This is a genomic window from Streptomyces sp. NPDC043870 (genome assembly GCF_056435785.1).
This window is the reverse complement of the sequence record NZ_JBWKDT010000018.1, coordinates 70,432-126,363: the sequence shown is the minus strand read 5'-3', so window position 1 is coordinate 126,363 and position 55,932 is coordinate 70,432. Positions and strand designations below refer to the sequence as shown.

54 protein-coding genes and 1 pseudogene (1 of these 55 only partly in view) are annotated in these 55,932 nt (G+C 70.2%); 36 read left to right on the top strand and 19 right to left on the bottom strand.

Annotated elements, in window-relative coordinates; genetic code table 11:
• On the top strand, positions 1–314 hold the 3' portion of the coding sequence (locus AC0699_RS22620; RefSeq protein ID WP_478663045.1) for a VOC family protein. The gene continues 124 nt to the left of window position 1, outside the view; 314 of the gene's 438 nt are visible here — the last part of the coding sequence; its start codon lies off the left edge, out of view; its stop codon occupies positions 312–314.
• A 45-nt stretch (positions 315–359) separates the two neighbouring features.
• Here the strand turns inward: AC0699_RS22620 and AC0699_RS22615 are convergent, their stop codons facing one another.
• The 3 genes and pseudogenes from AC0699_RS22615 to AC0699_RS22605 form a co-directional block, all read right to left on the bottom strand.
• Positions 360–1,697, bottom strand: coding sequence for a hypothetical protein (locus AC0699_RS22615; protein WP_478663043.1), 1,338 nt, complete (start codon positions 1,695–1,697; stop codon positions 360–362).
• Between the two features lie 117 nt (positions 1,698–1,814).
• A complete protein-coding gene (locus AC0699_RS22610) occupies positions 1,815–3,665 on the bottom strand; it encodes a serine/threonine-protein kinase (protein WP_478663040.1) in 1,851 nt (616 codons plus the stop codon).
• A gap of 267 nt (positions 3,666–3,932) precedes the next feature.
• Positions 3,933–4,019: pseudogene (locus AC0699_RS22605) on the bottom strand (glutamine synthetase); the annotation flags it as partial.
• Between the two features lie 414 nt (positions 4,020–4,433).
• Between AC0699_RS22605 and AC0699_RS22600 the strand changes: the two are divergent.
• Positions 4,434–4,724, top strand: coding sequence for a hypothetical protein (locus AC0699_RS22600; RefSeq protein ID WP_478663037.1), 291 nt, complete (start codon positions 4,434–4,436; stop codon positions 4,722–4,724).
• Entirely contained in the window at positions 4,725–5,780 is a 1,056-nt protein-coding gene (locus AC0699_RS22595) for an LPO_1073/Vpar_1526 family protein (protein WP_478663033.1), read from the top strand.
• A gap of 76 nt (positions 5,781–5,856) precedes the next feature.
• Here AC0699_RS22595 and AC0699_RS22590 read toward each other — a convergent pair whose 3' ends face one another.
• The gene (locus AC0699_RS22590) at positions 5,857–6,762 is read right to left on the bottom strand and encodes a hypothetical protein (RefSeq protein ID WP_478663031.1); all 906 of its coding nucleotides are present in this window, start codon (positions 6,760–6,762) and stop codon (positions 5,857–5,859) included.
• A gap of 278 nt (positions 6,763–7,040) precedes the next feature.
• Between AC0699_RS22590 and AC0699_RS22585 the strand changes: the two genes are divergently transcribed.
• Positions 7,041–7,475 (top strand): GntR family transcriptional regulator, encoded by a 435-nt coding sequence (locus AC0699_RS22585; protein ID WP_478663028.1) that lies wholly within the window; start codon positions 7,041–7,043, stop codon positions 7,473–7,475.
• Entirely contained in the window at positions 7,472–8,044 is a 573-nt protein-coding gene (locus tag AC0699_RS22580) for an HD domain-containing protein (protein WP_478663026.1), read from the top strand. The genes AC0699_RS22585 and AC0699_RS22580 overlap by 4 nt, the downstream gene beginning before the upstream one ends.
• Here the strand turns inward: AC0699_RS22580 and AC0699_RS22575 are convergent.
• Both AC0699_RS22575 and AC0699_RS22570 read right to left on the bottom strand, forming a co-directional pair.
• On the bottom strand, positions 8,032–8,505 hold the full coding sequence (locus AC0699_RS22575) for an NUDIX hydrolase (protein WP_478663023.1): 474 nt from the start codon (positions 8,503–8,505) through the stop codon (positions 8,032–8,034). The genes AC0699_RS22580 and AC0699_RS22575 overlap by 13 nt on opposite strands.
• Positions 8,506–8,507: 2 nt before the next feature.
• Positions 8,508–9,266, bottom strand: coding sequence for a helix-turn-helix domain-containing protein (locus AC0699_RS22570; protein WP_478663021.1), 759 nt, complete (start codon positions 9,264–9,266; stop codon positions 8,508–8,510).
• Between the two features lie 1,043 nt (positions 9,267–10,309).
• On the opposite strand from AC0699_RS22570, the gene AC0699_RS22565 reads away from it, so the two are divergent.
• From AC0699_RS22565 to AC0699_RS22510, 12 genes are all read left to right on the top strand, one after another.
• Positions 10,310–10,579, top strand: coding sequence for a DUF6284 family protein (locus AC0699_RS22565; protein ID WP_478663019.1), 270 nt, complete (start codon positions 10,310–10,312; stop codon positions 10,577–10,579).
• Positions 10,576–10,854, top strand: a complete 279-nt coding sequence (locus AC0699_RS22560) for a hypothetical protein (RefSeq protein WP_478663016.1) — start codon at positions 10,576–10,578, stop codon at positions 10,852–10,854. The genes AC0699_RS22565 and AC0699_RS22560 overlap by 4 nt, the downstream gene beginning before the upstream one ends.
• Complete coding sequence (locus tag AC0699_RS22555) at positions 10,851–11,699, top strand: DUF2637 domain-containing protein (RefSeq protein WP_478663014.1); 849 nt, start codon at positions 10,851–10,853, stop codon at positions 11,697–11,699. The genes AC0699_RS22560 and AC0699_RS22555 overlap by 4 nt, the downstream gene beginning before the upstream one ends.
• 155 nt (positions 11,700–11,854) lie before the next feature.
• Positions 11,855–13,432, top strand: a complete 1,578-nt coding sequence (locus AC0699_RS22550; RefSeq protein ID WP_478663011.1) for a hypothetical protein — start codon at positions 11,855–11,857, stop codon at positions 13,430–13,432.
• Positions 13,433–13,434: 2 nt separating this feature from the next.
• Positions 13,435–15,522: a hypothetical protein gene (locus AC0699_RS22545; protein WP_478663009.1), complete on the top strand. Its 2,088-nt coding sequence runs from the start codon at positions 13,435–13,437 to the stop codon at positions 15,520–15,522.
• A 224-nt stretch (positions 15,523–15,746) separates the two neighbouring features.
• Positions 15,747–15,938 carry a hypothetical protein gene (locus AC0699_RS22540; RefSeq protein ID WP_478663006.1) on the top strand — a complete coding sequence of 64 codons (192 nt, stop codon included), beginning with the start codon at positions 15,747–15,749 and terminating at the stop codon, positions 15,936–15,938.
• A 20-nt stretch (positions 15,939–15,958) separates the two neighbouring features.
• Positions 15,959–16,465, top strand: coding sequence for a hypothetical protein (locus tag AC0699_RS22535; protein WP_478663004.1), 507 nt, complete (start codon positions 15,959–15,961; stop codon positions 16,463–16,465).
• Positions 16,466–16,549: 84 nt separating this feature from the next.
• A complete protein-coding gene (locus AC0699_RS22530) occupies positions 16,550–17,437 on the top strand; it encodes a deazapurine DNA modification protein DpdA family protein (RefSeq protein WP_478663002.1) in 888 nt (295 codons plus the stop codon).
• On the top strand, positions 17,434–18,264 hold the full coding sequence (locus AC0699_RS22525) for a bifunctional DNA primase/polymerase (RefSeq protein ID WP_478663000.1): 831 nt from the start codon (positions 17,434–17,436) through the stop codon (positions 18,262–18,264). The genes AC0699_RS22530 and AC0699_RS22525 overlap by 4 nt, the downstream gene beginning before the upstream one ends.
• 2 nt (positions 18,265–18,266) lie before the next feature.
• On the top strand, positions 18,267–19,742 hold the full coding sequence (locus AC0699_RS22520; protein ID WP_478663087.1) for an ATP-binding protein: 1,476 nt from the start codon (positions 18,267–18,269) through the stop codon (positions 19,740–19,742).
• A 468-nt stretch (positions 19,743–20,210) separates the two neighbouring features.
• Complete coding sequence (locus AC0699_RS22515; RefSeq protein WP_478662998.1) at positions 20,211–20,453, top strand: helix-turn-helix domain-containing protein; 243 nt, start codon at positions 20,211–20,213, stop codon at positions 20,451–20,453.
• An 86-nt stretch (positions 20,454–20,539) separates the two neighbouring features.
• On the top strand, positions 20,540–21,808 hold the full coding sequence (locus AC0699_RS22510; protein ID WP_478662995.1) for a tyrosine-type recombinase/integrase: 1,269 nt from the start codon (positions 20,540–20,542) through the stop codon (positions 21,806–21,808).
• Between the two features lie 75 nt (positions 21,809–21,883).
• Here AC0699_RS22510 and AC0699_RS22505 read toward each other — a convergent pair whose 3' ends face one another.
• Complete coding sequence (locus AC0699_RS22505) at positions 21,884–23,245, bottom strand: glutamine synthetase family protein (RefSeq protein WP_453666887.1); 1,362 nt, start codon at positions 23,243–23,245, stop codon at positions 21,884–21,886.
• Positions 23,246–23,387: 142 nt separating this feature from the next.
• Between AC0699_RS22505 and AC0699_RS22500 the strand changes: the two genes are divergently transcribed.
• The 3 genes from AC0699_RS22500 (at position 23,388) to AC0699_RS22490 (ending at position 25,241) form a co-directional block, all read left to right on the top strand.
• Positions 23,388–23,804, top strand: coding sequence for a hypothetical protein (locus tag AC0699_RS22500; RefSeq protein WP_478662992.1), 417 nt, complete (start codon positions 23,388–23,390; stop codon positions 23,802–23,804).
• A gap of 94 nt (positions 23,805–23,898) precedes the next feature.
• The gene (locus tag AC0699_RS22495; RefSeq protein ID WP_478662990.1) at positions 23,899–24,537 is read left to right on the top strand and encodes a DUF3105 domain-containing protein; all 639 of its coding nucleotides are present in this window, start codon (positions 23,899–23,901) and stop codon (positions 24,535–24,537) included.
• On the top strand, positions 24,534–25,241 hold the full coding sequence (locus AC0699_RS22490; protein WP_478662988.1) for a DUF305 domain-containing protein: 708 nt from the start codon (positions 24,534–24,536) through the stop codon (positions 25,239–25,241). The genes AC0699_RS22495 and AC0699_RS22490 overlap by 4 nt, the downstream gene beginning before the upstream one ends.
• Positions 25,242–25,410: 169 nt before the next feature.
• Here AC0699_RS22490 and AC0699_RS22485 read toward each other — a convergent pair whose 3' ends face one another.
• Positions 25,411–25,848, bottom strand: a complete 438-nt coding sequence (locus AC0699_RS22485; RefSeq protein ID WP_478662986.1) for a DUF5990 family protein — start codon at positions 25,846–25,848, stop codon at positions 25,411–25,413.
• A gap of 133 nt (positions 25,849–25,981) precedes the next feature.
• Here AC0699_RS22485 and AC0699_RS22480 point away from each other — a divergent pair, with 133 nt between their 5' ends.
• Positions 25,982–26,401, top strand: coding sequence for a CBS domain-containing protein (locus AC0699_RS22480; protein ID WP_453666896.1), 420 nt, complete (start codon positions 25,982–25,984; stop codon positions 26,399–26,401).
• On the opposite strand, the gene AC0699_RS22475 is transcribed toward AC0699_RS22480, so the two are convergent.
• Both AC0699_RS22475 and AC0699_RS22470 read right to left on the bottom strand, forming a co-directional pair.
• Positions 26,322–27,272, bottom strand: coding sequence for an alpha/beta fold hydrolase (locus AC0699_RS22475; protein ID WP_478662983.1), 951 nt, complete (start codon positions 27,270–27,272; stop codon positions 26,322–26,324). The genes AC0699_RS22480 and AC0699_RS22475 overlap by 80 nt on opposite strands.
• The gene (locus AC0699_RS22470) at positions 27,269–27,949 is read right to left on the bottom strand and encodes a DUF998 domain-containing protein (protein WP_478662981.1); all 681 of its coding nucleotides are present in this window, start codon (positions 27,947–27,949) and stop codon (positions 27,269–27,271) included. Before AC0699_RS22470 ends, AC0699_RS22475 begins: the two co-directional genes overlap by 4 nt.
• A gap of 352 nt (positions 27,950–28,301) precedes the next feature.
• Between AC0699_RS22470 and AC0699_RS22465 the strand changes: the two genes are divergently transcribed.
• Complete coding sequence (locus AC0699_RS22465; RefSeq protein WP_478662978.1) at positions 28,302–29,978, top strand: multicopper oxidase family protein; 1,677 nt, start codon at positions 28,302–28,304, stop codon at positions 29,976–29,978.
• A 133-nt stretch (positions 29,979–30,111) separates the two neighbouring features.
• Complete coding sequence (locus AC0699_RS22460; protein WP_478662976.1) at positions 30,112–31,872, top strand: NAD+ synthase; 1,761 nt, start codon at positions 30,112–30,114, stop codon at positions 31,870–31,872.
• On the opposite strand, the gene AC0699_RS22455 is transcribed toward AC0699_RS22460, so the two are convergent.
• From AC0699_RS22455 to AC0699_RS22440, 4 genes are all read right to left on the bottom strand, one after another.
• Positions 31,838–33,070, bottom strand: coding sequence for an MFS transporter (locus AC0699_RS22455; RefSeq protein ID WP_478662972.1), 1,233 nt, complete (start codon positions 33,068–33,070; stop codon positions 31,838–31,840). The genes AC0699_RS22460 and AC0699_RS22455 overlap by 35 nt on opposite strands.
• Positions 33,071–33,186: 116 nt before the next feature.
• Positions 33,187–34,194: an endonuclease/exonuclease/phosphatase family protein gene (locus tag AC0699_RS22450; RefSeq protein WP_478662970.1), complete on the bottom strand. Its 1,008-nt coding sequence runs from the start codon at positions 34,192–34,194 to the stop codon at positions 33,187–33,189.
• 185 nt (positions 34,195–34,379) lie between these two features.
• Positions 34,380–35,009, bottom strand: a complete 630-nt coding sequence (locus tag AC0699_RS22445; protein ID WP_478663085.1) for a TetR/AcrR family transcriptional regulator — start codon at positions 35,007–35,009, stop codon at positions 34,380–34,382.
• A gap of 159 nt (positions 35,010–35,168) precedes the next feature.
• Entirely contained in the window at positions 35,169–36,809 is a 1,641-nt protein-coding gene (locus AC0699_RS22440) for an MFS transporter (RefSeq protein WP_478662967.1), read from the bottom strand.
• 182 nt (positions 36,810–36,991) lie between these two features.
• Here AC0699_RS22440 and panB point away from each other — a divergent pair, with 182 nt between their 5' ends.
• The 4 genes from panB to AC0699_RS22420 all read left to right on the top strand — a co-directional run bounded on the left by panB (position 36,992) and on the right by AC0699_RS22420 (position 40,426).
• Positions 36,992–37,858 (top strand): 3-methyl-2-oxobutanoate hydroxymethyltransferase, encoded by an 867-nt coding sequence (gene panB / locus AC0699_RS22435; protein ID WP_478662964.1) that lies wholly within the window; start codon positions 36,992–36,994, stop codon positions 37,856–37,858.
• 181 nt (positions 37,859–38,039) lie between these two features.
• Positions 38,040–38,405 carry a cupin domain-containing protein gene (locus AC0699_RS22430; protein ID WP_478662961.1) on the top strand — a complete coding sequence of 122 codons (366 nt, stop codon included), beginning with the start codon at positions 38,040–38,042 and terminating at the stop codon, positions 38,403–38,405.
• A 198-nt stretch (positions 38,406–38,603) separates the two neighbouring features.
• The gene (locus AC0699_RS22425) at positions 38,604–39,599 is read left to right on the top strand and encodes an ATP-binding cassette domain-containing protein (RefSeq protein ID WP_478662959.1); all 996 of its coding nucleotides are present in this window, start codon (positions 38,604–38,606) and stop codon (positions 39,597–39,599) included.
• A complete protein-coding gene (locus AC0699_RS22420) occupies positions 39,596–40,426 on the top strand; it encodes an ABC transporter permease (RefSeq protein ID WP_478662956.1) in 831 nt (276 codons plus the stop codon). Before AC0699_RS22425 ends, AC0699_RS22420 begins: the two co-directional genes overlap by 4 nt.
• A gap of 92 nt (positions 40,427–40,518) precedes the next feature.
• On the opposite strand, the gene AC0699_RS22415 is transcribed toward AC0699_RS22420, so the two are convergent.
• Positions 40,519–43,971, bottom strand: coding sequence for an AfsR/SARP family transcriptional regulator (locus AC0699_RS22415; RefSeq protein ID WP_478662954.1), 3,453 nt, complete (start codon positions 43,969–43,971; stop codon positions 40,519–40,521).
• A 222-nt stretch (positions 43,972–44,193) separates the two neighbouring features.
• On the opposite strand from AC0699_RS22415, the gene AC0699_RS22410 reads away from it, so the two are divergent.
• On the top strand, positions 44,194–45,000 hold the full coding sequence (locus AC0699_RS22410; RefSeq protein WP_478662950.1) for a site-2 protease family protein: 807 nt from the start codon (positions 44,194–44,196) through the stop codon (positions 44,998–45,000).
• On the opposite strand, the gene AC0699_RS22405 is transcribed toward AC0699_RS22410, so the two are convergent.
• Positions 45,001–45,174, bottom strand: a complete 174-nt coding sequence (locus AC0699_RS22405) for a hypothetical protein (RefSeq protein ID WP_469770529.1) — start codon at positions 45,172–45,174, stop codon at positions 45,001–45,003.
• Between the two features lie 162 nt (positions 45,175–45,336).
• A complete protein-coding gene (gene npdG / locus AC0699_RS22400; protein WP_478662947.1) occupies positions 45,337–46,053 on the bottom strand; it encodes an NADPH-dependent F420 reductase in 717 nt (238 codons plus the stop codon).
• A 321-nt stretch (positions 46,054–46,374) separates the two neighbouring features.
• Between npdG and AC0699_RS22395 the strand changes: the two genes are divergently transcribed.
• Both AC0699_RS22395 and AC0699_RS22390 read left to right on the top strand, forming a co-directional pair.
• On the top strand, positions 46,375–46,980 hold the full coding sequence (locus tag AC0699_RS22395; RefSeq protein WP_478662945.1) for a hypothetical protein: 606 nt from the start codon (positions 46,375–46,377) through the stop codon (positions 46,978–46,980).
• A gap of 200 nt (positions 46,981–47,180) precedes the next feature.
• Positions 47,181–48,476 carry an MFS transporter gene (locus AC0699_RS22390; protein ID WP_478662943.1) on the top strand — a complete coding sequence of 432 codons (1,296 nt, stop codon included), beginning with the start codon at positions 47,181–47,183 and terminating at the stop codon, positions 48,474–48,476.
• Between the two features lie 108 nt (positions 48,477–48,584).
• Here AC0699_RS22390 and AC0699_RS22385 read toward each other — a convergent pair whose 3' ends face one another.
• On the bottom strand, positions 48,585–48,818 hold the full coding sequence (locus AC0699_RS22385; protein ID WP_478662941.1) for a hypothetical protein: 234 nt from the start codon (positions 48,816–48,818) through the stop codon (positions 48,585–48,587).
• 58 nt (positions 48,819–48,876) lie between these two features.
• On the opposite strand from AC0699_RS22385, the gene map reads away from it, so the two are divergent.
• Positions 48,877–49,734 carry a type I methionyl aminopeptidase gene (map, locus tag AC0699_RS22380; protein WP_478662939.1) on the top strand — a complete coding sequence of 286 codons (858 nt, stop codon included), beginning with the start codon at positions 48,877–48,879 and terminating at the stop codon, positions 49,732–49,734.
• 124 nt (positions 49,735–49,858) lie between these two features.
• Positions 49,859–50,509, top strand: a complete 651-nt coding sequence (locus tag AC0699_RS22375) for a biliverdin-producing heme oxygenase (RefSeq protein ID WP_478663083.1) — start codon at positions 49,859–49,861, stop codon at positions 50,507–50,509.
• Between the two features lie 29 nt (positions 50,510–50,538).
• Here the strand turns inward: AC0699_RS22375 and AC0699_RS22370 are convergent, their stop codons facing one another.
• Positions 50,539–51,201 (bottom strand): PhzF family phenazine biosynthesis protein, encoded by a 663-nt coding sequence (locus AC0699_RS22370; protein WP_478662936.1) that lies wholly within the window; start codon positions 51,199–51,201, stop codon positions 50,539–50,541.
• Between the two features lie 265 nt (positions 51,202–51,466).
• Here AC0699_RS22370 and efeO point away from each other — a divergent pair, with 265 nt between their 5' ends.
• From efeO to AC0699_RS22350, 4 genes are read left to right on the top strand one after another with little or no spacing between them, the layout of a single operon-like run.
• Positions 51,467–52,615, top strand: coding sequence for an iron uptake system protein EfeO (efeO, locus tag AC0699_RS22365; RefSeq protein ID WP_478662933.1), 1,149 nt, complete (start codon positions 51,467–51,469; stop codon positions 52,613–52,615).
• An 11-nt stretch (positions 52,616–52,626) separates the two neighbouring features.
• On the top strand, positions 52,627–53,970 hold the full coding sequence (efeB, locus tag AC0699_RS22360; protein WP_478662930.1) for an iron uptake transporter deferrochelatase/peroxidase subunit: 1,344 nt from the start codon (positions 52,627–52,629) through the stop codon (positions 53,968–53,970).
• Positions 53,971–53,986: 16 nt separating this feature from the next.
• Entirely contained in the window at positions 53,987–54,952 is a 966-nt protein-coding gene (gene efeU / locus AC0699_RS22355) for an iron uptake transporter permease EfeU (RefSeq protein WP_478662926.1), read from the top strand.
• Positions 54,840–55,820, top strand: a complete 981-nt coding sequence (locus AC0699_RS22350) for an SCO2278 family lipoprotein (protein WP_478663081.1) — start codon at positions 54,840–54,842, stop codon at positions 55,818–55,820. Before efeU ends, AC0699_RS22350 begins: the two co-directional genes overlap by 113 nt.
• Positions 55,821–55,932 lie beyond the last annotated feature (112 nt).

Sequence of the window (55,932 nt, the reverse complement as noted above, 5' to 3'; positions counted from 1 at the left end):
TCATCCAGCTGACCCCGCCCGGGTCGCCCTGCTCGATCGTCATCGGTGAGGGCATGCCTCCTGCCCCCGGCCAGACGGTGATGGCCCCCGGCGCCATCCAGGGCCTGCAACTCTGTGTCCCCGACATCGAGTCGGCCCACGACGAGCTGCTGGCCCGTGGCGTCGCGGTCAGCGCGGTCCAGCATGTCTCCGCCACGGGCTGGGCCCAGGGCAAGGGCGAGGCGTGGAACTCGTTCGTGTTCTTCCAGGACCCCGACGGCAACGGCTGGGTCGTCCAGGAGGCCCCGGCGCCCCTGTCGGACCGCCGCCACTAGGACCTGTCTCCTGGTCAGGCGGCCCGACAGCCGGGTCAGGTCACCTCACTTGGCCGCCTTGAAGGCCGAAGGTGCGGGGAGTTCGACGTCGGTGCAGCCCCGGCGCTTGGTGATGTCGTCGACGTACGCCCGGAAGAGGGTGGACAGGCGGTCGAGTACGACGTCTTCGTAGGTGTAGCTGACGGTGAGGGTGTGGATCGCGGGCCGCCCGTCGCAGACGGACGAGGCCCACCAGACGCCGGACCCCTCCCCGCCACCGGCGGTGCTTGGCCTGAGGTACTCGTAGTGGTCGACTACCTCAAAGGCGACCGACTCGGGCTCGGCGTCGAAGAAGGAAGCCGTCCTCATCCACCAGGGCGAGTGCGTGAGCGCGTGGTCGGCATACTCCCGCTGGGATCCCTGCAGGTCCGGGGCGATCTCGCGCACGCCCGCCGGGCTGAGCGCCAGCAGGCAGGTCTCCGTCGCGCTCCTGGCCCCCGTGGGTGCCTCCAGCATGCGGTCCGGCAACCGGCCACGCCCGGCGTCGTCGAGGTGCCTGCCGTACCAGGCGCAGGAGGCGCTCGCGGACTTCGGAGCGCGGAGCTCTCGTCCGGGAGTCGTCAACTGCGTAGGAACGCCGGGGAGTTGAGCCTCGCACTTCAGTGCGTCCGCGACCCGGGCCGCGGCTCCGCGGGCCAGTCCGGCGAGAATTCCGCGGTCGTCGTCCGACACGTCGTCATAGTCGGCCCTGGCCGTGACCTGCACGGAGGAGGGCTTCCCGGCCCCGGATGCACAGTCGGCCCGGACCGTGACGGTGTCGTCGCTGTAGTGGCCGAGCGCGCCGTCGCCCAGGGGCAGGGGCTCGGCGTGGTCGGCGAGGCGGGTCACGTCGTCCGGGTCGGGATCCTTGTCGTCGCGGCGGCCGAACGGTTCGAACCGTATCTCGTCGCCCACGACGTTCATGGGCGCGTCGTCGGCGGAAGTGCGGGCGACGAGTACGAAGAGGCCGTCGGACTTACCCGGCTCCGGCACCCGGTAGAGCGTGCACCGGCCCGGCAGCGCATCGAGCCGCAGCTGGTCGTTCTCGCCGCTGCCCGCCTTGGCCCTGACCATCCCGCCCCGCAGGTCCATCACCGCCGCGGCATCCACGATGCCGCCGCAGGCCGCGGCGATATCGGCCTCGCTCGCGGCCCGGTCCCGCACATCCGTGTACGTCAGCCAGTACGCCCACAGGCTCGCCCCGATGCCGAGCAGGGCGGCGGCCCGGAGCAGCGTGTTGCCCCGGTCGCGCCAGGGCCCGCCACCAGGCACCGACGGCACCCGGGGCAGCCATCGCGGCCGCCGCACCGGCGAAACGCCTTCGGGCAGTCGCGTGCCCGCCCGGTCCTCCCCGTGCCAACTCATGCAGATCCCCCGTACGTTCCCCGTGCCCGGCCAACAGTTCGCAGAAGCTATCAGCCGCCCCAGACGCCACTGCGGTCCCGCCCACCACATGGACGGGGCCGCAGCGCCGACGGGGGGTCATCGGCCCTCCGCTGACTTCGACTGCTCGGAGAGGCGGCTGCGCATCAGCAGCAGCGCATCAGTGGCTTTCTTGCGAGTCTCCGCCAGTCTCTCGGGCGGGCCGCTCACGTAGACGGAGACCGTGGTTTTCCCTGTCCGGCCGACCAGCAGGACGTACGGCAGGTTCGCCTTACTGCCGTCGTCGTAGATGGCCAGCCTTCCTTCTTCGGAGAACACTTCGTCAAAGCCGGACAATGGCGGGGCGATCGCTTCGTGCACGTCGTCCCAGCGGGCTTTGCCCATGCGCTGAGTGGTGCAGCGGTGGGTCGTGTTTCTGTCGTCGGCGAGGGATGCTCGTGCCGTGTCGTCGTCCACGTACACCGCCGCCCCGGAACTGGTGGTGAAGCCTTGCAGGTCGTCTTGTGCTGCGCGTGAGACCGCGGCGAGTGTGCCCGCCCGCAGGGGTTTCCGGTACAACTCGCAATTGGGCTGAACCGCTTCTTCCAGGGCCGGGTCCTCCTCGTACGGGCTGCTCCGAACGAACCCCGGGCCCCAGTCCTGAGGTGTGAGCGCCACCGCCAATGCGATCCTGTGCGCCTCTGCGGCTTCGGCCGCGGTGTCACGCGGGGACGGCGAAACGGATGCGGTGGCACGGGGGGACGGCGAAGTGGCCCCGTCCGAAGGACCCGTTCCACCGCCTCGAAGCAGCAGCACCAAGCCCAAGCCCAGCACCAGCACCACGGCCACCCCGGTGATGAGCGGAACAAGGCTTCGCCGAGAGCGCCACCAGGATGGTTCGGGGCGCGGACCCGAACCTGGACCCGGACCCGGACCCGGACCCGGACCTGGGCCTGGGCCGACCCGATCGGGCGGAGGACGCGGAGACAGGGGGCCCGGGGGCGGGCCCGATCCCTCGGCGACAGCCGGCTGCTGCGCGGTGGTGCGCTCTGACGGCAGCGTCCAGTCCGAGAGCGTCGCTTGCTGTGCCGGGTGGGGCTCGGCGGCGATGACGGGGACGAGCCGCCGCGCGGCCTCGTCCCCCTCCATCCGCTGCGCGGGGTCCTTGGCCAGCAGCCCGAGCACGACGGGGGCCAGCTCCGCTGCCCGCCCGGGCGGGGTGGGCTCCTCGAAGAGCAGGGCGGTCAGCGTGGCGCCCGGTGAGTCGCGGTCGAAGGGGCCGGTCCCCTCGAGCGCGAAGTACAGGGTGGCGCCGAGTGAGAACAGGTCGGAGGCCGGCGTGGGCGGTTCGCCGCGGGCCCGTTCCGGGGCCATGAAACTCAGGGTTCCGACGAGTTCCGACGTACCGGTCAGCCGCGGTTCGCCGGAGCTCGGCTCCAGCGCGATGCCGTAGTCCGTCAGGAGTACCCGGCCGCCCTCGGCACGGTACCCGGGCCGCGGGTCGGGGCTGGTCAGCAGGATGTTGGCAGGTTTGACGTCCCGGTGCAGGACGCCGAGCCGGTGGCCCTCCAGCAGGGCGTCCAGGACCGCCAGCCCGATCCGGGCCACCTCGGCGGCCGGCAGCGGCCCGTGCTCGCGCACCACCGCCTGCAGGTCGGTGGCGCCGGGGATGAACGCCATGACGATCCACGGCAGCCCGCCGTCCTCCACGATGTCGTGGACGGTCACGACATGGGGGTGGTCGCGCAGCCGGGCGGCGCGCCGCGCTTCGCCGCGGGCCCGGGTGATCCGGGCGCTCACCTCGCGGTCCGGGACGGCAGGCGGCAGGGCGATCTCCTTGAGCGCGACCTCACACGCGAGTTCCTGATCGTAGGCGAGCCACAGGCGGCCCATGCCCCCCGCAGCCAGCTGGCGCAGGAGCCGGTAGCGCCCGGCGATCACACGCCCGGCGGCCTCGTGTGCTCCGGTCATGGCGCCGCTTCTTCCAGGTGGCCGGCACGGTTCCCCGACGATCATGGGAACCCCCCATTCCCCAGGTATCGCATTCAGCCGAATGACGAGCAACTGGAGCCCGTGCGTTTGACGTGCGGCAGCGCCCGGAACAGGAGTGGAAAGCGAAAGTGCCTGCTGCCCTGCCATGTCGCTGGGTCAAGACGCACTCCGGGCCGACGGTCAATGACCGTCGGCCCGGAGTGTCGTTCAGGCTCAATACCTGCGCTGACCTGCGCTGACCTGCGGCTACAGCACCGGCAGGTTCTTCCGCAGCTCGAACGCCGTGACCTCGGAGCGGTACTCCTCCCACTCCTGCTTCTTGTTGCGCAGGAACTTGTGCAGTGGCGACAGGACCTTGGAAGACCCCGACCAGGACCCTCATAGCCAGCGGCGGAACGGTCGTCGATGGTCATCGTTGGCCGCTGCGGGCCACTGCTCGACGGCCCACAGACGGCCCAGCGGCAGGAATGTACAAGGCTCCGGAGAGGGGCATGTCCTGAGATCCGCTTGCACGTGCTCTGAACTGCAGCTTCTCCATGGTTTGCGACATGTGAAGCCCTGCTCTATCGCGTACCGTGCGCAGACGTCGCCTCACGACCGTCGCGAGGAGCCTCTGCGGTGAGTCGGGAGGGCGGCCAAGCTGTGGGGTGCGCCGTGACCGGCCGAGTGGTCCCACAGACCGCCCGGTTGGGTCAGATGTACCCAAGCCCCAGACGCGAGCCACCGGCTTGCCCCAGACTAAGGCGCATGTCGAGCACTCAACGCCGCTTGCTCTGTGGCTGCGCAATCGCATTCGGTCTCACGCTGATCGGAGTCGCCGTCTATCTCGGTTTCGAGAAATCCGACATGCTGAGCATCATTGCCAGCGCAGTCTTTGGTGTGATTAGCGCCCTAATCGGAATCTACCAGCTTTTCAACTCCACAGGCGTTGCGAATGCCACCCCCGCACAGACCCAGCGTGGGGGTGATGGATCCATTAACATTCAGGGGGGAAGAGATATTAACATCGGGGACAATAATGAGTTCGGGAAACCTTAGATGAGGTGGCCTCTGAGTAGGCAGGCGTCTGGCGATAATTCGACAAACCTGCAAGCCCTGCGCGACATCAACATTGGCCTTGGATTCTCCGACGTCAAGGAGATCGCAAAGGAAACGGCCATGGAAGTTTTTCGCATGAACATCGAAAAACTTACACAGGATGCCCACGACCTAGCCCACTCTCGAGCGGCCGAGTTTGCTGATAACTTCGTCGACGAGGCCTATCGAAGAGCGCCTGAGACCCTCAGGCAACTCCAAGACCCTGGCGTTCAGGCCGCCATTCTCGAAGCGCAGTCCGGATACGCGAAGACTGGCGACCTCGATCTCGGAGAAGTTCTCATAGAGATTCTCATCGACCGCATTAGTCGCAACACAAGAGATACGGCACAAATTGCCATGACTACGGCACTGGGAGTTGCACAGAAAGTCTCCAAGGAACACTTCTCAATGCTGTCATGCAACATGCTCTTCAAGCAGGCGGCATTCCCCAACATTGACAGCACAAATAAGCTGGCCTCAGAACTTGAGGAGGCCCTGGCTCCCTTCGTTGAGGATTTGCACCTAGCGGGACCGTCGGATCTCGATTATCTAACTGGGCTTGGATGTGTTATCGCGACGGCTGGAACCCTGTCTCCGGCCAAGTATGCGGGTATGAACTATCCGGGACTATTCAGTCGAGGGTTCACAAATAAGGAGCTACTGAACGCCGAACTCCTCATCGGGACACCATTAGCCTATCGGTTTACGGAGAACCCGGACCGCTACGGGATAGCTGCCATCACCAAGACTGAATTGCAGGAACTCATCGATTCTCATGACCTTCACCACATTCGGGATTTGGCGTACACGGCCCTGACGAGTACCGTGCTGGCTGAGAATCAAATTAATCAGCTTTTGGTCGAGGTCAACCCTGCGCTGGAGCCGATCTTTTCTCGATGTGCGCAGCTGGGATTCCCGGGTTACCTAAACACCCCAATCGGCACCGCAATCGCTTACTCCAATGTGCGTCGGATTAACCCCGAATTTAATACGCCGTTCGATAGTTTCATACTGTAAGGAGTCACCTTCCGCGCAAAGCCTCACTCTGGCCAGCGCGGAACTGATCTGCTTGCGCCGGTATCGCCGGGTGGATTCACTCATTCGATTCCATGCGCTCGACGCGGGTGCGGGCCGTCTGGGCGTCGCGGCGCGCCTTGCGGGCGACCCGTTCCGCATCGGTGGCCTGGTGCCGGGCCCCGTCCAACGCGACGCGAGCCGTCCGCTCGGCCTCCTTGGCCGCCGTCAACTCATCGCCCAGATCGGCCACCCGCTGCTCCGCCTTCCGCAGGTGCACTTCGGCCCGCTCCCGCTCGGCCTGAGCTCGTCGGAGCCCGTCCTCCTGCTGACGTGCCTGCCGCTCAGCGTCCTCTGCCTCCTGGCGGGCGCGCGCCAGCTTCTCCTGGCGCTCCTTCTCACGCCGCTGCTCAGCAGCGCTCGGACGCGGGCGACGCGCTTCCGCAGGCGCGGCCGACTCACGCGCAGGCTCAGGTTCAGCCGGCCCGACGGGCACTGCGGCCACCACAGCCGCGTCGAATCCGGTCGGCGGCGTCAGCGGCCTGGCCAACTGGGCAGACGCCCATTCCTCTGCCGCCTCAGAGTCAGCGAGGACCGCGCGCAGCGTGGCCTCGATCTCGTGCTGCACCACCTCGGTGATCGGATGCCCTGCTTCGGACGCCAAGCGCCGGGCCTCGCGGGCGAGCTCGCCAACGAGCCGGTGCTGTTGGCTACTTAGCGCGCGTAGCTGATCAGGGTCGAGTTCCTTGTGGGCGTGTCGCAGCGCCTCTCCGAGCTGGAGCAGCCGGGCAACCTGGTCGGGCTGGGACCGGACGAACAGGTTGGACGCCCACGCGGACAGCGTCGGCTTCCTGAGCGAAGCAATCTGGGCCGCGAGCTTCCGATCGCCGGCTCTACGGGCTGCGAGCGCACGCTCGGTACGGACGTCGACGAACTCCTCGGGCCGCAAGCCGTACAGCTCCTGCTTGATGCTCTCCAGATCCACGGCCACCCGCCGCCTTTCATCCGATAGAAGAGATTTCCACGTTTCGCCCGAACGCTCATGCGAGCGACGCGACGCCTACGCCGACGGCTGCCGCGGTGGTGGCTTGTCGATGCCGAGTGGGGGCCTTCTCGGACCCATCACCGGGGTACTGTCACGGACCGACCATCCATAGAGGTGAGGCGGCCCCGCAGCCACAGCATGCGAGGCTTGGGGCGGATGTCGGATACGCAGAGAGGGGAGAGCGAGTGTCGCAGCAGGCCAGCCCTCGGGGGACCTTCTTGCAGATCGCTGAGGTGGTAAAGATGCAGCTCCAGTCCGACCCCGAGATGACGGAGCTCCCCAGATTGGCGGACCTGATGCGTGACCACGGGGTCTCGCGCGGCGTCGCGCTCCGAGCCTTCGGCGTGCTCCGCAAGGAGGGACTGGCCGAGCCGGTACCCGGGGGACGCTGGCGAGTGATCAGGGAGGGGCAGCAGGAGGACCGCCGGCCGTTGGCCGATCGGATCGCCGACGTGATCACTGATCGCAATCTGAAGGTAGGCGACCCGTTCCCGAGCGCGTCCGAACTCTGTGAGCCATTCGATGTCTCGCGGCCGACGGTGAGCAAGGCCCTGGCCAAGCTGGAGTCTGCCGGGGTGCTCTCAGAGGGAGGTCAGGGGAAGGTGCGGACCGTACGGGCTCTGCCCAATCGAAAGGAGCATTCCTCATCTTGAGTGCCACGGGACTGACCGAGTGGGCCTATCCGCTCGCCGAATCGCTGCTCGCCGAGCCGCTCCCCCGCCGATGGAAGCACTCCCTGGGGGTCGCTGAGCGAGCACGAACCATCGCCCCGATCCTGGGCGCGGACGCTGAGCTCATGGAGGCCGCCGCAGTGCTCCATGACATCGGCTATTCGCCCGATCTGGCCAAGACAGGCTTCCACCCGCTGGATGGCGCCCGGTACCTGCGAGACGTCGCGCAAGCAGACGTACGGGTCGTCCGTCTCGTCGCGCACCACTCATGCGCGTGGATGGAGGCAGAAGCCCGCGGACTGTGGGAGGAGCTGGAGGACGAGTTCCCCCGTGAGAGCCCGCTCCTGGCTGACGCGCTCTGCTACTGCGACATGAACACCACGCCGGACGGTACGCCCACCAACCCGGTGGATCGCGTGAACGAGATCGCTGGGCGCTATGGACCGGACAGCCTCATCGGCACCTTCATCCGACGGGCCGAGCCGGAGATTCTGGCAAGCACGGCGCGCGTTCTCCAGCGGCTCGCGGCAGCCGACCGTCAGCCGATATAGGGCGCTGTCCGCGTCCGATCCATGGCGTGCTTGATGCGCAGCCGCATCGTGGGGTGGATGTCGAGTTCCGACAGGTCCGCTGGGTCGACCCAGCGGACCTGTGTCGTCTCGTTGCTCGTGCGCAGGTCGCCACCGACCGGGCGTGCCCGGAAGCAGATGCTGAACTGCTGACGGGCCTCGCCATCGTCGTACAGCATCACGTGACCGGGGTCGGTGTAGATCCCCGACATGTCAACGACTTCGGCTTTGATTCCGGTCTCTTCCCAGACCTCGCGCACCACGGTGTCGCTGATGGACTCGCCGACGTCGTGGCCACCGCCCGGCAGCGCCCACCGGCCGTTGTCCGAGCGTTGAATCATCAGCACGTGCCCGGCGTCGTTCTGCACGAACGCCACCACGGACGGCACGACTGAGTTGGCCGGCGGGGCGTCGGGGTCGTGAAGGTAGTCAATGCGTCCCATGCTCAGGCTCCCGTGAAGTCGTCTTCTCTCACCTGGCGCGCGCCACCCCAGGTCTGTTCGATGCTATTCGCGTACGTGTCGAAGAGCCCTCCGCCTGGCAGTCGCCGCAGGTGGAGCACCGGTGCCATGTACGCGCCGATGCCGTAGACGTGGGTGTTGACCAGCAGCTCGTCATCCGCGCGGAACAGCGAGTTGTACAGGGTCGCGTCGTGGAGCCGGAATCCGATCTCTGGGTGACTCGCCATGAGCGGCCGGTAGTTCACCAGCGCGTTGCGAATCTTGCCGTCCATGATCCCGTGACCCTCATCTATTCCGCGCTGCTTCACTGCGGCACAGGCTGGATCTCCGAGCAGAATGCGCACCTGCGCGCTCCCCTGCACCTTGGCCTTCAGGAGGTCAAGGAACTGCGGGTCTTCGGACAGCCATAGCCCGGCGTAGACGAGGACATCGACGTACCTCTCCGCGCGCCCGTAGATCTCGCGCCACAGGCCGACGGGGACCATATGGCGATGCGGGTAGACAGTGACGATCTCCGCCTTACTCAGGTCAGCGGCACTGTCCACGGTGCGGGAGTCCTCCCACAGCGTCGTCACGTCCACTTTCAGAACGGATGCCGTCGCGTACTGGTGGCGTCGGTACGGGACTTTCCCTTGTGTGATCCAGCGCTCGACCGTCTTCGGGTTCACCTCGATGGCGTCGGCCAGTTCGTGCACGGTCATGCCCTGCGCCAAGAGAGCTGATCGCAGACGCTCGTTGGACATCTCCACCCCCGACGGGACGTCTTGGGAGCTCTTGACGGTAGCCAGATCTACCAAAGCTGTCCATGCATGAGGTGACCAATGCCCCTCACCTGCATGGATTCTGATGGTGCGCCAAGAAGTCCCGGCGCAGATCCCAAGAGTTCCGCAAGCCCGCTTGACGAAACCCGGATGCAGCACCTGTAATGCAGGTACTGCATCGACTGAGCTTCCCACACGGCTGTTCAGGCGAACTGCAACTCCAACTCCACAGCGTGATCCACCGCAGCACCACGGCCGTGAAGACGCCGACCGAGGCGAGTGGAGACCAGCCGACCGAGACCGGGCCCGCGTCACAACCGGGCCCCACACCCCGCGTAGGGGGACACGCCATCGGCTCTAAAGAACCGCGTGGCCGACATTGACGCCGCGACGCGCTCCGGGAACCAGACCTCCCCGGGGTCAGCGGCACCACGCGTATCGGAGGTCTGACCGGCACGTCCGTCCGCCTCGGGAGGCCGCTGTGTACCGACGAAGTACCGGGGCGCTGCTCGTGCTGGACCGGCACGGGCGGTAACGCCCTTTGCGTCTCCCTGATCCGCCGCCCATGCGGCCCGCCGGGATAGCCGGTGATTCGCGGAAACAGGTCACCTGCGCAGCCGAGTACTGCGGCCGGTTGCCTCCCTCGCCCGTCCGGGCCCAGTTCGCGGGGCGCGTACGGGCGGGGGGTGGGGAGCCGGAATCCGCCGGTTCCGAACGGCTGCGCCGCCCGGAGGTGCAACTCCGGGCGGCGCTTTACAGGCACCTGTGTGGAGGTCCCTGTGGTCACGAGTCTGACAGAAGCGGAGCGGGCCGAGCTGGCCCGCAAGAACGCCGAAGCGAACAAGCGCAGCGAGGACAACGCCCGTGCCCAGGGCCGCCGGTGAGCGGCGAGCACGAGCGCGATGCGCGTCCGCCGCTGCCGGCGGTCGCTGAGCTGATCCGAAGTCCCTTCAACGGCACGCGCCCCCGGAGCGGCTACTCCAGGGGCGCTATCGGGCCGTTCCATTCGAGAGGAACCACGACCCATGAAGCACATCGTTGCACGTCAGGCGGTTGTTACCACCGCGGGTTTCGACCGCGAGCCGACGGACGCGGAGCTGGATGCGATCGAGCGCGAGATGCCCGTCATCACGGCGGAGGTCGAGCTGCTGGACGCGCACATCACCACCCTGGACCGGGCCCCGTCGCCGCTGGACGAGCGGCGGATCCGCCGGACCCGCAACCGGGTCCTGGCCGCCCGCCGCGCGCTGACCAACCGGGCCGCCGCGGCGAGCCTGCCCGGGGGTGCGGCATGAACGAGCGCATCGAGCCCGCCGGTGCGGTCGCCGATCTGCTGGCCGCGGTCGTCGAGGCGCTGGACCTTCCGCTGCCGTCGATCGACGACGCGGACGAGCGGATCTATCACCGGCTGCTGGAGCGCCGCGCGAGCAGCGTACGCATCGCGCTCTCCGTGATGCTCGAGTACCGCGGCGATCCCGGCCGGAACGCGGTGGAGATCCGCCGCCGCACCGCCGCCGATCCCGCCACCTACACCCCATTCGAGGACCCCCGGGACGGGGGTGCGGCATGAACCGCTTCGGCAAGACGCTGCTGGTGCTGGCGCTGGTCGTGGTGGTCGGCATGGCGTTCCGGGTGTCCTGGAACGCGCTGCGGGATGTGGCGAAGGCGGTCGGCGCGGACGCGACGGCGGCGATGCTGTACCCGTTCGTGGTCGACGGCCTGATGGCGCTCGCGCTGGTCGCCACGCTGGTGCTGACCGACCGGGCGGACAAGCGGTTCGCGCTGCGGGTGCTGGCCACCTACACGCTCGCCTCGCTCGTGCTGAACTACGTGCACGGACTGGTCCCCGAGCTGCACCGTGAGTCGGTCGACTGGAGTCGACTGGCCGACTGGGACCCCGCGAACTGGGCCCTCGTGCTGCTCGCCACCTCCCTGCCGGTCGGCTCGATCTACTTCGGCTCGGACCTCGTGGCCAAGGTGCTCCACCATCGCCCGACCGACCACCCGAACACGAGCGAATCAGTGGATATCGGCATGGATCGGTCGACCTCTGGCCTTGCCGAGTCGACTCCCGCAGCACCGGTGCCGGTCGCGCAACTGGCGCTCGACCCGGTCGACTTGGCCGACACGGTGGAGCCGACCGAGCCGACCGAGGCAGTGCCGGTCGGGGTCGCTGCGGCAGAGTCGACGCTACCGCGTCGGGCGACCGGTCGGGTGCCGGAGCTGGCTCGCTCGCCCCGACCGAACCGCACGCCGGAGCAGCTGCTCGATGAGGCCCGTACGGCCACGGCCGACTGGGACGACGACGCCCTGACCGCCGAGGGCATCCGCAAGGCCGTGCGCACATCGGCCGAGAAGGCCCGCACGCTCCGCGACACCCTGCGCGCCGAACGCGCCGAGCGGGTGACCGTATGAGGCGCCGGCCGCGGGTGCTGCATCCCGCGCTCGCGTGGCATGTGCGGCGCCTGCGTCCACCACGAGGAACAGCGCACCACCGATGAGCAAGCCCGGACGCAGCCGGCCAAAGCATCGCGTCCGGGCCCCTGAACTCCCAAAGGAGTGCTGTCAGCATGACTGACCTGAGTACGGAACCGGTAGTGGCCCCCGTGGCTGCTGCCGACGAGACCCAGCCGCTCGAGGTCAACCCGGGCCCTGCTGCTGCCGAGTTGGACCACACGCCCGGCGGATGGCCGGTCGTCCCGCTGGCGGTGACCGGGACGAACGCCACGGCGTCGCTGCTTGCGGCGGCCGCGCTGGTCGGCGGCCCGGCCGCCCTCGCCGTCGCGGCGACAGGCGCCGTCGTCATCGGTGCGACTGCAGCCACCCGCAACCGCCGCGACCAGCGCCGGAACCCGCGCACCCGCACCACCGGAGCAACCGGTACGGGCAAGGCGGCGACCGGCGTCCGAGGCGGTACGGCCGGCCGGGTGCCTCAGCAGCGGCCGACCGCGCGCAGGAGCGGAAGCGGCGCCTCGGGACGCACCGGCGGAGCATCCCGCCGCGGAGCGGTCAGACTGGGCAAGACCCGCCATGGCGCTGCCGGTTCGGCCACGGCCCGCCCGTCCAAGGCGCTCACCCGCACGGCCCACGCCGCATCGACTGGCGCTGGGACGGCCGCGGGGAAGGCGCGCGGTCGGGTCAAGCAGGTGAAAGCGCTGCGGGAGGCGGCCCGTACGGCGGCGCCGTCTCGGGCCGCCGAGCGGGCGGGGGCAACCGCGGCCCGCCGCTCGGTTACCGATGCCCGCCGGGCCGCCATGACCGCTGGCCGTACCGCGTCGCTCGCCCGCAAGGGCCCGATCGGCCGGGCGCTGGCGAAGGCCGGGGGCTCGGTGGGCAAGGTCCGCGGCAAGGCGGTCGACCGCGCCCGGAAGACCCGTGACCAGCGCACTGCCGACCAAGTCGCCCAGCAGCGCGCCACGGTGCGCAAGGCACCGGCTCGCAAGCGGGCCCGGAAGGCGCTGTGGCGGTCCGCCGCCCGGTTCCAGGGCCGCCGACTGCTGGCGGCGCTGCTGGCCGGTGCGCTCGGGCTGGTCGGCATGGTGACGACGCCGCTCGGCAGGAAGCTCGGCATTCGCTTCCTGCAGTACCCCGGGCGGCGCCTGTTCGCCCGCCTGGTCGGGGCCGCGGCCGAGGAGCGGGCTGGGCGGGATGAGGAGATCCGCGCAGCTCAGCGCGAGGAGGAGGCCGCCGCCGACGCGGAGGCCCGGAGCAATGACGACGAGGTGATCGGAGACCGGGCGGAGCGTCCGGCCGGTGTCGTCCCCGCAGCACCTGACCAGTCCACGAGTACGGAGGGAGAGGTTGTGTCTGGTTTCCGGTTCGAGGAGTACGCGGCGGAGATGGAGTCCGCCGCTCAGCAGTACGACCCCGACAACGCGATGGAGATCCTCGCCATGGTCGAGGGCCTGCCCGCGGCGCTGACGAGCGTGGCGAACACCATGCGCGTCCTGGCGGAGCGGTCCGACTCCGAGTTCCCGCTGGAGAAGGAGGTCGCCTCGGGGTTCAACGACATCTTCGGCGCGGTCATGTCCGCCGTCGCGGTGGCCGAGGACATGGGGCCGCTGTTCCGGCAGGCCCACGAGCAGGACATCGCCCGTCACGAGGACCCCAGGAACGGGCCCGAGGCCGAGAAGGGATGGAACGTCTGATCATGACCACCAATACCGCCACCAAGACGGGGCCGGTGTGGGACTGGGCGGCCGGTCACGGACCCGTGACCGGCACCCTGTCCGCCACCACCGGCTGCTTCGCCGTGGCCACCACCGGCGCCGCTACCGGCATGCCCCCGGGGTGGGCGCTCGCCGTCGGCGCCGCGGGCGCGATCGGCCACACCGTCACCAGCATCAAGGACCGTCTCTCCGGCCGCACGATCGGCATGCGGGCCGCGTCCTGGCTCGTGGGTGCGGGGTGGACGACGTGGGCGATGGCCACCGGACCGCTCTCGTGGGCGGCACTCGGGTCGCTCGCGACGATCGGGGTCGGCATGGGCGCCGCCGCCCGCTCCACCCTCCTCTACGAGGAGGCCCGGGAGCTCGAAGCGATCGCGGCCGAGGAGCGGCGGATCTCCCGGGAGCTCTCAGCAGAACGCCGGGCGATCGCCGCTGAGTGGGTCGACCGGATCCAGCGGGTCTGCGGCATCACCCTGCGGGTGCTGGCGGTGGAGATGTGGCCTACCGGGACCGGCTTCACCATCGACGCCGAACTCCCGCCTGGCGGCGCCACCTACGACAAGATCGCGGGCTATGCCCCGCAGCTCTCTGCGGATGCGCGGCTGCCGCACGGTTGCACCGCGGTCGCCTCGCAGGGCATCCATCAGGGCCGCGTTCTGATCGACGTGACCACGGTGAACGTGCTGGCGGAGGAGCGCACCTACCCGACCGAGTACGGGCCGCTGTCGATCTACACCGGCATCCCCTGGGGCTACCGCACCAACGCGGAGGAGATCTGCGTCTACCTGCGCGAGCAGTGCGCCCTGGTGGTCGGGCCGACCGGGTCCGGTAAGACGAACATGGTGCACGTCATCCTGGCCGGGTTCGCCCGCACCACCGACGGCCTGACCTGGGTGATCGACCTCAACGCCGGATCCGCCGGCCTCCCGTGGGTGCGGCCCGCGCTCGATGCCGAGGGCCGGTTCGTCGACGGGGTGCGGCCGGGGGTGGACTGGCTCGCCTCCACCCACGCCGAGGCCATGCTCATGCTGGACACGGCCCTGCGGGTGGGCAAGCATCGCAAGGTCGCCTACCAGGACCTCATGGCCCAGCGGAACACCGACCAGCTCCCCATCAGCCCGCAGATCCCGCAGATCATGCTGGTCATCGACGAGGGCGCGGAGATCCTCGTCAGCACCGACCGGCACATGAAGGAACTGGCCAAGAAGATCCTGGAAGTGATCCGGCTGCTGCGCGCGATGGGCATCCGCACCGTCCTCACCGCCCTCGGGGCGACCGGGTCGGTGCTGGGGAACCTGATGATCCGCCGGGAGGCCAAGGCCCGCGTCTGCCTGACCGGCGGCGAGGTCGAGGGCATGGACCTGTCCAAGATCTTCCCCGGCACCCGCGGCCTCAAGGTCGACCAGGCCCCCTACAAGGGCGCCGGGTTCATGGGCACCCCGGAATCCCCGGCCGCGCTGTTCAAGAACTGGCGCATCCTCCCGAATCAGATCCGCGACATCGTCACCGCCACCACCGACCTCCACCCCCACCTGGACGACATCTCCCGCCAGGCCGCAGGCGACGCCTACGACACCCGCTGGGAACCGGAGCGCACCGCGTGGATGCGCGACACCACCCACAACCCTGGGGAAAGCCCACAGCCTCCTGCGGCGGGCGACCGGTCGGCAGGGTTGAACCTGTCGGCGTTCCACGGCACCGAGGCGCCCGCGGGCCCATCCCGGGCGGAGGAAGACGCGCTCGCCCGCAGGTTCATGGAACAGATCGACGCCCAGTTCGGCACCACCCCCGAACCCGGCACCGCAGAGGACGAGCCGCCCACCGCCGACGGGTTGAACCTGTCCGCGCTCCGCGGCGATGGCGAGGGCGGTCCGGCGTGGCTGCCCGAGGCGATCGCGGCGATCAAGGAGGTAGGGGCGGCGGGCATGAAACCGTCCGCCGTCGCCGACCTCGTCGGCCGGGACCGCAAGACCGTACGCGACGCCCTCAAGGCCGCGGTCGAGCGGGGGGAGTTGGTCTACCGGGACAACGGACCGCACTCGGTCTACGTCCACCCCGACCACGCCTGAACAGCTCACAGACAGCTACTGGCTAGTGGGTAGTGGGGCCCACCCCACTACCCACTAGAACACCCCAGTACGGCCCTCACAGGCCCTCACAAGCCCATTTCTGCTGGGGACCCCACTAACCACTACCCAGTAGCCGCACCCCACGACAACCACACACCGTCACCACCTCACGGGCAGCACCCCACCACAGGGTGCTGCCCGCGGCGTTCCCGGGAGGCCCGTTCGTGATCGTGACCCTGTCCGCCGTCGCCCTCTTCGGAGTGCTGACGGTCGTCCTGATACGGAGCCGCTACGTCGGCCCCCTCGCCGCGCTCACGGTGTTCCTGTTCGGCTTCTTCACCGCCGACACCGGCGCCGCCGAAGCCGTCCGCACCGCCTGCCGTGCGGTCGTCGATGCCGCCCGGCACCTCACCTGACTAACCGACCGGAGGACCCCATGACCGAGCACGAGCAGTCCGCCGCGGCCTGGTGGCCGCGGATGAGCGACGCAGAGGCCAACGCCGAAGCCCAACGGATCATCGACGAGATCTACCGCCCGGCACAGCCGGTGCGGCAGATACCCACCGGCTACCGGGACGCGATCGCGCCCCCGCCGATCGGCGACGCCACACCCGTCCACCAGGACGACCGCCGCACCGTCCCCGCATGGGCGGCCGGAACCGCGGTCGCCTCCATCGGCATCGGCGCCGGCATAACCGGGGTCGGCTGCGGCGCCTGGCTCGTCCTGGAGGGACTGTCCGCCATGACCCTCACCGGCGTCATCGCCCTGTGTGCCCCCTTCATCGGCGTCGCCCTGGCCGCACTCGCCATCGGCAGCCTTATCGCCAAGGCCAAGGCCAGCACCTCGAAGCACATCTACCAGGGCACGGTCATCAAGCGCACCGAGGTGACCACCCACACCCGCGGTCTGCTCTCCCGTACCCGCAACACCTTCCACGGCTGAGAACGCCGAAGACGGCCCCCTCTCGCCAAAGACCGGGCCGCCCTCGTCTGCCAGCAATCCTCACGAGAACTGGAGACATCCAGCATGACCCAACCCAGCCTGATCCGGCGAGCGTTATCGCCCGCCGTCGGCCGTCCGCTCGCGGGAGCTCCCGCCGCGGACGGGATGCGGTTCTACCTGACCACCCACAAGCGGCACTGGCTGCGTCTGACCGATGTGCCGCTGTTCCTGAAGTCGGAGCACTTCGACCGTGCCGTCAAGTGGGACGAAGCCCGCGGTCCCTACGCCATCGACTCCGGCGGCTTCATGGAGCTGAAGAACAAGGGCACCTGGACCCGCCCGCCCCGCAAGTACGTCGATGATCTGCGCCGTATCTGGGAGCACGTCGGCCCTTACGACTGGGCTGCGCAGCAGGACTGGATGTGCGAGGACGCCATCATCCACGGCGGCACCTTCCAGGGGCAGCACTTCGTCGGCACCCACCTCAGCGTCGCGGAGCACCAGCGCCGCACCGTCAGCAACTTCCTCGAACTGCGCTCCCTCGCATCGGACCTGCGCATAGCTCCGGTGCTGCAGGGGCGCAGCATCCCCGAGTACGAGCGGTGCGTGGAGCTGTTCGAGAACGCGGGCGTCGACCTGCGCCGTGAGCCCGTGGTGGGACTCGGCTCGGTCTGTCGACTGCAGTCCACCCGCGAGGGTGCCGCGATTGTCACCGCGATGGCCGCGCACGGCTTCAAGCTGCACGGCTTTGGCTTCAAGATCCTCGGTCTGGAACGCGTCGGGCATCTGCTGGCCTCCGCAGACTCCGCCGCCTGGAGCTCCCACGCCCGCCGCAGGCCCCCGCTGCCGGGCCACACCACGCACAGGAACTGCGCGAACTGCATCGATTACGCGATGCGCTGGCGCACCCGCGTCCTCTCAGCCATCCCCACCCATCGCCAGACGCTGCTGACCGACCGGAGCGCAGCATGAACCCACTGGACATCGCACTGAACCTGGCCGCGAGCGGCGTTCCGCCTCTGCCCCTGCGGGCAGGAAAGGTGCCGTTCGGGAACTGCCCTCGCTGCGCGAACAACGCATGCGGCGGCCGGCCCAACATGAAGAGCGCGGGTCCCTGCCAGTGCCCCGCCCCCTGCCACGCCTGGGCAGCCGCCACCACCAACCCACACGTCCTCACGTCCCGCGCATGGGCGACGGCATGGCGTGAGGCGACGGCCGTCGCCTACCACCCCGGCGGCGCCGGGCTGACCGTCGTCGACCTCGACAACGCGGCGGCTATCACGTGGGCCCGCGCAACGCTGCCCGCCACCTGTACCGTCGCCACGACGCGCGGCGAGCACTGGATCTACCGAGGCGTCATGCGCTCGTCCAACGCGGTCCGGCCCGGCGTGGACATCAAGTCCTCCATGGCTTACACCCGGTGGCTCGGCCCCGGCACCGGCACCATGACCGCTCTGCCGGACGCCGTCCGTGCTCTGGCCGTAAAGGAACCCTCCCGGCCAGCGCCGCATGCCATGTCCGCGCACGCACCGGCCGGGGACGCGGCGTGCCGTCACCGCACGCCCACTTACCTGGACCGTGGCATCGCCATGGCCGAGCAGCGCATCACCGAAGCCCGCGCCGGAATTCACGCCACCGTCTACCGGACCTTCCTCGCCGTGCTGTCCACGCACGGCCGGTGCGGCTGCCTCACCGAGGCCCACATCGCCAGGCTGTTCACCGCCGCCCAGGCCAAGGGCGAATCGCCCCGGCACTGCACCGACGCGTGGACCAACGCCCGTACACGGTTGGGACTGTGACCATGTCCGATGACGAGAAGACCCCGGCACGCGAGGTCATCGCCGACTACGCGCAGCAGCACTTCCGGTACTTCCGCACCGCCGACGGGACCGTGTACGCGCAGAAGAACGGCCACCCCGTGGCACGTCCGATCCGCTCACAGGGCACCTCGGGCAGTCACCGGCAGGAACTCATGGTCGGCCTCTTCAACGACGGGCACGGCGTATTCAACGGGACCGCGCTCAAGGAGGCGCTGGATCTCATCGAAGCCCTGGCGATGAGCCAGGAGGTGCAGCCCGTTCACATCCGCGTCGCGCCGGGATTCGACGGGGCGACGTGGCTCGACCTGGGGCGCAACGACGGACAGTCCGTCCGCATCCACCCGACCGGCTGGGACATCGTCACCCCCGACCCGCAGGAGGTGTGCTGGCGGCGCACCCAGCTCACCGGGGAACTGCCCGTGCCCGCCAAGGACACCGACGGCAAGGGCCTCGACCTCCTGCTGCGGCTGTGCAACTTCGCCAACGCCGAGACCGAGTGCCTGGCCGTCGCGTGGCTGGTCGGCTGTCTCGGACCGTCCGTGCCCGTCCCCGCACCGTTCCTCACGGGACCCCAGGGTGCGGGCAAGTCCACCGGGGGCCGCATGCTCGTGAGGGTTATCGAGGGCATGAGCGGCGACCTGCGCCGTGCCCCAAAGGACGAAGAGAACCTGATCGCTGCCGTGGCCGCAGGATGGGTCACCGCCCTGGACAACCTCTCCCACCTGGCGCCGGACCTGTCCGACCTCATGTGCTGCATCGTCACCGGCGCCGAGACCATCAAACGCGCCCTGTACACCGACGGCGACGTGGTCCGCGCGCGCTACCGCCGCCCCTTGCTGCTGACCGGCATCGACGTGGGCGTCATCCGACCCGACCTCGCCGAACGCCTCCTCCCGCTCCGCCTGGAACGCCCCCGCACCCGACGTACCGAAGCCGAACTGTGGGCGGAGTTCGAAGACGTTCTCCCCGTGGTCCTCGGATCGCTCCTCGACCTCACCGTCAAGGTCCGCGCTGCCGAGGCCGACATCCCCACCGACCTGCGCATGGCCGACTTCGCCCACCTATGCGCACAGCTCGACGCTGCGACCGGCCTCGGAGCTCTCAACGCCTACCGGACCAGCCTGGACGACCTCAACGACGACGTCATCGAGGGCGACCTCCTGGCCCAGACCGTGCTCAAACACGCCGCCGGCCTCGCTCCGGGCACGGAAGTCCGGATGACCTCATCCGAATGGCTCCACAGCCTGACCCGCCTCTACAGCGGTGAGGACTTCCGACCCCTGCCCAAGGGCTGGCCCACCACGGGCAAAGTCCTCTCCGACCGGCTCAAGCGCCTCCAACCGACTCTCGCCGCCCGAGGCGTCCTCATCGACTGGGGCCGCACCAGCGCCGCCCGCTACATCGAAATGACCCGAGCGCAGGCCCCGCCCTCGCAGCAGCAGGAGCCGATGCTCTGACCCGCGCCACCCCGGCCCGGACTGCACAAGCAAGAAGAGCACCACCGGCCAGGCGTGCTCCTCTTGCTGTTCCGGCGGCAACGCCGCCGCTCGATGGTCGTGCCGCGAAGCGGCTCCTTCTTCACGCCCTGAGGTGCACCGCACCACAACAGACACCCCCTTCTCTTTTCCGAAGAGAAGAGACGCTGCGTCACCCGCGTCACCCAAGGACAGAAAACGGCCCGTGACCTGCCACTACAGCGGTGACGCAGGACAGCCGTGGCTGCGTCACCCCGCGTCACCCCGCGTCACCCGCGTCATCGGTGACAGAGACCAACGTCACCGGTGACACACCACCGAGCCCTCTGCGTCACCCAAAACTGCAGGTCAGCAGCATGGTTAACGCAGATGACGCGGTGACGCAGAATCCCGCACCTCGGACAGACGCCAACTCCCGAGAAGTCCCCGAAACCAACCTCCGAGGACCCCATGAGCCGAACCCGTTCCGCTCAACCCGACCCCCGGGCCACTCTCCGCAGCGGCCTGCCCGACCGGTACCTCACCCCCGACGACATCGCCGAGATCTTCGACGTGCCGAAGGAGACCGTCTACGCCTGGCGCAAGAAGCGCACCGGACCACCCGGATTCCGCGTCGGCAAACACCTCCGCTACGACCCCGCCGCCGTGCGCGCCTGGACCACCGAGCGCATGGCCGCCGACGACGCCGCATAGCTCCACCACCCACCACCCGCCGCGAGGGAGGCCTGCCGATTCGGCGGGCCTCCCTCGCGGTTTTGCCAGAAAGGACGGCAGCCTTCATGGCCGGCCACATCCAAGACCGCTGGTTCAAGACCGAGACCGGCCCCAACGGCAAGCCCCGCCGGGTCAAGACCGACCGTCACGGCACCGGCATGCGCTACCGCGCCCGCTACATCGGCCCCGACGGCACCGAGAAGTCCAAGAGCTTCCCTGATGGTCAAAAGCGCCTTGCCGAAAAGTGGCTCACGAAGACCGAGGCCGACATGGACAGCGGCCGGTACATCGACCCGGCGGCAGGGCGAACAACCTTCCAGCAGTACGCCGAGAAGTGGCTTGCCGCTCAGACGACCGAGATGACCACCCGTTCTTCGGTCGACGTGCAGCTGCGGCGCCACGCGATTCCCTATCTGGGCCCGCGTCCGCTCGGATCGTTCCAGCCCGGTCACATCCGCGAGTGGCTGAGTGAATTGCAGCGAGCTGTCCCCGCTTCGTCGTACCGACGCGTGATCTACAACAGCGTCTCAACGGTCCTGAATGCGGCCGTGGACGACGGCCACCTGACCAAGAATCCGTGCCACGCGCAATCCGTCCGGCCGCCCGAGGCGGGCGCCGGTCGCATTGTGCCGTGGACCGCAGAGCGCACCTTCGCTGTGCGGGCCGCACTCCCCGAGCAGTACCGAGCAGCCGTCGACCTCGGGGGCGGCTGCGGACTGCGCCAAGGGGAGATCTTCGGTCTACCGGAGGACGAGATCGGATTCGACACCGGGTGGCTGCACGTCGGCTTTCAGGTGAAGGTCGCGAACGGGCACTTGGTCTTCAGTCCCCCGAAGCGCAACAAGGTGCGAGACGTGCCCTTGCCCGACCGCGTGGCTCAGGTACTCAAGGAGCACAGGGAGAAGTTCCCACCCGTGGCCGTCACGCTGCCCTGGCTTCGGCCTGACGGGCCGCTCGTCACGAAGCGGCTGCTCTTCACACGGATAGACGGCGCCGGCGCTGTCCGCCGGACCGACTTCAACACGCGGGTGTGGAAGTCGGCGCTGGTGGCGGCCGGAGTCATCCCCGAGCCCAAGCCCGGCGAGCGGCACCAGGCCGCCCGCGAGCACGGCATGCACGCGCTGAGGCACTTCTACGCCTCGGTGCTGCTGGACGCCGGCGAGAACATCCGGTCCCTGAGCGCATACCTCGGGCACAACGATCCGGGCTTCACGCTCCGCACCTACACGCATCTGATGCCGAGCAGCGAGGGGCGGACCCGGAGGGCCGTGGACAGCCTGTACGACGCCACGGATTCGGCGCCGGACGGCCCACAGACGGCCCAGGGCCAGTAGGACGCTGGAGGGCCGACGGTTGACGACCGTCGGCCCTCCGGATTGTTTCGGCAGAGAACCTGCGCTGACCTGCGCTTACAGCACCGGCAGGTTCTTCCGCAGCTCGAAGGCCGTGACCTCGGAGCGGTACTCCTCCCACTCCTGCTTCTTGTTGCGCAGGAAGAAGTCGAAGACATGCTCGCCGAGCGTCTCGGCGACCAGCTCGCTGCGCTCCATCAGCGTGATCGCCTCGCCCAGGTTCTGCGGCAGGGGCTCGATGCCCATCGCGCGGCGCTCGGCGTCCGACAGCGCCCAGACGTCGTCGTCCGCGCCGGCCGGGAGTTCGTAGCCCTCCTCGATGCCCTTGAGGCCGGCGGCGAGCAGGACCGCGTAGGTCAGGTAAGGGTTGGCGCCGGAGTCGATGGAGCGGACCTCGACGCGGGCGGAGCCGGTCTTGCCGGGCTTGTACATCGGGACGCGGATCAGGGCCGAGCGGTTGTTGTGGCCCCAGCAGATGTACGAGGGGGCCTCGCCGCCGGAGCCCGCGGTGCGGGCCGAGCCGCCCCAGATGCGCTTGTACGAGTTGACCCACTGGTTGGTGACGGCCGAGATCTCCGCGGCGTGCTTGAGGAGGCCGGCGATGAAGGAGCGTCCCACCTTGGAGAGCTGGTACTCGGCGCCCGACTCGTAGAACGCGTTCCGGTCGCCCTCGAAGAGGGAGAGGTGGGTGTGCATACCGGAGCCGGGGTGCTCGGAGAACGGCTTCGGCATGAAGGTGGCCTGGACGCCCTGCTCCAGCGCGACCTGCTTCATGACCAGGCGGAACGTCATGATGTTGTCGGCGGTCGACAGCGCGTCCGCGTACCGGAGGTCGATCTCCTGCTGGCCGGGCGCGCCCTCGTGGTGGCTGAACTCCACGGAGATGCCCATGGATTCCAGCATCGTGATGGCCTGGCGGCGGAAGTCCATCCCGACGTTCTGCGGCGTGTGGTCGAAGTAGCCGGAGTTGTCCGCGGGGGTGGGGCGGGTGCCGTCGAGGGGCTTGTCCTTCAGCAGGAAGAACTCGATCTCGGGGTGGGTGTAGAAGGTGAAGCCCAGGTCCGAGGTCTTGGCCAGGATCCGCTTCAGGACGAAACGCGGGTCGGCGAAGGACGGAGAGCCGTCGGGCATGAGGATGTCGCAGAACATCCGGGCCGTGCCGGGGGCCTCCGCGCGCCAGGGCAGGATCTGGAAGGTGCCCGGGTCCGGCTTGGCGATCATGTCGGACTCGTAGACCCTCGCGAAACCCTCGATGGCGGAGCCGTCGAAGCCGATGCCCTCGTCGAAGGCCTGCTCCAGCTCGGCGGGTGCCACGGCGACCGATTTCAGGAAACCGAGCACGTCGGTGAACCACAGGCGTACGAACCGGATGTCGCGCTCCTCGAGCGTGCGGAGCACGAATTCCTGCTGCTTGTCCATGAGCCACATCCTTGCAGTTCAGACGGCCTGTGCACCACCGCCAGGGCGTAGAGGGAAGCTTCAGTATCACGACCCGGGGTTTCGCCCAGATTACGCACCCCGTATGACATGCGGCACGCTCCCGCCATTACCATCTCCGCCCATGGGGGGCCTGCGGCACTACCGCATCGCGCGCACCGCGCGTCCCATGGCGCTCGGGAGCGCCGTGGCGACGCTCCTCGCCGCGCTCTTCATCTGCCTGGGCCAGGCGGGCACCGGCGCGGCCACGGTTACCGCCGAGGGAGCGCACGGCGCCGGCACCGGCGCCCACCGGGTGCTCACACCGGCGTCCACCACCCCGTCCGACGCCGAGTACAGCTGTCCGTACGACCGGGGCGACTGCGGCCTCTTCCGGCATCTCAGCCCCGCCGTGCTCACCGCCCCGCCCCTGGACGGGCCCCTCGACAGTGCCGGGCTTCCGCCCGGCCCCGCCCAGGCGCACCACGCCGCCCGGGTGCCGCGTACCGGAGCCCTTCCCCGGGCTCCGGATCTCCACGTCCTTCAAGTGCTGCGGACATGACAGGACCGTTCTCCGCCGGATCCGCCCCCAGGGCGGGCTGTCCCTGTTCCGGGACGCACCTGACGCACCTGACGCAGAAGAAGGACGAAGAAGAATGGCTACCAGGACGAACGACCGCCGGGCCCGTATAGAGGAGATGCGCCGGGCCGAGCAGGCCCGCGAGCGCCGCAACCGCATCATCACCATCTCGGTCAGCGGCCTCGTGGTCGCGGCTCTCGTCGGTTTCGGTACGTACGTACTCAACAAGGAAGGCGAGAAGAAGGAGCAGGCGGAGGCCACCGCCAAGGCGCCGATCAAGGACGAGAGGTCCTGGGACGCGAAGAAGCTCGGCCGCAACCACGTCAAGACGCCGGTGACGTACCCGATGAAGCCGCCGGTCGGCGGTGACCACCACCAGGCGTGGATGAACTGCGACGGCAACGTCTACGACAAGCCGATCCCCGACGTGAACGCCGTGCACTCGCTCGAGCACGGCGCGGTGTGGGTGACGTACAACGACAAGGCCCCGGCCGCCGACGTGGAGAAGCTGAAGGACAAGGTCGGCAAGACCTCGTACTCGCTGATGAGCCCGGTGCAGGACCAGGCCGGGGCGATCATGCTCAGCGCCTGGGGCAAGCAGGTCACGGTGGACGGCGCGGACGACCCGCGGGTGGACCGGTTCTTCACCAAGTACGTGCAGGGTGCGCAGACACCCGAGCCGGGTGCCGCGTGCACGGGCGGGCTGAACGCGTGACCCCGAAGCCGACCGGGACGCACTGGGCCGCGATCACGGCCGTCGTGCTGGCACTGCTGTTCGCGGGCGCGGCCACGGTCGCGTCCGCGGGCGGGGACGGTGCCGCGGACGGCGGTACGGAGACGGCGACGGCCCCCGGGGCGGACTCCCCTGAGGCCGGCTTCGCCCGTGACATGGCGGTCCATCATCAGCAGGCGGTGGAGATGTCCTTCATCGTCCGGGACCGTACGCAGGACGAGGAGGTGCGCAGGCTCGCGTACGACATCGCCAACACCCAGGCCAACCAGCGGGGCATGCTGCTCGGCTGGCTGGACCTGTGGGGGCTGCCGAAGGTCTCGGCCGGGACCGGGCCGATGGCCTGGATGAAGTCCGCCGAGGGTGGTCACGGGGGGCACGGCGGCCATGACGGGCAGGGCGGGTATGGCGGGCATGAGGTCCGGGACGGCTCGCTGATGCCCGGGATGGCCACCAGGACCGAGCTGGCGCAGCTGGCCAAGGCGAGCGGCAGGCAGGCAGAGATCCTCTATCTGCAGCTGATGACCGACCACCACGAGGGCGGGGTCGCAATGGCACAGGGCTGTGCCGACCTGTGCACGGTGGACACGGAGAAGAACCTCGCCCAGGGCATGGTCGACGCCCAGCAGTCCGAGCTGGACCTGATGGCCGACCTGCTGAAGAAGCGCGGCGCCGCGCCCCGGAGCTGACGCCGGACCGGTGCGGGGCCGGCACAGCCGGTAGAGCCGGCACAGCAGGCAGAGCTGGACGGCAGACTCCGCACCCGGTCCCGGGCCGGGCCGGTCCCGAACCGGCCCGGGACCGCGTCCGCGTCCAGACCGGTAGCGCGTCCCGGCCCGGGCCGCTTCCGGGGCCGGTTCAGCCTCCGCCCGCCCAGGCGCGCCACACCACCCGGGGCGGGCGGACCGCCGCACACAGCGGCAGTCCGTGGCCGTCGGTCAGCCCGAGCGTCGCCTCGGCCGCACCCGCCGCCACCAGTTCCGCCGGAATGTCCGCGAAGAACAGCTTCGCCCGCCGGAACATCGCGAAGGTGCCTCCCGCCGGCAGTTCACCCCAGGTCAGACAGAGGAACCGCTCGCCGCGTCGCCCCTGTACACAGGGCCCGCGGAAGTCGGTCGTTCCGTCGGGCGCCTCGACGGTGTCGGCGGTAATGTCGAATACGGCTTCCTCGGCGTCCGCCGGGACCAGCTGATCGGGTTCCTTGCCCCGCTGCGTACCTACGTGCACGTCGGAGAAGTCTCCGCAGTCGCGGCCGGGCAGGTCCCGGCCCGTGATACGCAAGAGCAGCCGGGCCATCGGAAAGCTCCTTCCCACCCGTTCGGGGGAACCGGGTGGCATCGGTGGCATCGGGTGGTACTGGGCAGCATCGGGCGACATCGGATCGCGTGGGCCGCACCCAGGAGGTACGAACCCAGGAGGTACGAACTCCATGACCATCGCCAAGGACATCATGCATCGCGGGGCCCAGTGGATCCCGTCGCACGAGACGCTCGACCGCGCCGCGCAGCTGATGCGCGAACTGAACGTGGGTGCACTGCCGATCGCCGATGCCGATGAACGGCTCTGCGGCATCCTGACCGACCGTGACATCGTCGTGGGCTGTGTGGCCATGGGCCATGACCCCTCGAAGATCACCGCGGGCGACATGGCCAAGGGCACCCCGCGCTGGATCGACGCGGAAGCGGATGTGGACGAGGTCCTGCACGAGATGCAGGACCACCAGATCCGCCGGCTGCCGGTGATCGAGAACAAGCGCCTCGTGGGAATGATCAGCGAGGCCGATCTGGCCCAGCACCTGTCGGAGGACCAGATCGCGTCGTGGGTCGAGCAGGTGTATGCGCGGGGTTGACCCGCTCCTCCCCCGGCATCAGGACCGCCCGGGCCACCGCGTCCGGGCGGTCCAGCATGATCAGGTGGCCCGACGGTTCGACGGCCTCGAAGCGGGCGTCCCCGAGCCGCCGCGCCAGCGCGCGCTGCCGCTCCAGCCAGCGCAGCGCGAACCGCCCCCCGCCCCCGTCGTATGCGGCGAGTACGGTCACCGGAACCCCGTCCGGAAGCGGGAATCGCTCGCGCAGGGCGAGCAGTTCGGCGGCGACCGCCTTGTAGTGGGTGTTCTCCAGCAGGGCTCCCTGCAGCACGCGTGCGGTGCCGTAGCAGCGGCGTACGAGCGCGGCGGGGGCCGGGTCGCCGCCGCCCGTACGGGAGAGCCGGACCATCGCGCGCCGGGTGAGGGGGCCGAGCGCGGCGGGCGCGCCCACGGCGGTCAGCGCCGTGCCGACGCCGCGCGCCACCGCCGTACGGACCGCGGGGGCGGCGGGCACCCGCGCATGCTCCTCGACGCTGGAGTCGACCAGCACGATGCCGGCCGCACGGGCGGGGTGGAGGCGGGCGAACGCCTCCGCGTGGAAGCCCGCGATGGAGTGGCCGACGACGGTGGCGGGCCCTTCGCAGCCGACCGCGTCGAGGAGCGCGGCGATGCGGTGGGCCTCGCCCGCGGCGGACGGGGGTACGGCGGGCGGTCCGCTCAGCCCGTGTCCCGGCCGGTCGAAGCGGACGACGGTGCGGTGCGGCGCGAGCAGGGGGACGACGGGATCCCAGTCGAACCAGCTCATCGCGAGGCCCGCGCTCAGCACGCAGACGGGGCCGCTGCCTTCGACGACGACGTGATGGGGCACCCCTCCGATCTGTACGAAACCGCCCGGCCTTGCTCCCTGCGTCATATGCCCCGCCCCTCCCGTGCCACCGAATACGCCAGTACCGCCAGCCACACTGCCACCAGCAGTACTTGGAGCCGCTGGCCGGCCCCCAGCAACCAGGTGCCGCGGTCCGATTCGAACGCGGCGACGGCGGCCAGGGTCCAGACGGTGGCGGCGAGTTCGAGGGCGACGAGCACCGGCCCGGTCCTGGCGAGCGGCGCCCACCAGCGGTAGCGGCGGGCGGCGACGGTGAGCGCCACGATCGCGGTGACCGCGCCCAGGGCCGCGAGGCTGCTGCTCCAGGCGTGGGCCGTGTGGGTGGCCGGCACAAGTCCGGCCTCCTCGCGGGCGGCACACTCGGGATCCGCCGTCGCGGCGCAGCTCAGCGGCAGCCGCGAGTCGGCGGCGGTCGCGGCGCCGAAGAGCAGCAGCCCGGCCCAGCCGGCAACCGTCCAGGGGCGTTGCGGCAGCCGCACCAGGGCACAGCACGCTCCGGCGAGGACGAGCAGTCCGGCGGCCAGGTCGGTGGCACGGAACAGTCCGCCGAAGGGCTGGTCGGCGGCGGCGAGTTCACTGACGTACGTCTGGACGGGGTCGAGGCCGGTGGGGAAGACCAGTTCGAGCACCCAGGCGGTGTACGCGGCGGAACCCAGCGCGATCAGCAATGCGACAACTTTGGGCATACCGATCGTTCCAGGCATCGCTGACTATGTTATGACGTGTCGTGACGAATCCGTCCTAAACCAATACCCGGCGGGGGTAGTCTGCCGGTATGACGACCGACGGAGGGCCATGGACGGGCAGTTCCTCATAGGAAACGGGTCCGTATACGCAGCGGGTCCGCCCGGACCGGCGGCGCGGGCATCGGCAGGCCGCGGCCGCCGCTGCCCGTAGGCCCGAATCCACCACCCGCCGGACCGTCCCCGCCGCCCTGCCGGTGCTGCGGATGCAGGAGCGCGTCCGGCCGTCCCGTCCTGCCCGGACGGTGGTGGCAGACGCACGCCTTCCCACGCTCTCCTCCTCATCCACAGCGAGGTGCACATAGTCATGCGCATGGAGCCCACCCGTCAGACCTCTCACACCCGCCGCGCCCTGCTCGGCGCCGGGATCGCCGCCGCAGGATCCGGACTTCTGGGGGCCTGTTCGGGCAGCGGACCGGACGACGGCGGCCCCCAGGGGGCCCCGGGCGCCAGGCCGGAGAAAGCAGCCTCGCCGGACGGCAGGAAGACCGACCCCTCGGAAACACCGCGCGAGGGGGGACGGGTCCACAGCCGCACCCTCACCGCCACCCCGACCACGGTCGAGCTGGGCGCCGGGCGCACCTTCAGGTCCTGGACGTACAACGGCCAACTGCCGGGCCGGGCGTTCCGGATCACCGCGGGCGACACTCTGGCACTCACCCTCGCCAACCATCTGCCGGTGCCGACCACGGTGCACTGGCACGGCATCGCCCTGAGCAACCGCATGGACGGCGTGCCGTACGTCACGCAGCCGCCCGTCAAGCCGGGCGGGGCGCACGACTACCGCTTCGAGGTGCCGCATCCCGGGACGTACTGGTTCCATCCCCACATGGGCGTGCAGGTCGACCGCGGGATGTACTCACCACTGATCGTGGACGACCCGCGGGAGCCGCTCGCGTACGACCACGAGTGGATCGTCATCCTGGACGACTGGATCGACGGGGTGGGCGGCTCCACCCCCGACGATGTCCTCGCCCAGCTCCGCAAGGGCAGGCCCGCCATGGGCCACGGCGCCGGGCACGACGACCACGACGGGCACGACGGCCACGAGCGGGCGCCTTCCGGGCCGGTGGGAGCCGGTGGCGGGGGGCTGGCGATGGCGCAGGTACCGGACGGGAAAGCCCCCTCACCGTCGCCGTACCGCGGAAACGGCCCAAAACGGCTGATGACGGGCGCCACGAGCAAGCTGCTCGGCGGCCACGCGGGCGATGTCGCCTACCCGCACTATCTGATCAACGGGCGCACGGCGGACGATCCCACACAGTTCAAGGCCAAGCCCGGCGACCGGATCCGGCTGCGCATCATCAACGCCGGCGGTGAATCGGCCTTCCGGGTGGCGCTCGGCGGCCACGAGCTGACGGTCACCCACACCGACGGCTATCCCGTCCGGCACCACAGGACCGACGCACTGCTCATCGGCATGGCCGAGCGGTACGACGTGATGGTCACCGCGAAGGACGGGGTCTTTCCGCTCACCGCGCTCGCCGAGGGCAAGAGGGGCTCGGCGATGGCCGTCCTGCGCACGGGAAGCGGGCCGGTCCCCGAACCGTCCACGCGCCCCGCGGAGCTGGACCGGAAGATCCTGACGTCGGCCGCCCGCCTCCGGCCGGACGAGTCCGTGGCCCTGTCCCGGCGCCGCCCCGACCGCCTCCTCAAGTTCAAGCTGACCGGCGGCATGAAGAAGTACGACTGGGGCATCGACCACAAGCCCTACGACCCGGACACGCTCCACAGGGTCGAACGCGGCGAGCGGGTCCGACTGGTGATCATCAACGCCACGGACATGTGGCATCCCGTACATCTGCACGGCCACACCTACGCCCTGACCGGCGTCAACGGACGTGGCGCCCGCAAGGACACGGCGATCCTGCTGCCGCACCACAAGCTGGTGGCGGACTTCGACGCGGACAATCCCGGCCTGTGGATGCTGCACTGCCACAACATCTACCACTCGGAGTCCGGGATGATGACGACGCTCGCGTACGACTAGCTGGGCACGCCGGGACCGTTCCGGGGAGGGGTCGGCGCCTCTCCCCGGGGCGCCGCCCGGCGGGCACCGGGAGTGGGGCGGCCCACACCCCCGCCCCAGGACATCGCGTCAGAGAGACGATTACACTGGGCCCGTGCCTCAACTACGCCTCGCTCTGAATCAGATCGACTCGACCGTCGGCGATCTCGCCGGCAACGCCGAGTCGATCGTGCACTGGACCCGGCACGCCGCCGAGCAGGGGGCGCACCTCGTCGCGTTCCCCGAGATGGTGCTGACCGGCTACCCCGTCGAGGACCTGGCCCTGCGGTCGTCCTTCGTCGAGGCGTCACGGGCCGCCCTGCGCGCGCTCGCACTGCGGCTCGCCGACGAGGGGTACGGGGAGATCCCCGTGATCGTCGGCTATCTCGACCGTTCGGAGAAGGCCCAGCCGCGGTTCGGGCAGCCCGCCGGCGCCCCGCAGAACGCCGCCGCGGTGCTGCACCGCGGCACGGTGGTGCTGACGTTCGCCAAGCACCACCTGCCCAACTACGGCGTCTTCGACGAGTTCCGGTACTTCGTACCGGGCGACACCATGCCGGTCATCCGCGTCCACGGCATCGACGTCGCGCTCGCCATCTGCGAGGACCTCTGGCAGGACGGCGGCCGCGTCCCGGCCACCCGTTCGGCCGAGGCCGGGCTGCTGGTCTCGATCAACGCCTCGCCGTACGAGCAGAACAAGGACGACACCCGCCTGGAGCTGGTCCGCAAGCGCGCCCAGGAGGCCGGCTGCACGACCGCGTACCTCGCGATGATCGGCGGCCAGGACGAGCTTGTCTTCGACGGGGACTCGATCGTCGTCGACAAGGACGGCGAGGTCATCGCGCGCGCTCCGCAGTTCGCCGAGGGCAGCGTGATCCTCGACCTCGACCTGCCGGCCGCCTCCGCCGAGCCCCCTACGGGCATCGTCGACGACGGCCTGGCCATCGAGCGGGTCGTCCTCTCCGAGGAGCCGCTCCCGGCGTACGAGCCGGAGCTGACAGGCGGTTACGCCGAGCGCCTCGACGACGACGAGGAGGTGTACTCCGCGCTGGTCGTCGGCCTGCGCGCGTACGCCGCCAAGAACGGTTTCCGGTCCGTGCTGATCGGCCTCTCCGGAGGAATCGATTCAGCGCTTGTCGCCGCGATCGCGTGCGACGCGCTCGGCGCGCAGAACGTGTACGGCATCTCCATGCCGTCCAAGTACTCCTCGGACCACTCCAGGGGCGACGCCGCAGAGCTGGCCCGCCGCACGGGCCTCAACTTCCGGACCGTACCGATCGCTCCGATGTTCGACGCGTACATGGGCTCGCTCGGTCTCACCGGTCTCGCCGAGGAGAACCTCCAGTCGCGGCTGCGCGGCACGATGCTGATGGCGGTCTCCAACCAGGAGGGCCACATCGTGCTCGCGCCGGGCAACAAGTCCGAGCTGGCGGTGGGCTATTCGACGCTGTACGGCGACTCGGTCGGCGCGTACGGCCCGATCAAGGACGTCTACAAGACCTCGATCTTCCGGCTCGCGAAATGGCGCAACCGGGCGGCCGAGGAGCGCGGGCAGACCCCGCCGATCCCGGAGAACTCGATCGTCAAGCCGCCGAGCGCCGAGCTCCGCCCGGACCAGGTCGACACCGACTCCCTCCCGGACTACCACGTCCTGGACCGGATCCTGGAGCTGTACGTCGACCGCGACCAGGGCAAGGACGCGATCGTGGCGGCCGGTTACGACGAGGAGCTGGTCGCGAGGACCCTGCGGCTCGTCGACACGGCCGAGTACAAGCGCCGCCAGTACCCGCCGGGTACCAAGATCTCGACGAAGGTCTTCGGCAAGGACCGGCGCCTGCCGATCACGAACCGCTGGCGGGAGACGACGACGCACTGACCTGGTGGTCCGCCGCCGTGAGGGGGCTTCCCGCGACGACGCGGGAGGTCCCCTTCGTCGTACGGTCCAGCAGTCCGGCGGTCGCCGCGACGGCGAGGCCGACGACGGCGAGGGCCGCGCCGACCAGCGTCGGCGAGGTCCAGCCCCAGCCGGCGGCGATCGCCGCGCCGCCGAGCCAGGCACCGCCCGCGTTGGCGAGGTTGAATGCGGAGTGGTTGGAGGCGGCGGCCAGGGTGGGGGCGTCCTGGGCCTTGTTCATCACCAGCATCTGGAGCGGGGTGGTGGTCATGAAGCCGACGGCCCCGATGAGGACGACCGTGGTGAGGGCCGCCCACGGAAGGTGGACGGTGAAGCGGAAGACGGCCAGCACGAGGGCGAGGGCGCCGAGCGAGCCGTACAGCGTGGGACGCAGGGCCCGGTCGGTGAGCGGGCCGGCCACGAGTGCGCCGAGCGTCATACCGATGCCGAAGAGGGCGAGGACGAGCGTGACGGAGGACTCGCCGAGGCCCATCACCTCGGTCGTCATGGACGCCAGGTACGAGTAGACGGCGAAGACTCCCGCGAAGCCGAAGACCGCGGTGAGCAGGCCGAGCAGCACCTGCCGGTCGCCGAGGGCACGGAGCTCGCGGCCGAGGCTCTGGTGGGCGTCGACGGGTACGTACGGAACGAGCCGCGCGAGTGCGGCCATGGCCACCAGGCCGATCGCGGTGACCACGAGGAACGTGGCACGCCAGCCGAGGTGCTGGCCGAGCAGGGTGGCGGCCGGTACGCCGACGATGTTGGCGACGGTGAGGCCGAGGAACATCGTGGCGACCGCCCGCGCCTGCCGCCCCTCGGCGACGAGGCGGGCGGCGACGACCGCGCCGACCCCGAAGAACGCGCCGTGCGGCAGCCCGGCGAGGACGCGGCCCGCGAGGAGGGTGCCGAAGCTGGGGGCGAGCGCGGAGGCGAGGTTGCCGACGGTGAAGAGCGCCATCAGGAGCAGGAGCATCCGCGTGCGCGGGACCCGGGAGCCGAGGGCGGTGAGCAGCGGGGCCCCGATGACGACACCGATCGCGTACGCGGCGACGAGGTGTCCGGCGGTGGGAACGGAGGTGCCGAGATCGTCGGCGACGTTGGGCAGCAGGCCCATCATCACGAATTCGGTGGTGCCGATGCCGAAGGCGGAGACGGCGAGCGCGAGCAGCGCCAGGGGCATGGGAGAGCCTTTCCCGGGTTAGTTCTTCTACGAAACAAAGGCTCTCAGATGGATCGTTCCTGCACGTGAACGGGTGGTTGCGGAGGGATTCTCGCCACCGGTCGGGGTGGGGAAGGTCAGAGCTTGACGCGGGCCGCGATCGGGAGGTGGTCGCTCGGGGTGCGGGGAAGGGCCCACGAGGAGACCGGCTCGACGCCCTTCACCATGATCTGGTCGATCCGCGCCATCGGGAACGACGCCGGCCAGCTGAAGCCGAAGCCGTTGCCCGCCGCGCCCTGCGTGGAGCGCATCTGGGACGTGACCGCGTTCAGCGAGCGGTCGTTCATCGTGCCGTTCAGGTCGCCCAGCAGGACCACCTTGCCCACCCGGTCCCGGGCGATCGCCTCGCCCAGCGCGTCCGCGCTGGTGTCACGCTGGCTGGCGGTGAAACCCGCGTTCAGCTTGACCCGCACCGACGGAAGGTGCGCGATGTAGACGGCGACGTCGCCCTCGGGCGTCGCCACCGTGGAGCGCATCGCGCGGGTCCAGCCCAGCCGGATGTCGACCGGCCGGGTGTCGCTCATCGGGTACTTGCTCCACAGACCGACGGTTCCCTGCACCGAATGGTGGGGGTACTGCGCCGCCAGGGCCTTCTCGTACGCCGGAACCGCGTCCGCCTTCAGCTCCTCCAGCGCGATGACGTCCGCGCCCGAGGCCGCGACCACACGGGCGGTGCCCTCCGGGTCCGGGTTGTCGGCGTTCACATTGTGCGTCGCGACCATGAGGCTGCCGCCGCCGCCCGACTTGTCGGTGAGGAGTCCGCCGAAGAGGTTCAGCCAGACGATCGCCGGCAGCAGCAGCGCGATCAGCGCGGTCGCCGACCGCCGAACGGCCGCGAGGACCAGCAGCACCGGGACGAACAGCCCCAGCCACGGCAGGAACGTCTCCGTGAGGCTGCCCAGGTTGCCGACCTTGTTGGGGATCTGGGCGTGCAGGATCATCAGCAGGGCGATGACCACGGCGAAGCCCGCGAGCACGATGCCGCGCCGCCAGATCCCGGGATCGTCCCGCCAGCGGTCGAGCAGGGCACGGACCCGGGATCCGGAGCGGGGGTCCTCCGCGCCACCGTTCCCCGACTCCGTCATGTATGCCTGCCCCTGCCGCATGTGCGTCGTCCTCACTGCCTTGCCGTGCACGCCGTGCCCGCCCCCTGACACTAGGCGATGACCGGCGCCTTTCTTCCGTACGGGTTCGAGGACGACCCGGCGGCGCGGCGGGTTCCGATCAAGGGGGCAGCACGACGGCTGTGACAGAACGTGCATATTGCGCGTCAGTGGACGGTCGGCGGACGCAGCCCCTCCAGCGCCACCGAGACGATGCGTTCCGCCAGGTCGTCGGCGAGCGGGGCGTCGGGCCGCATCACGGCGCGTACGAGCATGGGGCCGACGATGAGGTCGTTGATCAGGTCGATGTCGACGTCGCCGCGGATCTCGCCGCCCGCGATCCCCCGCCGCAGGATCTCCAGCACGGTCACGCGCCGGGGATCGATCACGGTCGCGACGTACGCCGCCCACAGCTTCGGGTGGCTCTTCATCTGTGCCAGCACGTTGTGCAGGAGCGCGGAGGAGCGCTGCGCGAGACCGCGTACGCGTACGGACTCCAGCATCACGACGAGGTCGTCGCGGGCGGAGGTGCCGGGCAGTTCCGGGTCCGGCGGCTCGATGTCCCTGAGGACCTCGACGAACAGCTCCTCCTTGTTGCTCCAGCGCCGGTAGATGGTGGCCTTGCCGACTCCCGCCGTGCGGGCGACGCGCTCGATGGAGATGTCGCCGAGCGGCACGCCCTCCTCGAGGAGCGTCGCCACGGCGGCGCGGATCGCCCGTTCGGACGCCTCGCTCCGGGGGCGGCCACGCCCCGCCGCTCTGCCGGGGCCCACGGACCTGCCGGCCGGCACGCCCATGTCCACACCCTCGTCCGCGCTCACGCCCACGCCCTCGTCCGCGCCCCTGACCGTCTCGACCTCGCCCCGCACCCGTCTTCGCCTCCGCTCCTGCGTCTCGTGCCGGCCAGCAGACATCCGGCGACCGGGGCTCACCCGTCGGACCTCACCCGTCGGATCTCACCCCCGGGCCGCCCCTGCCGCCGACCGCTCCTCCGGCTCCCCCGGCTCCGCCGGGACGGACGGCGCCCCCTCCGCCCCGGGAAGGGCGCGCCCCGGCAGGTACAGCGCCACGACCACGACGCCGACCAGTGTCGCTGCCGCCGCCCCCAGCGACGCGAGGTGCATGGCGCCGATGAAGGCGTGGTACGCAGGCCCGATCAGGACCTCTCCGGACGACCCGAGCTTCTCCACCACACTCAGCGTCGCCTCGATCGACTCCCCCGCCGCCGCCTTGGCCCCGGCGGGGACGGCCGCCGTCGCGTCGAGGGTCGGCTCGATCGCGGTCCGGTACGTCGCGGACAGGATCGAGCCGAGCACCGCCACTCCCAGCGCACCGCCGATCTGCCGGAAGGTGTTGTTGATCGCGGAGGCCACGCCCGCCTTCTCCCGAGGCAGCGCCTGCATCACCGTGGTCGTGACCGGTGACATCACATGCCCCATTCCGGCGCCCTGGACGAAGAAGGCGATCTCGATCGCCCACAGCGGCGTCGTGGCGTCGAAGAAGGCGAAGGAGGCGAGCCCCGCCGCGATCATCAGCATTCCGGCCGTGCAGGTCGCCTTGGCTCCGAACCGGCCGACGGCCAGCCGGGCGCGCGGCGCGAACGCCGACTGGGCCACCGCGAGCGGCAGGACCAGCAGTCCGGCCTCCAGCGGGCTGTGGTCGAGCACGGTCTGCAGATAGAAGACGGAGAAGAACGCCACGCCCATCATCGAGAGGAAGGCGAGCGCGGTCGCGGTGATCGCGGCGGAGAACGCGGGGTTCCTGAAGTACGAGAAGTCGAGCGCCGGATGGTCGATGCGCAGCTCGTACAGCACGAATGCCGTCAGCACGGCCAGTCCGCCGAGCAGCGGCAGCAGCACGCCCCGGTCGGTGAGGGAGGCGAGTTGGCCGCCGCGGATGATCCCGTACACCAGCAGGACGAGTCCGGCGATGGAGAGCAGTACGCCCACCGGGTCGATCCGGCCGGGGTCCGGGTCGCGGGAGTCGGGGATCAGCAGCAGCATCGCGGCGAAGCCGACGATCACCACCGGGACGTTGACCAGGAAGATCGAGCCCCACCAGAAGTGTTCGAGCAGCAGCCCGCCGGTGAGCGGGCCCAGGGCGATGGCGATGCCCACGGCACCCGCCCAGATGCCGATGGCCTTGGGCTGCTCGTCCCGTTCGAACACATTCATCAGGACGGCCAGCGTGGCCGGCATGACGAACGCGGCGCCGACGCCCATCACCGCGCGGTACGTGATGAGCTCGGCCGAGGACCCGGAGAACGCGGCGAGCGCCGAGCCGATGCCGAACACGACCATGCCGCAGAGCAGCGCCTTCTTGCGGCCGGTACGGTCACCGACCAGCCCCGCCGTGAAGAGCAGCGAGGCGAAGACGAGCGTGTAGGAGTTGATGGCCCATTCCAGCTCGGCCTGGGTGGCACCGATACCGACGGGCGCGGGGGTGGCGATGGTCTTGACCGCGACGTTCAGGACCGAGTGGTCCAGCACCATGATGAGGACGGTGAACATCAGGACGCCGAGGATGGCCCAGCGGCGTCGGTGCACGGCTTCCGGTACCCGGGGCGGGGCCGCGAGGGCCCCTGGTGGTGTCGACATGATCCCAGTTGTTCCCGGAATTTCGATACGAGACCGTTTCGTATAGAAAGTTGACCGGGATGGCCCAATCATTGCGGGGGTGTGAACGGCCCCACTTCCCGCGACGGGCGCCGGGATGCCACCATGGATCCGGTCCGGGGACGCCGTGAGGGCGCCTCGAGATGACGAAGGAGCTGTTCCCCATGACGCTTCAGGCTGCCCCGAAGCAGCCCGCCGACAGCAGCAGCAAGGCGCTGTACGGCGGCAAGGGCACTCGCCGCATCACCGTCCACGACATCGCCGCCGCCAAGGAGCGGGGCGAGAAGTGGCCCATGCTCACCGCCTACGACGCCATGACCGCGTCCGTCTTCGACGAGGCCGGCATCCCGGTCATGCTCGTCGGCGACTCGATGGGCAACTGCCATCTCGGCTACGACACCACCGTGCCCGTCACGATGGACGAGATGACCCTCCTCTCCGCCGCCGTCGTACGGGGCACGAAGCGCGCCCTCATCGTCGGCGACCTCCCCTTCGGCTCGTACCAGGAAGGCCCGGTCCAGGCGCTGCGCTCGGCGACCCGGCTGGTCAAGGACGCCGGCGTCGGCGCCGTAAAGCTGGAGGGCGGGGAGCGCTCGCTGCCCCAGACCGAGCTGCTGGTCCAGGCCGGCATCCCGGTGATGTCCCACCTCGGCCTGACCCCCCAGTCCGTCAACACGATGGGCTACCGGGTGCAGGGCCGCAGCGACGAGGCCGCGCACCGGCTGCTGCGCGACGCCAAGGCGGCCCAGGACGCGGGCGCCTTCGCCGTCGTCCTCGAACTCGTACCGGCCGAGCTGGCCGCCGAGGTCACCCGTTCACTGCACATCCCCACCATCGGCATCGGCGCCGGTCCCGACACGGACGCCCAGGTCCTCGTCTGGACCGACATGGCCGGGATGACGGGCGGGAAGGTGCCGCGCTTCACCAAGCAGTACGCGAATCTGCGGCAGACGCTCGGCGACGCGGCGAAGGCCTTCGCGGACGACGTCGTCGGCGGGGCGTTCCCGGCCGGGGAGCACACCTTCCACTAGCAACACCAGTTCCACCGGCAACACCAGGCACCACGCGCTCCAAGCCACTACCGGCACCAACGACAGCCCGCCGATCCTCCCCCGTCGGCGGGCTGTCGGCGTGCCGGGGACGTCTCGGGCACCCGGGCGTAGCCTGAAAACGGACTCGGGATCCGCCGCTCCGCCCAGGAGGTGGATGGCCATGGCCGGAATCTTCTCCAAGAACTTCGACGCCGCCGACGAAACCCGGCCCTTCGAGGACGGCAAGGGAAAGGTCGACGTTCTCCTCACGGACCGCGGACCCGTCGGCCGGGGTGTCTTCGAGCCGGGCTGGCAGTGGTCCAAGCACATCAAGCCCCTGGCCGGCGGCGAGAGCTGCCAGGCCACGCACGCGGGATACATCATCAGTGGGCGAATGAAGATCGTGATGGACGACGGCGAGTCCGCTGAGGCGGGGCCCGGCGACTACATCGGCATCCAGCCGGGTCACGACGCCTGGGTCATCGGGGACGAGCCCTGCGTCCTCGTCGACTGGGCGGGTTTCGGGGACTACGCCAAGCCCGCGTAGGCCTCTCGTAGACCTCTCGTAGACCTCTCGTAGACCTCTCGTAGACCTCTCGTAGACCCCCGGTCCGCTCGTCATCCCTGCGCAGACCCCCGCGTCACGCCGTGCCGGTGCGGTCGTCCACGGCCTGTCGGCCGTCTGTCGACAGCTTGTCGGTGGCTTGTCGGCGGCTTGTCGGTGGCGGCTGCGACCGTGTACGGCATGACGCGAATCGACAAGAACGCCGTCGAGGTACGAGGCCTCGTGAAGCACTACGGCGAGACGAAGGCGCTGGACGGGGTGGACCTCGATGTCCGTGAGGGCACGGTTCTCGGTGTCCTCGGACCCAACGGCGCCGGCAAGACCACCCTGGTCCGCTGCCTTTCCACACTGATCACGCCCGACGCCGGACGCGCCACCGTCGCCGGATTCGACGTGGTGCGCCAGCCCCGCCAGCTGCGCCGCGCCATCGGCCTCACCGGGCAGTACGCCTCGGTGGACGAGAAGCTGTCCGGCTGGGAGAACCTGTACATGATCGGGCGGCTGCTCGATCTTCCCCGCAAGGACGCGCGACGCCGCGCCGACGAGCTGCTGGAGCGGTTCTCGCTCACGGAGGCCGCCAAGCGCCCGGCCTCCACGTACTCGGGAGGCATGCGGCGCCGCCTGGACCTGGCCGCCTCGATGATCGGGCAGCCCGCGGTTCTCTATCTGGACGAGCCGACGACGGGCCTCGACCCCCGGACCCGCAACGAGGTCTGGGACGAGGTCCAGCGGATGGTCGCCGAAGGCGTCACCGTCCTGCTCACCACCCAGTACATGGAAGAGGCCGAGCAGCTGGCGAACGAGCTGACGGTCATCGACCGCGGCCGGGTCATCGCCGAGGGAAAGATCGACGAGCTGAAGGCCAGGGTCGGCGGCCGCACCCTGCGGATCCGGCCGGCGGACGCGGCGCAGTTGCCCGCGATGTCCTCGGCCGTCCGTGAGGCGGGGCTCGACGGCATCGCCGGCGCGCAGGCCGTGCCGGACGAGGGCGTGCTCTACGTCCCGATCCTCAGCGACGAGCAACTGACCGCCGTGGTCGGCCTGCTGGGGGCCCGCGGCTTCGCCATCGCCGACATCGGCACCGATCTGCCCAGCCTGGACGAGGTGTTCCTGGCCATCACCGGCCACAAGACGGCGCCCGTCACCGACACGATCCCCCAGGAGGTCGCGGCGTGAGCGCCACCACCGTCAGCACCACCACCGTCAGCATCACCCCCCACGCCGGCGAAGGCCGTATCGGCCTGCGCGGCAATCTGCGGCACATCGGCGCGCTGGTCCGCCGCAATCTGCTGTGGATCCGGCAGGACCCGGAGTCGATGTTCGACGCCGTGCTGATGCCGATCGTCTTCACCCTGCTCTTCGTGTTCGTCTTCGGCGGCGCGATCTCCGGCAAGGGCAACCAGGACGCATACGTCAACTATGTGGTGCCCGGCCTCATGGCGATGATGGGCATGAACATCGCGATGGGCGTCGGCACCGGCTTCAACCAGGACTTCCAGACCGGTGTCATGGACCGCTTCCGGTCCCTGCCCATCGCCCGGTCCTCCGTCCTCATCGCGAAGATCGTCGTCGAGATCGGCCGGATGCTGGTCGCCACGTCGATCCTGCTGACGGTCGGTTTCCTGCTCGGCCTGTCCGTGGCGGACGTCCCCGGGCTGTTCGCCGCCGTCGGACTCTCGCTGGTCTTCGGCTCCTCGATCATGTGGATCTTCCTCACCATGGGCGTGACCATGAAGAACGCCCAGGCGATCCAGGGAATGGGGTTCCTCGTGCTGATGCCACTGCAGTTCGGATCCTCGATCTTCGCCCCGCCGAGCTCCATGCCGGGCTGGCTGCAGACCTTCACCGACTACAACCCTCTGTCGTCGCTCGCCGACGCGGCCCGCGGACTGATGAACGGCGGCCCGGTCGCCCACGACGTGTGGGTGACGCTGATCTGGTCGGTGGTGATCACCGCGACGATGGCGCCGATCGCGATACACAAGTTCCGTACGAAGTCCTGACCGACGCGGCTCGTGTCAGCAAGGCGCTGTGGCGTCGGTGGCGTCGCACGCGGCAGGGTGTCAGACCCTGGCCCCGTCAGGTCCCGGCTCCGTCACACCCGTGCTTCGCCGGCCGTCGTGGTCCACGCCTGCACCAGGGCGGCGGCCTCCTCCAGAGTGAGGTCGCCGCCCTCGGCGTACCGGGCCTCGAACTCCGCCTCGGTGAGAGCGGCGCGAGTGACCCGCTCGGCACGGACACGGCCCTCGCGCTCCTGGGACGCGACCACGACATGTCCGGCCGGCAGCACATGCTCGTACGCGCCGAGCAGCCGGGCCGCGTCGCCCGCCGACTCACGCCCCAGACCGGCCAGCGCCTCGGCCGCGGTCACCAGGTGGAGCGCGGGCACATGCGGCGCGATCATCAGCGAGAGCGGTGTCAGCGCGCGCTCCAGCGCCTGGGCGGTATGGCCCACGGCGTCGTCGTACCGGGCGTCGAGACAGTCCAGCCAGGCGAGGCAACCCAGCCGGAAGCCCTCGAAGAAGGCGAGGACGGACGAACGGAACTCCTCGGCCAGGAGCTCCAGTTGTTCGCGCGCTTCCGCGGTGCGCCCGGTGCGGCCGAGTTCCAGGGCGAGATAGAGCCGGGCCGCGGGCACGACTTCTCGGGCGGCGCCGCCCTCGCGCACGGCGGCGAGGACGTCCCGGAGGATGGCCTCGCCCTCCTCGCCACGGCCCAGCTCGGGCAGCACGCCGGCCAGCCTGGACCGCAGCAGCGGCACCTGGCTCTGCGCCCCCAGCCGCTCGGCCCGGTCCACCGCGGCGGCGAAGTCCTCGGCGGCGAGCCGGAATTCACCTCGCCGCTCGAGGGACTCGCCCCGCGCCGACAGCGCTTCGGCAGCACCCCACAGATCACCGAGCCGGTCGAAGATCTCCAGGCTGCGGTCGGCGTCGGCGGTGGCGTCGCCCGCCCATTCGCTACGGTTGGCCAGGACGTTGGCGCGCATCTGGAGCGCGGCGGCGAGCGACCACTCGTCACCGGACTCCTCGCAGCCGCTCACGGTCATGTCGAGCACGTGGCGCAGTTGCTCATCGTCGCCGGTCAGCATGATCGCGAAGAACCAGAGCGTGCCGGGGAAGCGGCAGGTCTGCGGCAGTCCCGGCCGGTAGACCTCGGCCACCCTGCGCAGCCACTCCAGCCGCTCGGGCGTTATCCAGTCGTCGATCCCGGCCTCCATGCTGACCATCGCGATCAGCCCCGCTCCGCGTCGCGCCTCCAGGAGCTGCTCGGGCTCGAACGGCGGCGGAGCGTCGGTGGCCGGGGCGTGCAGCGGCGGGGCCGGGACGAGGGGCGGTTCGAACGGATCGGGACCGAGGGCGGCGGCGGCCAGCGCCCAGTGCCGGGCGTCGCTGCGCAGATCCCGCATCTGCCAGTACCAGGCCAGGGAGAGCACCAGGCAGAGGACCTCCTGCTCGTCCCGGGCGGCGGTGGCGCGGCGCAGCGCGGTGCGCAGATTCTCGTACTCGAGCTCCAGCAGGGCGCCGGCCTCGATCTGCTCCGGTCCTCGGAGCAACGGATCGGTGCGGCGGGCGAGTTCGCGGTAGTGGGTGAGATGGGCACGCTCGGCGTCCGCCCGGTCGCCCGCCTCGTCGAGCCGCTCGGCGGCGTACTCGCCGACCGTCTCCAGCAGCCGGTAGCGCATGCCGCCGACCGGCGACGGCGCGGCCACGACCAGCGATTTGTCGACAAGCGCGCCGAGTACGGAGATGACGTCGCGGGCGGCCTCCGTCGCACAGACCGACTCCGCGGCCGGAAGGTCGCAGCCGCGGGCGAAGACGGAGAGGCGGCGCAGTACGGTGCGTTCGGCGTCGTCGAGGAGGTCCCAGGACCAGTCGACGACCGCACGCAGCGTCTGCTGGCGCGGCAGGACGGTACGGCTGCCGCTGGTGAGCAGCCGGAAGCGGTCGTCGAGGCGGTCGGCGATCTGGCGCGGAGTGAGCATCCTCAGCCGCGCGGCGGCGAGTTCGACGGCGAGCGGCAGCCCGTCGAGGCGGCGGCAGATCTCCTCGGCCGCCGCACGGTCGTCCTCGATCCGGAAGAGGGGGTTCGCGGCCGCGCCGCGGTCGGCGAGGAGCCGCAGGGCCATCGGATCGGGCAGCGGGCCGACGGGGCGCACCGCCTCGCCCGGCACACCGAGGGGTTCGCGGCTGGTGGTGAGGACCGTGAGCCCCGGGCAGCGTTCCAGGAGCCGCTCGCACAGGTCCGCGGCGGCAGCCACGACGTGCTCGCAGTTGTCGAGGAGAAGCAGCATCCGGCGGCGCGCGCAGTGCTCCGTGAGGCGTACGAACGGGTCGTCGCCGTGCCGGTCGGACGCCGCCCGCAGCCCCTCCGCACCCGCGCCGCGCAGGACCGTCTCGCGCGCGCCGAGCGCGGTGAGGACGGCTTCGGGAACATTGTCCGGGTCGCCGACGGGCGCGAGTTCGACGAGCCACACACCGTCCGCGTACACCCCGGCCGCCCGTTCCGCCGCCTCCTGCGACAGCCGTGTCTTCCCGGCCCCGCCGGGCCCCAGCAGCGTGACGAGCCGCGCCCGCCCGAGGTCTTCGCAGATGGCGTCGATGTCCGACTCCCGCCCGACGAAGCTGGTGAGCCGCGCCCGCAGGTTTCCCTGCGGGGAGCTTCCCTGCGCGGAGCGGCGGGGTTCCGGTCCGGTGGCCCCCGCTCCGTCCCGGCCCGCACGACCGCCCGCCGCCCGACCGCCCGCCGTACGAACGTCCGACGTACGACCACCTGTAGGGCCCTCGGGTCCGGACCCGGGTACGGGCACGGACCCGGGCACGGATCCGAAGTCCGGGTTCAGCAGCTCCGCGTGCAGCGCGCGCAGTCCCGGCCCCGGGTCGGTGCCCAGACGTGTGGAGAGCTCGCGGCGGACCGATTCGTACGCCGCGAGGGCCTCCGCCGTGCGGCCCGCGGCGCGCAGGGCGCGGATGCGGAGGGCGTGGAGGGATTCGTCGATCGGGTGGTCGCCGCAGAGCGCGGCGAGCTCGGCCAGCGTCTCCTCCGCCCGGCCCAGGGCAAGAGCCGCCGCCAGGCGGGTGCGGCGGGCGGCCAGGCGCCGGGTCTCCCAGCGGGCCGCCTCGGCGGTACGGTCCGGCAGATCGGCCAGCACCGGGCCCCGCCACAGCGCGAACGCCTCGTCGAGCAGTTCCACGGCCTTGCCCGGGTCCCCCTCCGCGAGCGCCCGCGCTCCGTCCCGCGCGAGCCGCTCGAACCGGTGAAGGTCCACGTCCTCAGGCTCGACGTGCAGCCGGTACCCGCCGTCCTCGGAGACCACCGCACCGTGCCCGAGGGCCCGCCGCGCCCGCCCCACGAGGGCCTGGACCGCCCCGACCGCGTCGGCCGGCGGTTCGCCGTCCCACACCTCGTCCACGAGGACGGCGACCGGGACGGTACGCCCGCCGCGCAGGGCCAGCACAGCCACCAGCGCACGCAGCCGCGCCCCGCCGAGCGCGGCGGGGGTGCCGTCGTCGTGGGAGGCCTGGGTGGTGCCGAGTACGGAGAAACGCACCCGCCCATTGTCCCCGGTGCTGTCCAGCGGCCAGGACCGGCATGGCCCGCGCGTCGGAAGACCGGCTGCGCGGGACGCCGGAACGTCAGGAACCCGTCGCACCTCGCAGGACGTTCCTCCCGCGTCACCGGTACGGTCTACTCGCGCCGCCCTCCCTCAGCCTCCGGCAGGGGAGACCCCGTCCCGCCCCGCTCGCCCCGCCGCACCCCAGGAGCCCCGCCCATGACCTCCGCCACCACCCGCAGCACCGACCGGAGGATCTCACCCGTCTTTCTCGGCATCACAGCGATCATGGCAGTCACCGGCTGGGCGGTCTGGACCGGCTTCGCGCCCAATGCGGGCTTCGCGGTGTTCCTGTTCGTCACGGCCGCGTGGATCGTCTCGCTCTGTCTGCACGAGTACGCGCACGCCCGCACCGCGCTGCACGGCGGCGACCTCACCATCGGCGCCAAGGGCTATCTGACGCTCAATCCGCTCAAGTACACCCATGCGCTGCTGAGCATCGTGCTCCCCGTGATCTTCGTGATCATGGGTGGCATCGGCCTGCCGGGCGGCGCGGTCTTCATCGAGCGGCACCGCATCCACGGCCGCTGGAAGCACAGCCTGATCTCCGCCGCGGGCCCGCTGACGAACGTCCTGTTCGCGGTCGTGTGCACCGCCCCGTTCTGGCTGGACGCGCTGGACGGCGTTCCGATGGCGTTCCGCTTCGCCCTGGCGTTCCTGGCGCTGCTCCAGGTGACGGCCGCGATCCTGAACTTCCTGCCGGTCCCGGGTCTGGACGGCTACGGGGTGATCGAGCCGTGGCTGTCGTACAAGGTCCGCCGCCAGGTGGAGCCGTTCGCACCGTTCGGCCTGCTCGCCGTCTTCGGCGTTCTCTTCATTCCCGAGGTCAACCACGCGTTCTTCGACGCGATCGACGCGGTCCTGCGAGGGCTCGGGGTGTCCGAGCCCGAGACGTACTGCGGGTACAACCTGTACCGCTTCTGGACCGGGCAGAACCCGCTCTGCGAGGCGGCCCTCAGTCAGTGATCACGCCTGCTTGGCGATCTTCGCCCGGCGGATGTAGTACACGGCCATGTTGGACGACACCCCGGCCAGCAGCACCCAGATGATCCCCAGCCAGCTGCCCTCGACGAAGGACACGACCGCCGCGGCGACGGCGAGGAGGCAGATGACGATGGCGTAGAGGGCGAGGCGGGGCATGGGGGTCGGCTCCTGTCCGGTCAGTGGTGTTCCGGACCAGTGTCCCCCATGCCCGTACGCTCCCGTGCGACGGCCGGCCGGTACGTTCCCGTACGCCGGCCGGACCTCGGCGAGGCCTGCCCGGTCGTTCCTGACCGTCCGGTCGGTCCTGCCCGTCCGGCCCTAGACGTCGGTGACGCGCAGGCCGGCGTGCGCCTTGTAGCGGCGGTTCACCGAGATCAGGTTGGCGACCAGCGACTCCACCTGGTGCGCGTTCCTCAGGCGGCCCGCGAAAACACCCCTCATGCCCGGGATACGGCCCGCCAGCGCCTGCACGATGTCCGTGTCCGCACGCGCCTCGCCCAGCACCATCACATCGGTGTCGATCTCCTCGACCGACTCGTCCTGCAGCAGCACCGCCGACAGATGGTGGAAAGCGGCCGTGACCCGCGACTCGGGCAGCAGGGCGGCGGCCTGCTCGGCGGCGCTGCCCTCCTCCGGCTTCAGCGCGTACGCGCCCTTCTTGTCGAAGCCGAGCGGGTTGACGCAGTCGACCACGAGCTTCCCGGCGAGCTCGTCGCGCAGCGCCTCCAGGGTCTTGCCGTGGCCCTCCCACGGCACGGCCACGATGACGACATCGCTGCGCCGCGCGCACTCGGCGTTCTCGGCGCCCTCGATACCGAGGCCGAGCTCGGCGGCGGCGGTCCCGGCGCGTTCGGCGGCCCGGGATCCGATGATCACCTTCTGCCCGGCGCGGGCGAGCCGGTAGGCGAGGCCACGGCCCTGGTCACCGGTGCCGCCGAGGACACCGACGACCAGACCGGAGACATCGGGGAGGTCCCAGGGGTCCTTGGCGGGAGCGGCGGGCTTCGGAGCGGCAGCGTTGTCTTGTGAGGTCATGGACCCGACATTACTGGCTGGTCGGGTGGGCCCGGACAGGCCGCCGCTCGACGCGATCGACCCACGCGATCCAGCCGAGCGCGACGAGCATCAGCACCGGCCCATGCCGGCAGTCGCAGCGCGTACCAGTCGGACCGACCGACCCGTGCCAGATCGAGGGCCCCCTGTACGAGCGCCCCGGCACAGGCCGCGAACAGCAGCCGGCCGCGGGCCCTGAGGCAGCTCATGGCGGCATCATGCCCCGGGACGGCGGCGCCTCATAGGGGTGAGCTGTCGCCAACCGCCTGCCTTCGCGCCGCCGTTCGGGCAGGATGCGGGGCCATGGATGCCGTACGCGTCGCACTGCTGCGAGAAGTCCTCGCCGGGACCGAATGGCCCGCCGCGGCCCGACGGTTCGCCGGAGCGCTGCGCTCGTCCGTCGTCCCGCAGGGCGGCGGGCTGCTGCTGGTGGGGACCGCCGAGTACGAGCCGTGGCATCTCGCCGCGCATCTGGTGGACGAGGCCGCCTGGTCGGGGCAGCCGGAGCTGGCTCCCACGCTCGTCCGGCACCGGGTACGGGCCGGGGACCCGGCGCACCTGGCCGTCGGGCTCGGCCGTGTCGAAGCGGCCGGGCGTGGCGAGACGCTGCTGGTGGTGGCGCCGCAGCGGCCGGACGGGGGCCTGCTGGAACGGGTCCACGACGCCCGTCGCGCCGGGGCGACGGTGCTGGCGCTGGACGCCGGGGACCCGGAGGTGCACGGCCTCGCGCACGAGGCGCTCACCGTCGGGGGCGCGGCGGAGGTGGACCTCGACACGGTTCAGCACCTGGTCAGTGCGGCGGCCGGTGAGAACGTACTGCCGCCGTCGCCGCGCGGCCGCCTCCGTCTGCGCGACCGCCTCTCCCGGCTCGCGGACCAGCTGACGGCTCCGCCGCCGCCGCGCTGGTAGCGGGTCCGGGGGAAGCCTGCGACGGGCCCTCTCCCATGGGCATCGCCCCAGACCCCGTACGGCCTTCGGCCGTGTCCTCGATCCCCCCGGAGCTTCGCCGGGGCGCCCCCCGACGGGCTCGTTCGGAGCCCCGCACGTGCCGCGGCCGAGCCGGAAAACCGGTTGCCGCCGTTCACGCAGCGCGCGGAGCATGACCAGTCATGGCCTCACGAATCGGCGCGCTTCTCCCCGATCTGGCCCCATGGCGGTCATCGCGGGACTTCCGGCTGCTGTGGGCCCAGGGGCTGGTGACCTACTTCGGCACCTTCATGGCGTTGGTGGCGCTGCCCCTGCAGATCAAGGAGCTGACCGGGTCACCGCTCGCCGTGGGCACGATGGGTGCCGTCGAGCTCGTACCACTGGTCGTCTTCGGGCTGTACGGCGGCGCGCTCGCCGATGCCGTCGACCGGCGCAAGGTCTTGCTGCTCACCGAGGCCGGGATGGCCGCGATGGCGACGATTCTGCTGGTCAACGCGCTGCTGCCGACGCCGATGCTCTGGCCGCTGTATCTCGTCGCGGCCGGTGTCTCGGCGCTCGCCGGGCTCCAGCGGCCCGCGCTGGACTCGCTGCTGGCCCGCATCGTCCCGCACGACCAGCAGACCGCCGCGTCCGCGCTCAACGCCCTGCGCTGGCAGCTCGGCGCGATCGCGGGACCCGCGCTGGCCGGCCTGGTCGTGGCGTACGCGGGCCACGCCTCGGCGTACGCCACGACGCTCGCAGGCCTCGTCGTCTCCGTACTGCTCTGCACTCGGCTCGCCGCTGCCCCGCCCGCGCACGACGCGGACAAGCCGTCGCTGCGCGGCATCACGGAGGGCGCGCGGTACGCGTGGAGCCGTCCCGTGCTGCTCGGTACGTACGCGATCGACCTGGCCGCGATGTTCTTCGCGTTCCCCAACGCGATCTTCCCGTTCCTCGCGGACGAACTGGACGCCGAGTGGTCGCTGGGCCTGATGTACGCGGCGGGGTCGGTGGGCTCGGTCGTGCTGAGCCTGACCAGCGGCTGGACGTCACGGGTGCGGCGGCACGGGCTGTTCGTCGTCTTCGGCGCGGCCGTGTGGGGGCTGGCGATCGCGGCGGCGGGCTGGTTCACGAACGTCTGGCTGGTGCTGCTGTGCCTCGCGTTCGCGGGGGCGGGCGACATGCTGAGCGGTCTCGGCCGCTCCACGATCTGGAACCAGACCGTCCCGGAATCCCTGCGCGGCCGCCTCGCGGGCATCGAGATGCTCTCATACAGCGTCGGCCCCCAGCTCGGCCAGGTCCGCGCGGGCGCCATGGCCGGCTGGACCGGCACGCGCGCGGCCTTCTGGACCGGCGGCCTGGCGTGCGTCGCTTCGGTCGGGCTGCTCGCCGCGGTCCTCCCGAAGCTGCTCACCTACGACGCGGAGACGGACGAGGACGCCCTGCGCCGCCGCGCGCAGAAGGAGGAGGCGGCGGCGCAGGCGGAAGCGGCACTCTGATCAGTCGGACGCGTGGTCTCGATCGGACTCGTCGTCTCCGCCGGACGCGTCGTCTCAGTCGGAAGCGTCGTCTCAGTCGGACGCGTCGTCTCAGTCGGACGCGTCGTCTCAGTCGGACGCGTCGCCCCCGCCGCGGGGAGCGTCGTGCCACTTGGGGTCGTTCTCCCACTCCAGGTTCCGCTCACGCGCGGTCTCCATCGCGTGCTCGGCCTCCCCGCGGGTGGTGTACGGGCCGAAGCGGTCCTTGGCCGGGCACTCGGGGCCCTCCTCGACCTTCTTGTGCTCCAGGCAGTAGTACCACTCGCCCGGCTTGCCCACCGTGCGCTTCTTGAACAGGGCCATCGTCGGCTCCTTCCTCTGACGCCATGCTGCCCCACCGGCCCTGGTTAGACTCGCTGGCATGTCTGGCCAGTCGCTGCTCGTACCAGGGGAGCTCTCTCCCACCCGCTCCGTTCCCGGAAACATCCGGCGCCCCGAGTATGTCGGGAAGCCCGCGCCGACGCCGTACACCGGGCCGGAGATCCAGAACGCCGAAACGATCGAGAGCATGCGTATCGCGGGCCGCATCGCCGCGCAGGCGATGGCCGAGGCCGCGAAGCTCATCGCGCCCGGTGTGACCACGGACGAACTGGACCGTGTCGCGCACGAGTTCATGTGCGACCACGGGGCGTACCCGTCGACGCTCGGCTACCGCGGCTTCCCTAAGTCGCTGTGCTCCTCCATCAACGAGGTGATCTGTCACGGGATCCCCGACTCGACGGTGCTGCGCGACGGCGACATCGTGAACCTGGACGTCACCGCGTACATCAACGGTGTGCACGGCGACAACAACGCCACCTACCTCTGCGGCGACGTGGACGAGGAGTCGAGGCTCCTGGTGGAGCGGACGAGGGAGTCGCTCAACCGGGCCATCAAGGCGGTCAAGCCCGGCCGCCAGATCAACATCATCGGCCGGGTCATCGAGTCGTACGCGAAGCGCTTCGGCTACGGCGTCGTGCGCGACTTCACCGGGCACGGCATCAATTCGTCGTTCCACTCCGGGCTGATCATCCCGCACTACGACAGCCCGCACGCGACCACCGTCATCCAGCCGGGAATGACCTTCACGATCGAGCCGATGCTGACGCTCGGCACGCATGAGTACGACATGTGGAAAGACGGCTGGACCGTCGTGACGAGGGACCGCAAGCGGACGGCCCAGTTCGAGCACACCCTGGTGGTGACGGACAGCGGGGCCGAAATCCTGACGTTGCCCTGACGCGGAACAGGGGTAGCGTTTTACCGACAGGCCGTCGGGAACTGGTTGACTTAGGTAAGCCTAAGTAGCAGGATCTCACCGGTTCCCGTCCCTCATCGGTCCCCGGAGGCCCGCCTTGGACACGCTGGACACGCCGTTCTCGACCCTGATCCGTGTCGCGTCGCACGAACAGCACACCGAAGCGGAAACCTCCACCTTCATGAGCGATCTGCTCGGCGGCCGGCTCGCGGTCGGCGCGTACACCCGCTACACCGAGCAGCTGTGGTTCGTGTACCGGGCACTAGAAGGCGCTGCCGAGACGCTCGAGGACGACCCCGTCGCCGGCCCGTTCATACAGCCGGAGCTGTTCCGTACGGCCGAACTGGAGCGCGATCTGGCGCATCTGCGTGGCGCGGACTGGCAGGAGGGCCTGCGGCCGCTGCCCGCGACGGCCGCGTACGCCGCGCGGGTCGAGGAGTGCGCCCGTACCTGGCCCGCGGGGTACGTCGCCCACCACTACACCCGCTACCTCGGAGACCTCTCCGGCGGCCAGATCATCCGGGACAAGGCCGAGCGGACCTGGGGCTTCCACCGCAAGGGCGACGGCGTCCGTTTCTATGTCTTCGAGCAGATCCCCAACCCGGCCGCGTTCAAGCGGGGTTACCGGGAGCTGCTGGACCAGGTGAAGGCCGACGACCTGGAGAAGCAGCGCATCATCGACGAGTGCAAGCGCGCCTTCGACTTCAACGGCGCGGTGTTCAGGGAGCTGGGCCAGGAATTCCCGTTGAGCGCATAGGCCCTGTCCGGGCGACAGGGCCCAGCCGTTCAGTGGGAGGCGAGGCGTACACGGCCGCCGAGCTCGATCGTGCCGTCGGGGCCGGGGGCGGTGAGAATCTGCGAACCCCGGCCCTGCGTGATGTTCAGGGCCCGGCCCAACTGCGCGGTGAGCAGCAGCGCCGCGGCGCCGGTCGCCTCGTCCTCGTCGATGCCGTCGCCCCGCCCAGGGAAAGCCCGGGCACGGACCCGGCCCGCGGCCTCGTCCTCCCAGCCCCACCCGTACACCCACTCCCCCGGAGGCGGCACCTCCAGCGCCTCGACCTCGGCGGCCGATCCGTACTGCCGCAGGGTCCGCGGCGGGGCCCACTCGGCGCGGGCCGTGATCCAGGTGAACTCGCCGTCGGACCGCACCCATACCTCGCCGGCCGGCGGGTTCACCAGCTCCAGGTCGAGCAGCCAGGCCACCCCGACCAGGGGATGACCGGCGAACGGCAGCCGCAGCCCCGGCGTGTAGATGTCGACGGCGCCGCGCTCGGGATCGTCGACGAACACGGTCTCGCTGAAGCCCAGTTCGGCGGCGAGCGCCTGCCGGGACTTCTCGTCGGGGTACGGACGTCCGTCGCGTACGACTCCGAGGGGGTTGCCGTGGCGGCCGTCGGCGGCGCAGAAGACATGGAGGACGTCGATGCCGCGGGGTCGTTCGTGAGTCACGCGGGCATTCAAACATCCCCGTACGACAGCGATACGACGGCCGGCAGCGGGTCGAGGTGCTGCCTCATCCGCGGACCGGGACTCCCTTCGTCGTCCCGAACCGCGACATTTGACCGGGACTTGACCGTCCCGTGATCGGGGCGTTTCCGCAGCTCGGTTGTGAGAGCTGAATCACTGGACGAAGGGGTATCGCTCAGGTAAGCCTCGGTTAAGTTAGGTCCGCCTCACCGCCGTCCCACCCCGTCCCGTCCTTTGTGGAGCCTGTATGCGACCCGTCCGCCTCTCCGTCGTCACCGCCGCCGCGACAGCGGTCGCCCTGACCGCCATCACGGGCTGCGCCGAGAAGAGTGACGCCAAGGGCGGTGACGGTGCCGTCACCGTCACCGCGAAGGACGACTCCTGCGAGGTGTCCAAGAAGGAGTTCCCGGCCGGGCACGTCCAGCTGGACATCGAGAACAAGGGCAGCAAGGTCACCGAGGTCTACATCCTCTTCCCGGACGACCGCATCGTCGCCGAGCGCGAGAACATCGGCCCCGGCACCAAGGCGAAGCTCACCGCCGAGGTGAAGTCCGGTGACTACGAGATCGCCTGCAAGCCCGGCATGAAGGGCGAGGGCATCCGCCAGCAGGTGAAGGTGACCGGCGGCAAGGCCGCGAAGCGGTCGCCCGAGATGGACAAGGCGGTCGCCGAGTTCCGCACGTACGTGCAGCAGCAGGCCGACGAGACGCTGCCCAAGGTGAAGGTGTTCACCGACGCCGTGCGCGCCGGCGACATCGAGGCCGCCAAGAAGGCCTACGCCGACTCCCGTATCGGCTGGGAGCGCACGGAGCCGGTCGCCGAGTCCTTCGGCGACATCGACCCGAAGGTCGACCTCCGCGAGGACGGCGTGGCCGACCTCAAGAAGGGCGAGCAGTGGACCGGCTGGCACCGCCTGGAGAAGGCGCTGTGGCAGGACAAGAAGCTGGGCGCCGAGGAGAAGGCGTTCGCCGACACCCTCGACAAGGACCTCGCGGACTGGGCGAAGCGCGTCGGCACCGCCGAGATCACGCCGACCTCGATGGCCAACGGCGCCAAGGAGCTCCTCGACGAGGTCGCGACCGGCAAGGTGACCGGTGAGGAGGAGCGCTACTCCCACACCGACCTGGTCGACTTCAAGGCGAACGTCGAGGGTGCGCAGAAGTCGTTCGAGCTGCTGAAGCCGGTCGCCGCCAAGAACGACCCGAAGCTGGTCGCCGAGCTGGACAAGCAGTTCGCGGCGATGAACACGCTGCTCGACAAGTACCGCACGGACAAGAGCTCGTACGTCTTCACGTCGTACGACAAGGTCACCGAGCCGCAGCGCAAGGAGCTGTCGGACGGTGTGAACGCGCTGGCCGAGCCGCTGTCGAAGCTCGCCGCGGCAGTGGTGAAGTAGGAGGCGGCACGATGACCGAGGACACCACGAGCACGGCCCGGACCGAGGACGCCGCAGTCACGTCGTCCGGGGCCGAGGACACCACAGGCACGGCCCGGACCGAGGGCACCACAAGCACGTCGTCGTCCGGGACCGCTTCGCCTTCGCGGCGTGCGGTGCTCGGCTGGGGAGGCGCGGGGCTCGCGCTCGGCGCCGCCGCGGCCGGCGGTGCGGTGGCCGCGACCCGCTCCGGTGACGAGACCGTCCCCGCCGCGCTCAGCGGCGCCGCGGTGCCGTTCCACGGCGCGCACCAGGCGGGTATCGCGACCGCCGTGCAGGACCGGCTGCACTTCGCGGCCTTCGACGTGAAGACCAAGGACCGTGCGGAACTGGTCCAGTTGCTGAAGGACTGGACGCGGGCCGCCGAGCGGATGACGGCCGGACAGGCGGTCGGCGAGGGCGCGTACGGCGGTCTCGCCGAGGCCCCGCCGGACGACACGGGCGAGGCCCTCGGCCTCAAGCCGTCCCGGCTGACGCTCACCATCGGCTTCGGCCCCTCGCTGTTCGACGACCGCTTCGGTCTGAAGGACCGCCGGCCGGCCGCACTCGTCGACCTGCCCAAGTTCGCCGGCGACAACCTGGACCCGGCCCGCAGCGGTGGCGATCTGTGCGTGCAGGCCTGCGCCGACGACCCGCAGGTCGCCGTGCACGCCATCCGCAACCTCGCCCGGATCGGTTTCGGCAAGATCGCGGTGCGCTGGTCGCAGCTCGGCTTCGGCAAGACCTCCTCGACCACGCCCGAGGAGCAGACGCCGCGCAACATGATGGGCTTCAAGGACGGCACCCGGAACATCTCGGGCACCGACGCCGCCGCCCTCGACAAGCACGTCTGGGTGTCCGAGAAGGACGGCCCCTCCTGGATGGCCGGCGGCTCCTACCTGGTGGCACGCCGGATCCGGATGAACATCGAGGCCTGGGACCGTACGCCGCTGCAGGAGCAGGAGGACATCTTCGGCCGCGACAAGGGCGAGGGTGCCCCCGTCGGCAAGGCGAAGGAGCGCGACGAGCCGTTCCTGCCCGCCATGCTGCCGAACGCCCATGTGCGGCTGGCACACCCGGACTCCAACGGCGGTGCGAAGCTGCTGCGCCGCGGCTACTCGTTCACGGACGGGACGGACGGACTCGGCCGCCTCGACGCCGGCCTGTTCTTTCTCGCCTACCAGCGGGACGTCGCCAAGGGGTTCATCCCGGTGCAGCGCAATCTCGCCGGGGACGACCTCAACGAGTACATCCAGCACGTGGGTTCGGCTCTGTTCGCCGTACCGCCGGGCGTCCGCGGCAAGGACGACTGGTGGGGCCGGGCGCTGTTCTCGTAGTCAGAAGGGACCCGCCGTGTTCGGCAACTATCTGATCGGCCTCCGCGAGGGTCTCGAGGCCAGTCTGGTCGTCTGCATCCTCATCGCGTATCTGGTGAAAACAGACCGCAGGGACGCCCTGAAACCGATCTGGCTCGGTATCGGGGCGGCCTGCGCGCTGGCGCTCGCGTTCGGCGCGACGCTCGAATTCGGCTCGCAGGAGCTGACGTTCGAGGCGCAGGAGGCGCTGGGCGGCACGTTGTCGATCATCGCGGTGGGGCTGGTCACCTGGATGGTCTTCTGGATGCGGCGCACCGCGCGGCATCTGAGGGCGGAGCTGGGCGCCAAGCTGGACGCGGCGCTCCAGATGGGCACGGGGGCGCTCGTCGCCACCGCGTTCCTGGCGGTGGGCCGCGAGGGGCTGGAGACGGCGCTGTTCGTCTGGGCGTCGGTACGGGCGGCCACCGATGCGAGCGGCTCGTCGGCCCCGCTGACCGGTGTGCTGCTCGGGATCGCGACCGCCGTCGTGCTCGGCTGGCTGTTCTACCGGGGCGCCCTGCGCATCAACCTGGCGAAGTTCTTCACCTGGACCGGCGGAATGCTGGTGATCGTTGCCGCGGGCGTGCTCGCGTACGGCGTGCACGATCTGCAGGAGGCCCGTTTCCTGGGCGGCCTGGCGGACAAGGCGTTCGACGTCAGCGCCACGGTCCCGCCGGACAGTTGGTACGGCACGCTGCTGAAGGGTGTCTTCAACTTCCAGCCCGACCCGACGGTCCTCCAGGTCACGGTGTGGGCGCTGTATCTGATCCCGACGCTCGCCCTGTTCCTGGCCCCGGTAGGGTTCGGACGGTCAGTGGGGGTCGAGGAGCAGAATGCAACCGATGAGCAGGCTGGGTCGGGCGGCGACGGGGCTGGCGGCGGCGACGGTACTGTCGCTGACGGCGAGCGGGTGCGTGACGGTGCACGGCGAGCGGGAAGTCGTACCGTCGGCGACGAAAGCTGAGGCCGCGCAGGCCCTGAAGGACTTCACCGACGCCTACAACAAGGCGGACAAGGCCTATGACCCGGCCCTCGACGCGGGCCGGGTCACGGGCGCGCTCGGCGCGATCAACCAGGCGGGTCTGAAGGCGCGCAGTGTCACGACGCCGGGCGGCAATCCGGAGCACCGTCCGCTGGAGCTGACGGACGCGAAGTTCTACGTCCCCAAGAAGGCGGGCTGGCCGCGGTGGTTCCTCGCGGACACCGACAGCAACCGGGACACCGACAGCGGCCAGGAGGACACCCGCTGGGTGGTGGTGTTCGTCAAGAACGGCAACAGCCAGCTGTGGGAGGCCGCGTATCTGGCGATCCTCGCCCCGGACGACGTGCCGAAGTTCCGTACGGACAAGGACGGCTGGGCGGAGCCGGTGGCGCCGGACTCCGCGCAGACGGCGGTCGCTCCGCGGGATCTGAGCGAGGAGTACGCCTCGTACCTGGCGAGCGGCAAGCCCGAGCACTTCGCGCAGGGCGCGCACACCACGGGCTGGCGCGAGGAGCGGGACCGGAGCAAGCGGCGGCCGGGTCTTTCGACGCAGTACGTCGACCAGCCGCTGGACACCGGGGACTTCGCGCCGCTGGGGCTGGTCACGGAGGACGGCGGGGCGCTGGTGTTCTTCGCCACCCGCTACTTCGACCAGCAGACGGCGGCGAAGGGCTACCGGCCGAAGGCCGGCGCGGACGTGAAGGCGCTCATGACGGGCGAGTTGAAGAGCACGCTCACGAAGGAGTGGGTGTCGAGCCAGGTCGTCCGGCTCGCACCGAGCGGCGGCAACGGACCGGCGGTGACGATCCTGAGCCGGCTGCAGGGTGTGACGGCGGCGAAGGGTTCGTAGGTCGTGCGCCGGGGGGGGGGGGGGGGGGGGGGGGGGGGGGGGGGGGGGGGGGGGGGGGGGGGGTTTCTTTGCTTTGTTTCTTCTCTCTTTGCTTTTCTTTCTATGTACGTTC

Bases quoted from the DNA above. Each gene is read 5' to 3' on its own strand.
- AC0699_RS22455 (WP_478662972.1), bottom strand. From the start codon at position 33,070: ATGCCCCTGGCGCTGCTCGCGCTCGCCGTCTCCGCCTTCGGCATCGGC.
- AC0699_RS22550 (WP_478663011.1), top strand. From the start codon at position 11,855: ATGACTGACCTGAGTACGGAACCGGTAGTGGCCCCCGTGGCTGCTGCC.
- AC0699_RS22570 (WP_478663021.1), bottom strand. From the start codon at position 9,266: ATGTCCAACGAGCGTCTGCGATCAGCTCTCTTGGCGCAGGGCATGACC.
- AC0699_RS22450 (WP_478662970.1), bottom strand. From the start codon at position 34,194: ATGACGGAGTCGGGGAACGGTGGCGCGGAGGACCCCCGCTCCGGATCC.
- AC0699_RS22600 (WP_478663037.1), top strand. From the start codon at position 4,434: ATGTCGAGCACTCAACGCCGCTTGCTCTGTGGCTGCGCAATCGCATTC.
- AC0699_RS22535 (WP_478663004.1), top strand. From the start codon at position 15,959: ATGACCGAGCACGAGCAGTCCGCCGCGGCCTGGTGGCCGCGGATGAGC.
- AC0699_RS22515 (WP_478662998.1), top strand. From the start codon at position 20,211: ATGAGCCGAACCCGTTCCGCTCAACCCGACCCCCGGGCCACTCTCCGC.
- AC0699_RS22610 (WP_478663040.1), bottom strand. From the start codon at position 3,665: ATGACCGGAGCACACGAGGCCGCCGGGCGTGTGATCGCCGGGCGCTAC.
- AC0699_RS22395 (WP_478662945.1), top strand. From the start codon at position 46,375: ATGGATGCCGTACGCGTCGCACTGCTGCGAGAAGTCCTCGCCGGGACC.
- map (WP_478662939.1), top strand. From the start codon at position 48,877: ATGTCTGGCCAGTCGCTGCTCGTACCAGGGGAGCTCTCTCCCACCCGC.
- AC0699_RS22525 (WP_478663000.1), top strand. From the start codon at position 17,434: ATGAACCCACTGGACATCGCACTGAACCTGGCCGCGAGCGGCGTTCCG.
- AC0699_RS22430 (WP_478662961.1), top strand. From the start codon at position 38,040: ATGGCCGGAATCTTCTCCAAGAACTTCGACGCCGCCGACGAAACCCGG.
- AC0699_RS22510 (WP_478662995.1), top strand. From the start codon at position 20,540: ATGGCCGGCCACATCCAAGACCGCTGGTTCAAGACCGAGACCGGCCCC.
- AC0699_RS22385 (WP_478662941.1), bottom strand. From the start codon at position 48,818: ATGGCCCTGTTCAAGAAGCGCACGGTGGGCAAGCCGGGCGAGTGGTAC.
- panB (WP_478662964.1), top strand. From the start codon at position 36,992: ATGACGCTTCAGGCTGCCCCGAAGCAGCCCGCCGACAGCAGCAGCAAG.
- AC0699_RS22545 (WP_478663009.1), top strand. From the start codon at position 13,435: ATGACCACCAATACCGCCACCAAGACGGGGCCGGTGTGGGACTGGGCG.
- AC0699_RS22520 (WP_478663087.1), top strand. From the start codon at position 18,267: ATGTCCGATGACGAGAAGACCCCGGCACGCGAGGTCATCGCCGACTAC.
- AC0699_RS22480 (WP_453666896.1), top strand. From the start codon at position 25,982: ATGACCATCGCCAAGGACATCATGCATCGCGGGGCCCAGTGGATCCCG.
- AC0699_RS22505 (WP_453666887.1), bottom strand. From the start codon at position 23,245: ATGGACAAGCAGCAGGAATTCGTGCTCCGCACGCTCGAGGAGCGCGAC.
- efeB (WP_478662930.1), top strand. From the start codon at position 52,627: ATGACCGAGGACACCACGAGCACGGCCCGGACCGAGGACGCCGCAGTC.
- AC0699_RS22485 (WP_478662986.1), bottom strand. From the start codon at position 25,848: ATGGCCCGGCTGCTCTTGCGTATCACGGGCCGGGACCTGCCCGGCCGC.
- AC0699_RS22425 (WP_478662959.1), top strand. From the start codon at position 38,604: ATGACGCGAATCGACAAGAACGCCGTCGAGGTACGAGGCCTCGTGAAG.
- AC0699_RS22390 (WP_478662943.1), top strand. From the start codon at position 47,181: ATGGCCTCACGAATCGGCGCGCTTCTCCCCGATCTGGCCCCATGGCGG.
- efeO (WP_478662933.1), top strand. From the start codon at position 51,467: ATGCGACCCGTCCGCCTCTCCGTCGTCACCGCCGCCGCGACAGCGGTC.
- AC0699_RS22615 (WP_478663043.1), bottom strand. From the start codon at position 1,697: ATGAGTTGGCACGGGGAGGACCGGGCGGGCACGCGACTGCCCGAAGGC.
- AC0699_RS22410 (WP_478662950.1), top strand. From the start codon at position 44,194: ATGACCTCCGCCACCACCCGCAGCACCGACCGGAGGATCTCACCCGTC.
- AC0699_RS22575 (WP_478663023.1), bottom strand. From the start codon at position 8,505: ATGGGACGCATTGACTACCTTCACGACCCCGACGCCCCGCCGGCCAAC.
- AC0699_RS22475 (WP_478662983.1), bottom strand. From the start codon at position 27,272: ATGACGCAGGGAGCAAGGCCGGGCGGTTTCGTACAGATCGGAGGGGTG.
- AC0699_RS22440 (WP_478662967.1), bottom strand. From the start codon at position 36,809: ATGTCGACACCACCAGGGGCCCTCGCGGCCCCGCCCCGGGTACCGGAA.
- npdG (WP_478662947.1), bottom strand. From the start codon at position 46,053: ATGACCTCACAAGACAACGCTGCCGCTCCGAAGCCCGCCGCTCCCGCC.
- AC0699_RS22405 (WP_469770529.1), bottom strand. From the start codon at position 45,174: ATGCCCCGCCTCGCCCTCTACGCCATCGTCATCTGCCTCCTCGCCGTC.
- AC0699_RS22470 (WP_478662981.1), bottom strand. From the start codon at position 27,949: ATGCCTGGAACGATCGGTATGCCCAAAGTTGTCGCATTGCTGATCGCG.
- AC0699_RS22565 (WP_478663019.1), top strand. From the start codon at position 10,310: ATGAAGCACATCGTTGCACGTCAGGCGGTTGTTACCACCGCGGGTTTC.
- AC0699_RS22465 (WP_478662978.1), top strand. From the start codon at position 28,302: ATGGAGCCCACCCGTCAGACCTCTCACACCCGCCGCGCCCTGCTCGGC.
- AC0699_RS22495 (WP_478662990.1), top strand. From the start codon at position 23,899: ATGGCTACCAGGACGAACGACCGCCGGGCCCGTATAGAGGAGATGCGC.
- AC0699_RS22560 (WP_478663016.1), top strand. From the start codon at position 10,576: ATGAACGAGCGCATCGAGCCCGCCGGTGCGGTCGCCGATCTGCTGGCC.
- AC0699_RS22555 (WP_478663014.1), top strand. From the start codon at position 10,851: ATGAACCGCTTCGGCAAGACGCTGCTGGTGCTGGCGCTGGTCGTGGTG.
- AC0699_RS22445 (WP_478663085.1), bottom strand. From the start codon at position 35,009: ATGGGCGTGCCGGCCGGCAGGTCCGTGGGCCCCGGCAGAGCGGCGGGG.
- AC0699_RS22500 (WP_478662992.1), top strand. From the start codon at position 23,388: ATGGGGGGCCTGCGGCACTACCGCATCGCGCGCACCGCGCGTCCCATG.
- AC0699_RS22530 (WP_478663002.1), top strand. From the start codon at position 16,550: ATGACCCAACCCAGCCTGATCCGGCGAGCGTTATCGCCCGCCGTCGGC.
- AC0699_RS22595 (WP_478663033.1), top strand. From the start codon at position 4,725: ATGAGGTGGCCTCTGAGTAGGCAGGCGTCTGGCGATAATTCGACAAAC.